Below are 53,842 nucleotides of genomic sequence, written 5' to 3'. Positions count from 1 at the left end.
CACCTTGATGTCGCCCGATTCGGCGATTTCGCGGGCGGCGGCGACAATACCGTCGGCGATGCTTTTCTTGTCGACGTTGCGGCTGGCCTCGATGACCTCGGTATAGGTCGGGTCCTTTTCGACGGCGATGGCGGTGTTGTTCATCGTCGTCACAGCCTCGACCGGGTATTGCCCGGCGGCGGATTCCGCCGACAGCATCACCGCGTCGGCGCCCTCGTAGATGGCGGTCGCGACGTCGGAAACCTCGGCCCGCGTCGGCATCGGGCTTTCGATCATCGATTCCAGCATCTGGGTCGCAACGATCACCGGCTTTCCCGCCTTGCGGCACATGCGGATCAGGCGCTTCTGGATCGGCGGCACCGAATGCACCGGCAGTTCGACCCCCAGATCGCCGCGCGCGACCATCACGCCGTCGGACACCGCGAGGATCTCGGCAAAGCTTTTCACAGCGGACGGTTTTTCGATCTTGGACAGGATCGCGGCACGACCATCGGCGAGCTTGCGGGCCTCGGCCACGTCTTCGGGGCGCTGCACGAAGCTGAGCGCCAGCCAGTCGATGCCAAGGGCTGCGGCGAATTCCAGGTCCTTGCGGTCCTTTTCGGACAGCGCCGCCAGCGGCAGCACCACGTCGGGCACGTTCACGCCCTTGCGATTGGAAATCGTGCCCCCCGCCTCGACGACGCAATTGGCGAAATCCTTGCCGCATTCCTCGACCCGCAGGCGGATCTTGCCGTCGTTCACCAGAAGGTGGGCACCGACGCCCAGGGCTTCGAAAATCTCGGGGTGCGGCAGGCAGACACGTTGTTTGCTGCCCGGCTCGGGATCGAGATCAAGCCGGAAGGTTTCGCCCCACTCCAGTTCTTCTGCGCCGCCGGCAAATTCACCGACCCGCAGTTTCGGCCCCTGAAGGTCGGCCAGAATGGCGATCGGACTGTCGAGATCCTTTTCCACCTGGCGGATCAGGCGGTGCATCTTGGAAATGTCCTCGTGAGTGCCGTGGCTCATGTTAAGACGAAAGACGTCGGCACCGGCCTCGTGCAGCGTACGGATCATTTCGTAGGTGTTGCTGGCCGGGCCCAGCGTGGCCACGATCTTGACTTTGCGAAAACGTCTCATTTTCCGTCTCCTCCGCCCGGTCGGATCCGGGCCTCTAGAATTGGTTTAACCTTGAACAAGTTATCGCTAACGCGCGTTTCGGGTATCGCGCAATTCCCTTTGCCGTGCAACTGCTCTAATTGACGCTGACAGGAACACAACGGATGCCATGACCTACGCCCCATATACGATTGAAGGTGAAAACCGGGACAGCGGATTCCTGGTCACATGCGATCACGCCACGAATACCGTGCCGCCGGACCTGGGGGGAAGCCTTGGTCTGCCACAAGCGGATATGGCGCGCCACATTGCCTATGATTTGGGCGCTCTGGGGACGGCGCGGGCGCTGGCCGCCGCTCTGGGGGCACCCCTCGTGGCGTCGAATTTTTCGCGGCTGGTGATCGACCCGAACCGGGGCGAAGACGACCCCACCCTGTTGATGCGCCTGTATGACGGGTCGATCATTCCGGGCAACCGCCACGCGGATGACGCGGAACGGGCGCGCCGGCTCGACAGGTTCTGGCACCCCTACCATGGCGCGATCGAACGGATGGCGGCGCGGCGCAAGGATGTCGCGATCGTCGCCGTGCATTCCTTTACGCCGCAGCTGCGCGGCCGCCCGTTGCGTCCGTGGCATGTGGGCATCCTGCACGCCTGGGATGCGCGCCTGTCCGACCCACTGATCGCCTTGCTGGAACGGGTGCCCGACCTGACCGTGGGCCGCAACCAGCCCTACCCCGGACACCTGCCTGGCGATGCCATCCACCGCCACGCCTTGCGGTACGGGCGCAACAACACGCTGATCGAACTGCGTCACGACCTGATCGCCGACACGCAGGCGCAGAACATCTGGGGGCAAAGGCTGGCGCCGCTGCTTGAGGCGGCGCTGGCGCAGGTCGCCCCCTGATCCTGCCCCCCCCCCGGCCCCAACCCGAAACCCGACGGAGGACACCATGGACGAACAGACCCGGATCGAAATCGAAGCCGCCGCCTTTCGCAGGCTGCGCCAGCACCTGATGCAGGACCGCCCCGACGTTCAGAATATCGACCTGATGACTCTTGCGGGGTTCTGCCGCAACTGCCTGTCGCGCTGGTATCAGGAGGCTGCCGCCGAGCGCGGCATCGACATCGGCAAGGCCGAGGCCCGCGAAATCTATTACGGCATGCCCTACGACGCCTGGACCGCGCAACACGTCCCGGCGGACGACGCGAAAAAGGCCGCGTTCGACGCCGCCTTCAGGGAAAACGTCCTGAAAGACAAATAGCGGGCGCCACCGCCCGCCGCGGATTACAGGTCGCCGTCCTGCGCGCGCAGCTGACGCGCGCGGGTCAGGATGGCATCCTCGACCGCGCGCGTGGTGCTGCCCGCAACCGGCCCCGCCCGCGTCATCAGCGCGACATTCAGAGAGCGCGCATCCAGCGCCGGGTCTGACACATAGATCGTCGCGCGGTACGATTGCCCCCCGCCCGGCGGCGTACCGAAGCCCGTGGCGATAACCCCGGTGAAGGGATCGACCGATTCCACCGGCAGGAAATCCAGCACGTCCAGCGACGCGTCCCAGATGTAGCGGTTCACCGCACCGACCCGGCCCGCGTCCTCGCGTTCGCTGAAGATATCCCAGATGGTCGAGGTGGGCTTGCCGTCACGACCATAGATTTCCTGCTCGATATTGCGCTGCGCGGCCTCGGCATTGCCTGGCGGCACAAAGGCCGTATCGTCCTCGCGCCGATCGAACCAGCCGCAGCCCGCCATCGCCAACACGCTGCCCAGAAGCGAAATTCTCGCCATGTCACGCCTAAAAGTCATTCGCCCAAGCTCCTGCCCGTCCGGTCATCCTGTCCGCCCCTGCATACCGGGCACCCGCGCGCCCGACAAGCAGTCAATGGCCCCGCCCCTGAGAGACCGCGCAACGCCCCTGCCGGCGCGCCGTGCCGTCCGCGGAAAACCGTTGTGGCAGAATCGCATCACTGAATAGCTTGTTGCCAACGCGCCCCAGCCATCAGTTGCCAACCCCGGGCCGCGGGGCGCATAGAGAGGCACATCAAGGCCGGGCTACCCGGATTGGTACGTGCCTTACGAACACATGAGGGAAACAATGAAAAAGATTCTGTTTGCGACCACCGCACTGGTCGCGACCGCAGGCGTCGCATCGGCCGAAGTTGCTCTGACCGGTCTGGCTGAAATGGGTGTCTTTGGCGGCAACGAGGCCGACACGCAGTTCTTCACCGATCTCGACGTCACCTTCACCATGACCGGCGAAGCAGACAACGGTCTGACCTTCGGTGCAACGATCGACCTCGACGAGGCCGCCGACCGCGGGGAACCCGGCCGTTTCGAAAGCCCCAACACCCAGGGCGGTGAGAACATGTTCATCTCCTGGGGTGGCATGACCTTCACCATGGGTGACACCGACGGCGCGTTCGACCGGATCCTTCCCGAGATGGCCCTCGCTGGCGGCTCGCTGGCCGACGACGAAACCATCCACGCGGGTTTTCAGCACGCTGACGGCTCCGATGGCAACTTCAGCATCCTCGCGCTTGACGATTTTTTTACTGCACAAAGCGCCCGCGCAATTGCGGCAGGTAACCTGGCAGCCACCGAAGCAGCGTTCGCGGCCCTTGCATCGCCGAGCGTCAATGACCTGCTGAACCTGGAGAACATTCGCGCTCTCGACGCAGCCGCGCTGGAAGAGGCAAACGCTGCTGCTCAGGACATCGGCTTTGACGATCTGGCCGACTATATGGACACCTTCGCAGGCGCATCGGCGGACGAGATCGAAGCCGTCCTCGCCATTGGCATCGCGGGCTACGGCCTCGACGGGTTCGGCGACGGTCAAGTCGCTCGCTTCGACTATGCCTACGACGCTTTCAGCTTTTCGCTGTCGGCCGAACAGGTCGCAGACGGCAATGACGTCGATGACATCGGCGACACCGTCTGGGGTGTTGGCGGCGCCTGGAGCGGTGCAGTCTCGACCGTTGATCTGACTGTCGCGCTTGGCTATCAGACCCTTAGCGATATTGCATCGGTCACCGGCCTTGCCGTGACCGGCGCTGTGGCGAACGGCTTCTCGGCTGGCTTCGACTACTCGCTGACCGACCTCGACGATGTCGACGAGGACGTCACCCACTGGGGTGTTGGCTTTGGCTACGAAGTCGGCGCGCTGGCAGTCGGCGTCAACTGGGGCATGTTCGAGTACGACGGCGAAGAACAGTCCGGTGCAGGCCTTGCAGCCGCATACGACCTTGGTGGCGGTCTCGCAGCCAAGTTCGGCTACGGCCACTCGGACTACATCATCGGCGACGACGTCAACACCTACTCGCTGGGTCTGGCGATGTCCTTCTGATCTCTCACGAGATCCGGATACGAGGGAAGAGCGGGCATTGCCCGCTCTTTTCTTTTGTGCGACCCACGGCAGCGACCCATCGTCCTTGACAGGAACCTGTGCCAATGCTGCCGCTTTCACCGCAACGCGTCGCCCGCCTGAGACAAGAGGCCACCAGCGCGATGGCCAGAGGGCAGATCGACCGGGCAAAGACCGCGCTGCAGCAGCTTGACATGGTCGATACCAAAAGCGCCGACACGCCGTTTCAACTGTCGCGCATCGCATACGAAGAAGGCGACCGCGACGCCTGCCTGACGCATCTGCGCCGCGTCGTCGCTCGCGCCCCCGACAATGCCAAACTGCTGATCCACGCCGCCGAACGGTTCCGCAATCTCGGCGCCGCCGAAGAGGCGCTGCCCGTCTATGACACGCTGGCCGCTCTGCCGGGTCAGGCGCTGAAGGCGCGCGCCGACAAGGCCCACACGCTGCAACTGCTTGGACGGTTCGACGAGGCCGGGACGATCTTTCGCAAGCTGCTGCGCCAGCACCCGCACGAGGCGCAGCTTTACCGCATCTTTCTTGCCACGCGAAAGCTGGCGCCCGGCGATCCGATGTTGCGGGCGATGGAACAGCTTTGGGCACGCAAGACGCTGGGCGACGAGCCGCGCGCCCATCTGGGCTATGCCCTTGGCAAGGCGCTGGACGAAACCGGCGCCCCCGAGCGCGCCTTTGCCTGCTGGACCCGCGCCAATGCGGCGCAGCGCAAGGCCGCCCCCTTTGACAGCGCCGCGCAGGATCGTGAATTCGACGCGGTGCTTGCCGCGCAGGCGGACCTGCCGCGCCTGCCCGGCGGCAGCGATACGCCGCACCCGGTGTTTGTCACCGGGATGCCGCGGTCCGGCACCACGCTGGTGGAACGCATCCTGTCGGCCCATTCCGACGTTGGCGCCGGGGGCGAGCTTGGCCATGCGCTGCGCCTGTCCTACCAGCTTTTCGGCGTGGGCGAAAACATGGCGCCGATCACCGATTCCGCAAGGATGCAGGCGTTTGCCGCGCGCTATCGCCGGATCGCGCGGCGCGACGTGCCCGGCGACGCCCCCGTCATCACAGACAAGTCGATCCTGTCCTACCTTATCATCGGTCTGCTGCATCACGCGATGCCCGATGCGCGCTTTGTCGTGGTCCAGCGCGACCCGCGCGACATCGCCCTGTCGATCTGGCGCAACCACTTCGTCACCGGCACCCACCGCTATGGCAACGATCTTGCCGACATTGCCCATACCATCAAACGCTTTCGCCGCATCGTGGCGCATTGGCAGGCCACCCTGCCCGGCCTCGTCCATGAAATCCGTTACGAGGATCTGGTGACAGATCCCGAACCGCACGCGCGCGCGCTGATTGCCGCCGCCGGGCTGGGCTGGCAAGACGCCTGCCTTGCCCCCCAGGACAGCAAAAGCGCCGTCAAAACGCTTAGCGTGGCGCAGGCGCGCGAACCGATCCACGCGGGCCGTGCCCGTGGCTGGAAAATCTACGAAAAGGAACTGATGCCCTTTATCCGGGCCTGGGGAGACGCGCCATGGGATTGACCGACATCCGCAACCGCATCGAAAAAGCCTGCGCCGACGCGGGCCGCGCCCCCGACGAGGTGCAGCTGATCGCTGTCAGCAAGGTGCAGCCGAACGAAGCGGTCGAGGCGGTGCTGCAACAGGGCCACCGGCTGTTTGGCGAAAACAAGGTGCAGGAGGCCCAGGGCAAATGGCCCGATTTCAAGCAACGGTTTGACGGAGTCGACGTGCATCTTCTGGGTCCGCTACAGACCAACAAGGCCCGTGCGGCGATGGATCTGTTCTCGGCCATCCATTCGGTCGACCGCCCGAAGCTGGCGCAAACGCTGGCGCGGCTTGCACAAGACTTGGGCGCCTGCCCCGATCTGTTCATCCAGGTGAACACTGGCGAAGAGGATCAGAAAGCGGGGGTGCTGCCCGCCGATGCCGATGCCTTTATCGCCGATGCGCGGGCGCTGGACCTGCCGGTGCGTGGGGTGATGTGCATCCCTCCCGTCGATGAAACCCCGTCGCTGCATTTTGCGCTGTTGCGAAAGATCGCGGAACGCAACGGGCTGGCGGGGCTGTCCATGGGCATGAGCGCGGATTTCGAGCAGGCCATCGCGCTGGGGGCGACCCATGTGCGGATCGGCTCGGCGATCTTTGGGGCGCGTGACTACGGCTGACCCGCGAAGCAGGCCCAGGGGGCTGACGGGCCCTGTCGGTACCAGAGAGGATCAAACCGCCCCGCACTGTCTTGCACCCGCGCGCGCGCGGGGCTAGGGCTTGGGCCATGCGCATCGTACGGGATTATCAGTTCGTCGAAGATCAGGACCGGGGGGCAAGCGCCGCCCTGGGCAATTTCGACGGCGTTCACATCGGCCATCAGGCCGTCATCGAACTGGCCCGCGGGGCGGCGGACGGCGCCCCGCTGGGCGTGCTGACATTCGAACCCCACCCACGCGAGTATTTCGCCCCCGACATGCCGCCCTTTCGGCTGATGTCGGACAAGGCACGGGCCAGCCGGCTGGAAAAGCTGGGCGTCGATCGCCTGTACGAGCTGAATTTCAACGCCGCGCTGGCGTCGCTGACCCCGGGTGACTTTGCCCGGCAGGTCATTTCCGACGGGCTTGGCCTGCGTCATGTGGTGGTGGGCGCCGATTTCCGTTTCGGCAAGGACCGCAAGGGCACGGCCGGCGATCTCGCGGCATTTGGCGCGGAACTGGGCTTTGGCGTCACCATCGCCGAGCTTCTGGCGCAGGGGCAGGCCCGTGTCAGTTCCACCGCGATCCGCCAGGCGCTTAGCGATGGGCGTCCGCGCGAGGCCGCCGCCCAGTTGGGGCACTGGCACCGCATCGAAGGCGTGGTGATCGGCGGAGAGCAGCGCGGTCGCCAGCTTGGCTACCCGACCGCCAACATGTCGATCGAAGGGCTGCACCAGCCCAAGCTGGGCGTCTACGCGGTGGTTGTCGATGTGCTGACGGGCGAGCACAAGGGGCAGTATCACGGAGCGGCCTCTATGGGGGTGCGCCCGATGTTCGGGAACAACCTGCCGAACCTGGAAACCTATCTGTTCGATTTTTCCGGCGATCTTTACGGTGCGACGTTGTCCGTGGGGCTGGTCGAGTATCTGCGCCCCGAACAGAAATTCGACGGGCTGGATGCCCTGATCGCGCAGATGGACCGCGACTGCGTCCGCGCGCGCGGCATTCTGGCCGCGCTGTGAGCGACCCCATCGCCCGTACCGGCCTTGCGCCCCGGTTCTGGGAACGCAAGCCGCTGTCCCGGATGTCGGACGCAGAATGGGAGGCGCTGTGCGACGGCTGTGGCAAGTGCTGCCTGAACAAGCTGGAAGACGAGGACACCGGCGATGTCGCGCTGACCCGCGTCGCCTGCCGCCTGCTTGACGGCGAAACCTGCCGCTGTTCGCAATACCCGATCCGTCACCAGTTCGTGCCCGAATGCATCGTTCTGGGCCCCAGGAACATGGAAGACAACCTTTACTGGATGCCCGAAACCTGCGCCTACAAACTGCTGTGGCAGGGCAAGCCGCTGTACAAATGGCACCCTCTGATCACCGGAGATCCGGAATCGGTTCACCGCGCGGGCGTGTCGATGCAGGGCCGTACCGTGTCCGAGTTCGAAGTCGATGACGACGACTGGGAAGACCACATCATAGAGGAGCCGACCTGATGTTCTTTGCCTCTGACAATTCCGGCCCCGTGCCGCCGCAGGTGATCGACGCGCTGTCGCGTGCCAATGCGGGCCATGTCAGCGGCTATGGTGCCGATGCGCTGAGCCTGTCGGTCGCCGACCGCCTGCGCGATCTGTTCGAGGCGCCGCAGGCCGCCGTCTACCTCGTGCCCACCGGCACGGCGGCGAACGTGCTGGCGCTGGCGCTGCTGTGCCCGCCCTATGGCACGGTGTTCGCCTCTCCGGTCGCGCATATCCACGAGGATGAGTGCAACGCGCCGGAATTCTTTACCGGGGGGGCCAAGCTGACGCTGGTCCCCGGCAGCGACCGCATGACGCCCGACGCGCTGCGCGCCGCCATCGAGGGCGAACAGAACCGCGGCGTGCACGGCCCGAAACGCGGCCCGGTGTCGATCACCCAGGTCACCGAACGCGGCAACGTCTATTCCATGAACGAGCTGCACGCGCTGACCGCGGTCGCTCAGGAATACGGCCTGCCCGTGCATCTGGACGGCGCCCGGTTTGCCAATGCCGCCGTCAAGCTGGGCGTGTCCCCGGCACAGATGAGCTGGAAGGCGGGTGTCGACATCTGCGTCTTTGGCGGCACCAAGAACGGATTGATGGGCGTCGAGGCGGTGCTGATCTTTGATCCCGCCCGCGCCGAGGAATTCGAATACCGCCGAAAGCGCGGCGCGATACTGTTTTCCAAGCACCGCTATCTGGCGGCGCAGATGGATGCCTATCTCACGCGGGATCTGTGGAAAGACCTCGCCCATCAGGCCAATGCCCGCTGCGATCAGATCATCCAGGGGATGAAGGGCCTTGGGGTTTCCGTGCTGAACGACACCCACGCCAACATGGTGTTCTTTGACGCGGCGCGCAGCGTGCATCGGGCGCTGCACGACGCCGGGGTGGCCTATAACATCTGGGGCGCGCTGGACGGCGACCCGCAACAACAGATCATGGGCCGCCTTGTGTGCGACTGGTCGCTGGAACCGGCACAGGTTTCGGCGTTTCTGGATCATCTCGACAAGGCAGTCTGAAACGCGAAACGCCCCCTTGCGGGGGCGTTTCTCCGTGACGTGAGCATGTTACGGACAGAGAGTTCAGTTGAGAGCGAAGTGCAGCTCGTAGCTGCCATCGGTGAAATTGCCGAAAAGGTCGGGAATATCCGGATGATCCACCGGTTCGCCCGAATAATCGGCAATCAGGTTCTGTTCGGACACATAGGCCACATAAAAGCTCTGATCGTTTTCAGCCAGGAGGTGGTAAAACGGCTGATTCTTGACCGGGCGCGATTCTTCGGGAATCGCCTCATACCAGTCGTCGGTGTTGCTGAATTCCGGGTCCACATCGAAAACCACCCCGCGAAACGGGTGCTTACGGTGGCGAACGACCTGGCCCAGGTGATATTTCGCGCGGTGTGTGTGCATCTGTGAACTCATGGCCCAAGTGTTGTCATCATTGTGGCAGATTGTCCAACTTTGTGACGTAATTTAGCGGAAACACTCTGTGCGTCGAGGCCGCACAGTGGTGTGCAGCGCACAGTCCAAATCGCGCGCCACGGCTGGCTTTTGCCGCGCCCTCGTCGCTGGTGCAATTGTGATTCCATCGCCTGACGCAATGCTGTATCCTCTGCACAGGCAAGAGACCGAAAACGACAAGCCGAACACGGCGCAAAACACAAGAAGCGAGAGGCAGATGAGCAGATGGCTTCGCGCGCTGGTGCTCGTGTTGCTGGCGGCATCCTGCGGGGGTGGCGGTGGCAGCGGGACAGCACCACGCGATCTGGAAAACGCATGTGCAATCCTGGACGAACGTCCCCATTATGCCCGCGCCTTTCGCGCGGCCGAGCGCAAGTGGGGCGTGCCGATGCACGTGCAGATGGCGACGATTTATCAGGAAAGCAAATTCATCTCGGACGCGCGGACCCCGTTCCGCTATGCGCTGGGAGTGATTCCCTATGGCCGCCAAAGCTCGGCCTTCGGGTACAGCCAGGCGCTGGACGGCACCTGGGACGAATACCTGGAAGAAACCGGCAACCGGCGCGCGCGGCGTGACAACATCGCCGATGCGGTGGATTTCATGGGCTGGTACATGAGCGGCTCGCGGCGGTCGCTCGGGCTGAACATGCACGATGCCCGCAACCAGTACCTTGCCTATCACGAAGGGCGCACCGGCTTTCGCCGGGGCACCTACAACAACAAGGCCTGGCTGGTTCGGGTGGCCGACGATGTCGGCGAGCGATCGCTGGTCTATCAGGTGCAGCTGGCCACCTGCCGCGCCGCACGCTGAACGACTGCGCGGCGCCCCCGACGGGCGCCGCCGCCGCGATCAGTTGCTGACGCGGTTCACGTCGAAGGTGCGGTTCGACAGCTTGGTGTCCGACAGCCCGCCCAGGACCACGGTCGTGGTGCTGCCGTTGCCGTCGCGCACGACCCACTGGCGCAGTTCCACGGGGCTGTCGGTGAATTTCATCTGGATCGAGCCGTATTCGGGATGCGCCGGATCCTGCGCCGTCACCGTGGTTGCGGTGCCGTCATAGCTGTGGCCCGTGACCATGCCCGCCTGCCCCAGATTCACGTTGCGCGCGAGGATAATCGACAGCGGCGTCTGGCTGAGCGGGTAGGTTTCCGGCTGGCCGCCGACCTTTTTGTCAAAGATATAGACCGCGCCGGACCAGGCCAGCACCAGCGCCTGTTCGGGCGGATTGTATTCAAAGCGCATCTTGCCGGGGCGCTTGATATACACCGTCCCGGTCGAGATCGTGCCATCGCCGTTGATCTGCGTGAACGGGCTTTTGGCCGATTGCACGGTGTTGAGATATTGCGAAATCTGCCCGAGCGACAGTTTTTCGGCCGCTGCCGGAACGGCGGTCAGCGCGACCGCGGTCAGGGCGGCTGCAAGGGTACGGAGCATACGGGGTCCTTCCTGCTCGAATCATTGCCACGGGTATCGCACCCGCCTTGCGGTTATGCGATATCCGCCGGCCTTGCAGATCCAGATAGGGTGTAACCGCGCCCGGCCAAGCCCTGGCGCGCAGGCTCGGCGTGAGTTGGCGCCCCGGAACCCGCGCCTCAGACCGGGCGCCCGAGCAATGCGGCGAGGTAACGCCCGTAGTCGTTCTTGCGGAACATCTCGGCACGGGCGGCCAGGTCTTCCTTGCTGATCCAGCCTTTGTCATAGGCGATTTCCTCGGGGCACCCGGTCTGAAGACCCTGGCGTTCTTCCAGCGTGCGCACGAAGTTTCCCGCATCCAGCAACGAGCCGTGCGTGCCGGTGTCCAGCCAAGCATAGCCGCGCCCCATGCGTTTCACGTCCAGCTTGCCCTCGTGCAGGTACATTTCCAGCAAGGTGGTGATTTCCAGCTCTCCGCGCGCCGACGGCGCCACCTGTGCGGCCCGGTCCGGTGCCGAGCCATCCAGGAAATACAGCCCCGTCACCGCGTAATGCGACGGCGGCACGTCCGGCTTTTCGATGATGGCAGTGGCCTGGCCACCGGCGTCGAAAGCAACCACGCCATAGCGTTCGGGGTCCGCGACGCGATAGCCGAACACGGTGCCTCCGTCGGGGCGGGCATCCGCCTGCGCCATCAGTTCGGGCAGGCCATGGCCGTAAAAGATGTTGTCGCCCAGCACCAGGGCCGAGGGCGCGCCGTTCAGGAAATCCCGTGCCAGAATGAACGCCTGCGCCAGACCGTCGGGGCTGGGCTGCACCACATAGGTCAGCGACACGCCCCACTGGCTGCCGTCGCCAAGGGTGCGGATGAACTGGTCCTGATCCTGCGGCGTGGTGATGACAAGGATCTCGCGGATCCCGGCCAGCATCAGCACCGACAGCGGATAGTAGATCATCGGCTTGTCATAGATCGGCAGCAGCTGTTTCGACACCCCGATGGTGATCGGATACAGCCGGGTGCCAGAACCGCCGGCGAGAATGATGCCTTTGCGTGTCGTCATGCTGAAAATGCCTTTTGCTCGAATGCGCGCCGGGTCAGTCCGGCAGGTCGGAAAGGATGGCAGCAAGACCCCTGCGCCAGTCGGGGCGGGGGATGCCAAAGACGGATACGGTCGTGGTGCAGTCCATGCGCGAATTTCCGGGGCGTTGCGCCGGTGTCGGATAGTCGCTGCCGGGAATGTCGATGATGTCGCAGGCCAGTTCGGCCTGGGCCATGATCTGCCGCGCGAAATCGGCCCAGCTGACATCGGGTGCACCCGAGAAATGGTAGGTTCCGGTCTTTTCGGGCGCGTCTTGCAGCACGGCGGCGATGGCGAGGCAGGCGGCTGCGATGTCGCCCGCCGGGGTCGGACCGCCGATCTGATCGGCGACAACCGTCAGCCGGTCGCGGCTTTGGCCAAGCGCCAGCATCGTCTTGACGAAGTTCTTGCCATGCGCCGACACCACCCAGGATGTGCGCAAGATGGCATGGGGGCCACCTGCACCGCGCACGGCGGCCTCTCCGGCGAGCTTGCTGCGCCCATAGGCGCCCAGCGGCGCGGTGGGCGCATCGGGAGCAAAGGGCGCATTGCCTGCTCCGTCGAAGACATAATCGGTCGAAATATGCACCAGGGGAATGCCCCGGTCCGCGCATACCTGCGCGATGGCGCCGGGGGTGTCGGCGTTTATCACCGTGGCGAGGGCTTCTTGGTCTTCGGCCTGGTCGACCGCTGTGTAGGCGACCGCGTTGATCACCGCCGTGACGTCATCGCCGATGCAGGCCGCGCAGGCGGCGGGGTCGGTAAAATCCGCGGCGCCCCGGCCCAGAAACCGCGCCTCGGGGGCGCGGCGCGCCAGTTCCCGCGCGACCTGCCCGGTCTTGCCGAACACCAGGATCATGCGCGGACCCCCAGCCGCTGACCGACGCCGTGGCGTTCCTGCAGGGCGCGCCACCAGGGTTCGTTCGCAAGGTACCAGTCGACGGTCAGCTCCAGCCCCTGTTCGACGGTGACGGAGGGGCGCCAGCCCAGTTCCTCGCGGATGCGCACGGGGTCGATGGCATAGCGCGCGTCATGTCCGGGGCGGTCGGTCACAAAGGTGATCTGGTCGGCATATGACCCGTCCCTGGGGCGCTTGCGGTCAAGGATCGCGCAAAGCGTACGCACCAGATCAAGGTTGCTGCGCTCATTCTCGCCCCCGATATTGTAGCTGCGGCCCGGTGCGCCCCTGGCGACCACCAGCAGCAGCGCCTCGGCGTGGTCTTCGACGTACAGCCAGTCGCGCACATTGGACCCATCGCCGTAAATCGGCAGCGCCTTGCCCGCCAGCGCATTCAGGACGATGACCGGGATCAGCTTTTCTGGGAAATGGTAGGGGCCGTAATTGTTGGAGCAATTGGTCAGCACCACCGGCAGGCCGTAGGTTTCATGCCAGGCACGCACCAGATGGTCGGACCCCGCCTTGGACGCGGAATAGGGCGAGCGCGGATCGTAAGGCGTGTCCTCGGTGAACTGTCCCGTGGCCCCGAGCGAGCCGAACACTTCGTCGGTCGAAATGTGGTGAAAGCGAAAGCGGTCGGGCTTGCCCCGCGCCACCCAATAGGCCCGCGCGGCTTCCAGCAGGTGAAAGGTGCCCATGACGTTGGTGTCGATGAAGGTGCCCGGCCCGTCGATGCTGCGGTCCACATGGGATTCGGCGGCCAGATGCATCACCGCGTCGGGCTGATGCTTCGCAAGGATGCGATCCAGCGCGGCGCGGTCGCGGATGTCGGCCTGTTCAAAGACATATAGCGGGTTGTCGGCGACGCTGGCCACGTTGTCCAGGCAGGCGGCATAGGTCAGCGCATCGAGGTTCACCACCTGATGACCCTGCGCCACCGCGCGGCGCACCACCGCCGAGCCGATGAACCCGGCGCCCCCGGTGACAAGCAGCTTCATGCCGTGCCCTCCCACACGAAGGGGCTGTCGAAATCCGCCAGCAGGGGGGCTGCGGCATCCTTGTCCGACAGCACCGCGTCGCCCGCCAGGCCCCAGGCGATGCCGATGGACGGGTCATCGAAGCGCACCGCGCCGTCGCAGTCCGGCGCGTAATAGTCGGTACATTTGTAGCAGATCTCGGTATCGGGCTCGCGCGTGGCAAAGCCGTGCAGAAAGCCCGCCGGAATCAGAAGTTGCCTGCCGTTGTCGAACGACAGCTCTTCGCCAACCCATTGCCCGTAGGTGGGCGAGCCCTTGCGGATGTCCACCGCCACATCGAACAGGCGCCCCCGCCCGCAGCGCACCAGCTTGGCCTGCGCATGCGGAGGAGACTGGAAATGCAGGCCGCGCACCGTGCCCACCTGCGCCGACATCGAATGATTGTCCTGCACGAAATCGTAATGCAGCCCGTGGTCCGCCAACCGTCCGGCATTCCAGCTTTCGCAGAAGAAACCGCGCGCATCCCCAAACCGGCGCGGCGTCAGGACAAGAACGCCGGGCACACCGGTCGGCTGGATGTCTAGCATGGAACGGCCTTTCGCAACTACGACATCGCACAGGTCGCATAAGCCGCTTCGCCGTGTCAACGAAGCCGCACACCCGCGCCGCAAAAGCCCCCCAAAGACCGCGGCACAGCCGTGTCGTGCAGCAAAGGGCCGGCATCGCATTTCGCTCTGTGTGCAGAACGACACGATCGCTGACGCAACGACACGCTTTCGACCACAGAGGTTTGCAGCGCCCGCCCGCCCGCGCGACACTGCTCGCAAATAACAAGATGACGGGAGGCCCAGCCGCTTGCCCGACACTAAAGACGCGGTGGAGGGCAGAAATGCCGGTTGCAACACGGACAGCGCGAGGCAAACGCGCCGCGCGGAAACTTGCGCTGGCATCGTCTTTCTGCGCGCTGTCGGCACAGGCGGCCCTGCCCCAGGAAAGCCAGTGGGCGTGGAACCGCCCGACGCTGAATTTCATGGGCGTGCCGGGCATCGTCGATATGCCGTCGGCGCACCCGTCGCGCGATGCCGATATCGACCTGTCGCTCAGCATGCTGAACGGCTCACGCCGCCTGACCGGACATTTCCAGATCACCCCGCGCATTTCTGGCGTGTTTCGCTATGCCAATCTCGACAGCTACGCGGGTATCGACGAATATTATGATCGCAGCTTCGATCTGCGGTTCCTGCTGGCCGAGGAAGGCCCGACAGCGCCCGCCGTCACGCTTGGGCTTCAGGATTTCGGCGGCACCGGGATCTATGCCGGCGAATATCTTGTCGCAACCAAGACAATCGGTCGCCTGCGCGCCACCACCGGACTGGGCTGGGGGCGTTTTGCCAGCCTGGGGGGCTTTGCCAATCCGCTGGGCGTGCTTGGCGACAGGTTCGAAACCCGCCCCGATGGGCCGGGAGGGGTGCAGGGCACCGGCCGGCTGGACGCCAAGCAATGGTTCCGCGGCGATGCGGCGCTGTTTGCCGGTGTGCAATACGCATACAGCGATCGCATGGTGCTGTCGGTGGAATATTCGTCCGACGATTACGCCGCCGAAGAAGAAAACACGTCTTTCGAGCATCGCTCGCCGTTCAATTTCGGCCTGTCCTGGCGCGTCGGCGACCGGATGCAGTTGAATGGTGCCTGGCTTTACGGGTCCACCATCGCCGCCGGGCTGACATATACCTTCAACCCCAGGACCCCGAACGCCTATCCGGGCGGGTTCGACCGCGCGCCATTTCCCGTGACGCCGCGCGCGCCGGGCGCCGCCAACGATCTGGGCTGGGCGCGGCAGGCGGACGCGGGCGCGATCCTGCAAGACAACATGCAGCGCTTTCTTGAAGCCGATGACCTTGTGCTTGAAGGCTTCGACGTGGCGCCGCACACCGCCCGCATTGCGTTCCGGATGGGCCGCCAGAGCGGGCCTGCGCAGGCGGTGGGGCGCGTCGCGCGGATGATGACCAACAACCTGCCGCCCTCGATCGAGCGATATGAAATCACGCTGGTCGGCCACAACGGCCTGCCGGTCAGCACCGTGGTGATAAACCGGTCCGACCTTGAAGAGCTTGAACACGCCCCCGACGGCGCCTGGCAAAGCTTTGCCCGCGCCCGCATCGAGGATGCCCGCGACCTGCCCCCGGCCGCCGTGGCACGGTTCCCGCAGTTCGACTGGCGCGCCGGACCCTACCTTGAAGCCAGCTATTTCGACCCCGACAGCCCGATCCGACTGAGTTTCGGCGCCGAGCTGAGCGCGCGCTACGAACCGCGCCCCGGTGTCGTGTTCCAGGGGGCGCTGCGCCAGAAACTGTCGGGCAGCGCCGGAGACCTGCCAGACTCGAATTCCGATCTGCCGCATGTGCGCTCTGACAACGCGCGCTACGCCGATCAGGATTCGGTGACGCTGCGCGACCTGACGGCGGCGAAGTACTTTCGCCCCGGCGACGACCTGTTCGCCCGTGTCAGCGCGGGCTGGTTCGAACCCATGTTCGGCGGCGTTTCGGGCGAGATGCTGTGGAAGCCGGTGGACAGCCGCCTCGGGCTTGGCGTCGAAGTCAACTACGCCAGACAGCGCGACTTTGCCCAGGACCTCGGGTTTCAGGATTACGACATCCTGACCGGACATGCCTCGGCCTACTGGGAAGGCGACGATGGCTTTCTGTATCAGGCAGACGCCGGGCGCTATCTGGCCGGCGACTGGGGCGCGACCCTTGGCATCGACCGCGAATTCGACAACGGCATCAAGATCGGCGCCTTCGCCACCTTCACCGATGTCAGCTTCGACGAATTCGGCGAAGGCTCGTTCGACAAGGGCATCCGGTTCGAAATTCCGCTGTCGGCGCTTGTCGGCCAGCGCACCGACACCACCATCGCGCGCACCATCCGACCCGTGCAGCGCGACGGCGGCGCGCGGCTGGACGTGAACGGGCGGCTGTACACCCAGGTGCGCAACTTCCAGCAGCCCGGCCTGCAATCCGACTGGGGGCGGTTCTGGCGATGAAATTTCCGGCATTCTTGCTGGCCGCGACGCTGGCCCTGACCGCCTGTAGCAGCGATAGCGAAACAAGCCGCGCCGTCGACATGCTGCGCGGGATGCTTGCGGCCAAGCGCGCGGGGCCGCAGCTGGCGCTGCGCGATCGGCTGACTCCCGACATGGTGGCACAGACGGGAACGCCGCTTCAGATCGCAAGCTTTGCGCAACGCGCCGGCGCGCAGATCCTGTTTGCGCCGGAAACGCAGAACCGGGGCTATGTGTCCTGGCGCTCGCCCACGGGCGAAAGCATCGTGACCCTTGGCGGGCTGTTGCAGGCGACCCGCGGCATGGGCGGCGATCTGATGAGCGCCGATCTGGCGGATGTGCAGGTCGCGGTTTCCGGGCAAGCGCGCCGCGCCGAACGGGTGCACCGCTATCTCGACGGTGAAAATCACATCGTCGCCATGGCCTTTGTCTGCGACTACGCGCGCACGCCCGACCAGACCACCGCCTATTTCCGCACGCTGGCGGTCACGCGCGTCACCGAAACCTGTACCGGCCTGAATGACCGCTTCGAGAATCGCTACTGGCTGGACGGCGCGGGGCGGATCGTGCGTTCGGTCGAATGGATCGGCCCCGCTGTCGGCTGGGTCGAACGCGAACAACTTGCGCGATGACGCGCCCCGAACCGATCCAACCGATCCATTTGCGCGCAACAACCGGCGGTCGCGATGGCAAAGTTCGCACATTCGCGGACGCGGGTGATCTTCTGGCCCCGATTTCCTATTTGAGATTTGCCGATCCACCGATCAACTGGTAACGTTCGGTAAACCAGTTTGGAGAAACCCCATGACCATCAAGAGCGTTCTCGGCCTCGCCACAGCAGGGCTTCTTGCCCTGGCGCCGATTGCCCAGGCACAGGAAGTCAAACCGCGCGACCCCCTGATTTCCAGCCAACAGGGCGAAGCATCGTCCCCGCTGGTTCCTGCGCTGATCGGCGGTGGCCTGCTGCTGATCGTCGGGCTTGCGGCCGGCGGCGGCGATGGCGGCGGCGGCGGATCGTCCAACAACACCGTGCCCGACTGACCGTTTCCGCCTGAGCGGAACATTTGTACGAAGAACTGAGGCGGACCTGCATCGGGTTCGCCTTTTCGTTGCGTGTTCTGTGGTCAGATTATTTTTTTGCCAGTAGGTTTACCGCAAGCACAAACGCCGCCGACAAGGCGCACGCTCGAGGACAGGATATGGTTATCAAGGGATTCAAGGGCCTCGCAGCCGCCGGGATGCTTCTTCTGGGTGCCTGCGGCATCGCCTACCAGTCGCCGTCGGTCAATCCGCTCGGCGGCGGGGATACCAAGGTCCGCGTGCTGCGAATCACGCCCGAAAGCGCGATTGTCGCGAACCGGGCGGGGTATGCCCCCAAGGAACTGCCGTCGATCTTCTTCAACACGGCCGGCGGTGGCGCCGTGCAACCCGGCGGCGGGGCGGCCCCCGCCCCGGTCGTCGATTACCAGAACCGGCCATCGTCGATGCAGACCCGCGTGCCCCCCGCACCGAACGAGGGCCCCTACCGGATCGGCGTCGGCGATGTGCTGTTGCTGGCGACCCCCCAGATCGGGTCCACCGTCGAGCAGTTGACCGGACTGCTGGCCGCCGCCAATTCCCGCCAAGGTTACACGGTACAGGACGACGGTGCCATCGCGATCCCCCACGTCGGGCGCGTGCCCGTGTCCGGGTCGACCCTGGAGGAAGCGGAAAACACGCTTTTCCAACGTCTGGTCGAAACCGACATCGAACCGACCTTCAGCCTGGAGGTCGCGGAATTCAATTCCAAGAAAGTGTCCATCGGCGGCGCCGTGCAAAACCCGTCGGTCGCGCCGATCACCCTGACCCCGCTGTATCTGGACGAAGCCCTGGCCGCGGCTGGCGGCGTGAACGCGGCCGATCTGGATTACGCCTCGGTGCGGATCTATCGCGACGGCACGATCTACCAGATCCCGCTGGACGCACTTTATTCAAACCGCAGCCTGGCGCGGGTGCAGCTGACCGACGGCGACGTGGTCTTTGTCGATACCGCTTATGAACTTGACCGCGCGCAGGCTTATTTCGAAGAACGCATCCGGCTGGCCGAATTCCGCCAGGGTGCGCGCATCGCGGCCCTGAACGAACTGAACGCCGAGGTCGGCCTGCGCCGGGGCGCGCTTGGCGAGGCGCGTGACAATTACATGACCCGGCTCGAACTGGATTCGGTTGACCGCGACTACGTTTACCTGACCGGAGAGGTCGACAGCCAGGCGCGCTATGCCTTGCCTTTCGGGCGCACCGCGTCCTTGGCGGATGCGCTGTACGAGAATGGCGGCGTGCCGACCCAGACCGGCAATGTGCGCGAAATCTATGTGCTTCGCGGCTCGCCCGATCCGCGTGAATTCGGCGCGATCACCGCCTGGCAGCTGGACGGGCGCGACGCCGCGAGCTTTCTGCTGGCCACCCGGTTCGAGATGCGCCCCAACGATGTGATCTTTGTCGCCGAACAGCCCGTGACCCGCTGGAGCCGCGTCATCAGCCAGATCACCCCGTCGCTGGTGACCTACGCCGCCTCTGCCGCGTCGAACTAGAACCGGATACGCCATGGGTGAATCTCGCTGCACCCACGTTTGCCTGGCAATGCGCGCCGTTGGTGCCAGGCCCGTGGAATGAGACGTTTTCTGCGTCGCAAGCCTCTGGGCGGTGCCGGCATTCGCAGACAGGCGTTTCAGGCCCCGATTCAGCCTCTGGCCCCGTTCTGGGCGATTGGCGACCTTCACGGATGTGCCGAGCTGTTTGACCGGCTTCTCGATCAGATGTTCGATCTGGGGCGCCCGGCGATCAGGCTTGTCCTGATGGGCGATTACATCGACCGGGGCGACGACAGCGCCGGCGTGCTGCGGCGGCTGCATGGCATCCAGACCGAGGTCGGCGTCGATGTGATGGTGTGCCTGCGCGGCAATCACGATCAGATGCTCATTGATTTTCTCGACCGCCCCGAGCTGTGCGGCCCGCGCTGGCTGCGCCACGGCGGACTTCAGACACTGGCCAGCTTCGGCGTTGCCGCACCACGCCCGAACGTCGGGCACGCGCAGTGGCAGGATGCCCGCGACCGGCTGCGCGGCGCTTTGGGCGACGCGACCGAGGCCTGGCTGCGGGGGCTTCCGTCCAGCTGGCAGTCGGGCAACGTCTTTGCCTGCCACGCGGGTACGGACCCCGCCCTTCCTGTGGGTGCTCAGGACGAAGCGGTGTTGCTGTGGGGCCATCCGGATTTCGAAAGGATTTCGCGCGGTGACGATACCTGGGTGGTCCACGGCCACACCATCGTCAAAGCGCCGCAGGCGCAGGACGGGCGCATTTCGATCGACACCGGCGCCTATGCCACGGGGCGTCTGAGCGCCGCATTGATCGAACCGGGTCATGTGACGTTCGTGTCGACCTGACCGGGTGGCCGACCGAGAGGCCGGCGCCTAGAGCACCACGATGCCGCTGTGCTTGGCCTTGTGTTCGGGTTCGACGTGAATGGTGACGCGGCTGCCTTCGAACGCGACGTGCACCGCGCTTTCGATGCGGTCGCAAATCTCATGCGCGGCCTCGACCGTCATCTCGCCCGGCACGACAAGGTGAAATTCCACGAACAGCGCCCGCCCGGCGCGGCGCGAGCGCAGGTCGTGGGCTTCGACCGCGCCTTCGGCATTGGCCGAGATCAGCGTGCGCATCTGTTCGATCTCGCCCTCGGGGGCTGATTCGTCCATCAGCCCACCGATCGAATGGCGCACCACGTCCCAGCCGGACCACAGGATGTTGACCGCCACAAGCGCCGCCAGCAGCGGATCCAGCCAGGCCCAGCCCGTCAGCACCGCCGCGACCACACCGACCGTGACCCCGAGCGACGACACCACGTCGGTCAGCAGGTGCTTGCCGTCCGCTGCAAGCGCGGGCGAGCGCATCTGTCGGCCCGCGCGCAGCAGCACGAGACACCAGACGGCGTTGATGACGCCCGCCAGCAGGTTGATGCCCAGCCCTTGCCAGGGGGCCTGGATGAGCGCGGGGGCCTGCCATGCGTCCCAGGCTTCGCGCAGGATCAGTATGGCGGCGACGACGATCAGCACGCCTTCGAGCACGGCGCTGAAATATTCCGCCTTGTGATGACCATAGGGATGATCGGCATCGGCGGGCATCGCCGAGATGCGCAAGGCGACCAGCGCCGCAAGCGCGGTGGCGACATTCACGATGCTTTCCAGCGCATCCGACAGCAGAGCCACGGATCCGGTGACCCACCAGGCGAACGTCTTGAGGGCGAGAACCGCGAGGCCCACGGCGACGCTGCCGTAGGCGATTTTCAGGACCTTGCTCATGGCTGCCTCTGCGCCGGCCTAGGGGATTGCGCGCCTGATAGCGAACCGGCCCCGGACACGCAACCGCGCGACCCGGACAGGGTTTGTCACTTGTTGAGCGCGTCGCGGATCTCGATCAGGATGTCGAGCTGCGACGGTCCGGTATTGACCTCGGGCGCCACCTCGTCGGGCTTTTCCGCGGCGGATTTGACCCGGTTGACAAGCTTGACCAGCATGAACACCACAAAGGCGATGATAAGGAAATTTATGATCGCGGTGATGAACGATCCATAGGCGAACACCGTGGCCCCGGCTTCGCGCGCGCTTTCGAGGCTGCTGTAGGTCGCATCGCCGTAGAGCCAGTAAAGATTGGTGAAATCTATGCCCCCGGTGAACAGCCCCACGATGGGGTTTATCATGTCCGTGACCAGGGATTGCACGATGGCGGTGAATGCGGCGCCGATGATGATGCCGACGGCCATGTCCATGACATTGCCCTTGGCGATGAAATCCTTGAATTCCTGAATCATTGGTAAGTTCCCTGAATGATCGTTGTGTATCGCGGCAACGCCGCCGGACCATGACTGTGGCACAGATGCCCCGAAGTCCAGAACTGAAATCGCCCCGGTGACGGCGCGCAAGCCGCGGGCCGTGCCCTGTCACCCCGAAGCGCCCCGGGGGCGTGTGACAGGGCCGCCCCCCCAAACAGGCTGTCAGGCCCCCGCCGGAAGCGCCCCGGTGAGCACATAGCGCAGCACGCTGGCGACCTCTTCGGGGGACCGGGCGACGGCAAGGGCTGCCGCGTCGATCTCTTTCAGGGCGTGGTCGTGTTCGGGCGGTTGCAGCACGATCAGCGACTTGCCCAGCGCCGCCGCGACTCCGGCATCGAATGCGGCATTCCACTGCCTGTACTTGTCGCCGAACCGAACCACGACCACATCCGCCTCGGCGATCAGCTTGCGGGTGCGGATGGCGTTGATCTGCGCGCCCTTGCGGTCATGCCAGAACTTGTCCGGTTCCGCCCCAAGGATGGCGACGCCGCAATCGTCGCTCGCGGCGTGATCGGTGACCGGCGCGGAAAAGGTCACATCCAGCCCCTGCGCGCCCTCGATGACGCGCTCGCGCCAGTCGGTGTGGATTTCACCCGACAGATAGATTGTCAGCCCCATGGTATCGTTCCTCTTGTTGCCGGTCACTCCGGGCTATCACGGTGGCACGCGATGGCAACGGCCAGCTGCGGAACGCGCCCGTCGCCGCCGCTGCGGTTTCTCAAAACCGCCGTCTTTTGCGCTGGCGGCGATTTCACGCGCATTTGCGCAGGTCAACCTCTTTCGCGCCCCTGAAAGCGGACCTATAAGTGCCGTTGCTTGGGCTCGGGCAGAGTCGCGGGCCAAAGACGTCATATCGACACCATTGGGGACAGGGCACAGCATGTTTGGACTGGACAGACTCATGGGCGCCTTTTCGGCGGACATGGCCATCGACCTTGGGACAGCCAACACGCTTGTCTACGTCAAGGGACGGGGCATTGTGCTTTCCGAACCATCCGTGGTTGCCTATCACATCAAGGATGGTGTGAAAAAAGTGCTGGCCGTGGGCGAGGACGCCAAGCTGATGCTGGGCCGCACCCCCGGCAGCATCGAGGCCATCCGCCCGATGCGCGAAGGCGTCATCGCGGATTTCGACACCGCCGAGGAAATGATCAAGCACTTCATCCGCAAGGTGCACAGGCGGTCGACCTTTTCCAAGCCCAAGATCATCGTCTGCGTGCCCCACGGCGCGACTCCGGTGGAAAAGCGCGCCATTCGTCAGTCGGTGCTGAGCGCGGGCGCGCGCAAGGCCGGGCTGATCGCCGAGCCCATCGCCGCGGCCATCGGCGCGGGGATGCCGATCACCGACCCCACCGGCAACATGGTCGTCGACATCGGCGGCGGCACCACCGAGGTCGCCGTGCTGTCGCTGGGCGACATCGTCTACGCCCGGTCGATCCGCGTCGGCGGCGACCGGATGGACGAGGCGATCATCAACTACCTGCGCCGCCAGCAAAATCTGCTGGTCGGTGAATCCACCGCCGAGCGCATCAAGACCAGCATCGGCACCGCGCGGATGCCCGACGACGGGCGCGGCAGTTCCATGCAGATCCGCGGCCGCGACCTGCTGAACGGTGTGCCCAAGGAAACCGAGGTCAGCCAGGCCCAGGTTGCCGAGGCCCTGTCCGAACCCGTGCAACAGATTTGCGAGGCGGTGATGACCGCGCTGGAAGCAACCCCGCCCGATCTGGCCGCCGACATCGTCGACCGGGGCGTGATGCTGACCGGGGGCGGCGCGTTGCTGGGCGATCTGGATCTGGCGCTGCGCGAACAGACCGGCCTTGCGGTGTCCATCGCGGATGAAAGCCTGAACTGCGTGGCGCTAGGCACCGGCAAGGCGCTGGAATACGAAAAACAGTTGCGCCACGCCATCGACTACGATTCCTGAACCTCTTCAGCCGCGTCCTCGGGCGCGGTACACTAGGACCGAATGGCGAAGAACGGATCCCAGTCCGAAACCTACTCTGGCCCGCTGAAGCGACTGCTTCTGGCGATCCTCGTGCTGTGCCTTGTGGGGTTGTTCATCTTCTGGCGCATCGATTCGCCGCGCGTCGAACGGTTTCGCGCCCAGATCGTCGACCGGGTGCTGCCCGGCTTCGACTGGGCGATGGCGCCGGTCAGCGGCGCGGTGCGCATCCTGCAGGATTTCCAGAGCTACCAGCGCATCTACGATCAGAACCAGGAACTGCGCCGCGAACTGCGCCAGATGACCGCCTGGAAAGAAGCCGCGCTTCAGCTTGAACAGGAAAACGCCCGGCTGCGCGATCTGAACAACGTGCGGCTGGACCCTCGGCTGACCTATATCACCGGGGTGGTGCTGGCCGACAGCGGCTCGCCCTTTCGGCAGTCGGCGCTTATCAATGTCGGCTCCCGCGATGGCATCGTGGATGGCTGGGCAACGATGGACGGGATCGGCCTTGTCGGGCGAATCTCGGGCGTGGGGCCGAACACCAGCCGGGTCATTCTGCTGACAGACACCACCAGCCGCATCCCTGCGGTCATCCAGCCCTCGGGGCAGCGCGCGCTGGTGATTGGCGACAATTCCGCCGCGCCACCGATTGATTTTCTGGAAGACGACGACCAGGTGCGCCCCGGCGACCGCATCGTGACCTCGGGCGATGGTGAGGTGTTTCCCCCCGGCCTGCTGATCGGGCAGGTGGCCGCCGATCCGGGCGGGCGGCTGCGGGTGCGCCTTGCCGCCGACTATGAGCGGCTGGAGTTTCTGCGGGTGCTGCGCGATCATGGCGCGCGCCAGGTCAGCGCGCCCTCCGCCCTGATCCTGCCCGAAATCCCCCCCGGCATGCAGATGCCCCCCGCCATCGACCCGGCCACCGGCCCAGCCGCGGACCCCGGCGATGGCTGAGGCCCGCCCCGGACGCATCCTGGTCATGCGCGCGGCCTTTGTCGGTCTGGCGCTGCTGATCCTGTTCTACCACCTGCTGCCCCTGGACATGATGCCGCCGCGCTATGCGGGGCCGGATCTTCTGGTGGGGCTGTGTTTTGCCTGGGCGCTGCGGCGCCCCGATTATGTGCCGGCCCTGCTGGTGGCCGGGGTCATGCTGCTGGCCGACCTGATGCTGGGGCGCCCCCCCGGACTGTGGGCGGCGCTGACGCTGCTCGCGACCGAGACGCTGAAACGCCGTGACCGGCGCGGCCCCGAAACCACGTTCGTCATGGAATGGATCGCCGTGGCCACCACGCTGATGACCATCACCATCGTCTACCGCCTGGTGCTGGGGCTGGTGGTTGTGCCCGCAGGCCCCCCCTTTCTGGCGCTTATGCGATTTGCCATGACCGTGATATGCTATCCGGCGGTGGTCATGGTATCGCAGTTCCTGCTGGGGGTGCGCCGCATGTCCCCCGGAGATTTCGACCACGCCGGGAGAAGCCTGTGAGACGCACGCCCCGCGAAACCGCAGACAGCAATCGCAAGATCACCCGTCGGGGCCTGCTGCTTGGCGGTTCCCAAATCGCCTTCGCCGGTGTGCTGGGCCTGCGGATGCGCCACATGCAGGTGGATCAGGCCGATGAATTTCGCCTGCTGGCCGAAGAGAACCGCATCAACATGCACCTGATCCCGCCGTCGCGGGGGCGGATCTTTGATCGCGAAGGCCGGGTGATCGCCGATAACGAAAACACCTATCGCATCACCATGCGGCGCGAGGATTCCGGCGATCTCGAAGACACCATCGGGCGGCTGGCGCAGCTGGTACAGCTGGACCCCGAGGATGTGACCCGCGCGCTGGAGGAAATGCGCACCTCGCCGCCGTTTCTTCAGGTAACCGTGGCCGACCGGGTCACCTGGGACGAAATCAGCCGGGTCGCGGTGAACGCCCCCGCCCTGCCCGGCGTCACCCCCGAAGTGGGCCTGAGCCGGGTCTATCCCCAGCACGACACTTTCGCGCATGTTGTGGGCTACGTCGGGCCGGTGTCCGAACGCGACCTTGCCCGCTATGAAGACCCCGAGCCGGTGCTGCGCATCCCGCGGTTTCAGATCGGCAAGGTGGGCATCGAATCCAAATACGAGGAACAGCTGCGCGGCGCCGCCGGTGCCAAGCGGGTCGAGGTCAACGCGGTGGGACGCGTCATGCGCGAACTCGACCGGCGCGAAGGCACCGCGGGCGCCGATCTGCAATTGACCGTCGACAGCGAGCTTCAGGATTACATCAAGGCCCGCCTTGGCCCCGAAAGCGCCAGCGCGGTCGTGATCGATGTCGAAAGCGGCGACTTGCTCGCCATCGCCTCGTCGCCCTCATACGATCCAAACAAGTTTGTGCGCGGCATTTCCGTGCCCGATTACGGCGCGTTGCGCGAGAACAACCACCGCCCGCTGGCCTCCAAGACGGTGCAGGACGCCTATCCGCCCGGATCGACATTCAAGATCGTGACCGCGCTGGCCGGGCTGGCCGCCGGGGTGATCGGGCCGGACGAGACCGCCTACTGCCCCGGCCACCTTGAGGTCGGGTCGCGGCGGTTTCACTGCTGGAAACGATCCGGGCATGGGCATGTGAACCTGGAAAACAGCCTGCGCGACAGTTGCGACGTCTATTATTACGAGCTGGCGATGAAGGTCGGGATCGAAAACATCGCCGCGATGGGCCGCCGTCTGGGGCTGGGCGCGGCGCCCGATGTGCCGATGTCGGCGGTGACCGCCGGCCTGATGCCCGACAAGGACTGGAAGCGGCGCGAGCGGGGCGCGGAGTGGCTGATCGGCGACACGGTGAACGCCTCGATCGGACAGGGGTTCGTGCTGACCTCGCCGCTGCAACAGGCGATCATGACCGCCCGCGTCGCCACGGGGCGCGAGATCATGCCCCGCCTCGTGCGCAGCATCGGCGGCGCCCAGGTTCCGCTGGTCGGCGGTGGCGACCTCGGGATCGACCCGCAGCATCTGCGCTGGGTGCGCAACGGGCTGATCTCGGTCGTCAACAGCCCGCGCGGCACGGCGCGGCGGTCGCGTATCGCCGCCGACGACAAGCGCATGGCCGGCAAGACCGGCACCAGCCAGGTGCTCAACCGCGTGGTGCGCAACCAGGATGTGCCCTGGGAAGAACGCGATCACGCGCTGTTCGTCTGCTACGCGCCGGTCGACGCACCGCGCCTTGCGGTTTCGGTGGTCGTGGAACACGGCGGCGGCGGCTCGACGGTGGCCGCGCCGGTGGCGCGCGACATCATGCTGCAGGCGCTCTACAAGGGCACGCCCCCGCTTGACGCCTACCCGTCGTCGGATCGCGACCGCATCAAGACCCAGCAGGACCGGATCGCACGCGAACGCGCCGAACGCGCCGAGGCAGAGGGGCGCCGCGCATGAGCTATCTTGAATATTCGGTCAAGACGATCCCGTCGGGCTGGCGCAAGGTGCTGTACCTGAACTGGCCGCTGGTGGTGCTGCTGTCCGCCGTCGCCAGCGTCGGGTTCCTGATGCTGTATTCGGTCGCGGGCGGCGCGCTTAGCCCCTGGGCAGAACCGCAGATGAAACGCTACCTGCTGGGCCTGGGCGCGATGTTCTGTGTTGCGATGGTGCCGATATGGCTGTGGCGCAACCTGTCCGCGCTGATCTACCTGGGCGCGCTGGCCCTGCTGGTCGCGGTCGAACTGTTCGGTGCCATCGGCATGGGCGCGCAACGCTGGATCGACATCGGGTTCATGCGGTTGCAACCGTCCGAGGTGATGAAGGTCGCGCTGGTGATGGCGCTGGCGGCCTATTACGACTGGCTGCCGATGCGGCGTGTGTCGCATCCGGTCTGGGTCATCGCGCCCTTGCTGCTGATTCTCGCGCCGACGTTTCTGACGCTGATCCAGCCCGACCTTGGCACCGCGATCCTGCTGATGGTGGGGGGGGGCGCGATGATGTTCATCGCGGGTGTACACTGGGCCTATTTCGCGATCGTGATCGCTGCGGGGGGCGGCGCGGTTTACACCGTATTCCTGTCGCGCGGCACGCCGTGGCAGTTGCTGAAGGATTATCAGTTCCGCCGCATCGACACGTTTCTCGACCCGTCCACCGACCCGCTGGGCGCCGGGTATCACATCACCCAGGCCAAGATCGCCATGGGTTCAGGCGGCTGGACCGGGCGCGGGTTCATGCAAGGCACCCAGTCGCGGCTGAACTTCCTGCCCGAAAAGCATACCGACTTTATCTTCAACACGCTGGCCGAGGAATTCGGCTTTGTGGGGGGGATCTCGCTGCTGCTGCTGTACGTCCTGATCGTGGTCTTCTGCATCGTCGCCGCGTTGCAGAACAAGGACCGCTATTCGTCGCTGCTGATCCTCGGGGTCGGGCTGACGTTCTTTTTGTTCTTCGCGGTGAACATGTCGATGGTGATGGGCCTTGCCCCGGTCGTCGGTGTCCCGCTTCCGCTGGTCAGCTATGGCGGGTCTGCCATGCTGGTCCTGATGATCGCCTTCGGCCTCGTGCAGAGCGCCCATATCCACAGGCCCCGCTGATGCCGAATATTCTTTTTGCCGCCACCGACGAACGCTGGCCGGAATATGAACCTGTGCTGCGCGCCGCGCTGGATGCCACCGGCATGGACTACAGGCTTGCCCGCGACCTGCCCAAGGCCGAGGTCGATTACATCGTCTACGCCCCCAATTCGGATGTGCAGGATTTCACCCCCTACACCCGGCTCAAGGCCGTTCTGAACCTGTGGGCCGGGGTCGAGCAGGTGACACGGAACGAAACGCTGAAGGTGCCGCTGGCCCGCATGGTGGACACGGAGGGCCTGACCCAGGGCATGGTCGAATACGTCACCGGACATGTGCTGCGCCATCATCTGGGAATGGACAGGCATATCGTGAACCCCCCGCACAGCTGGCGGCCAGAGCCGCCGCCGCTGTCTGGCGACCGCCCTGTCACGATCCTTGGGCTGGGGACACTGGGGCTGGCCTGCGCACAGGCGCTGGCCGCACTGGGATTTCCGGTGACCGGTTGGTCACGCAGCCCCAAGCAGGCCCCCGGCATCACCTGCCTGCACGGCGAAGCCGCGCTGGATGCCGCGCTTGCGCGCGCTGACATCCTGGTGCTGCTGTTGCCCGACACCCCCGCCACAACCGATCTGATGGGCGCAGACCGGCTGGCCCGCCTGCCCCTCGGGGCCGTCCTGATCAATCCTGGCCGAGGCCCGCTGATAGACGATGCCGCGCTGATCGCCGCGCTGGACAAGGGCGCGCTGTCCCACGCCACACTGGATGTATTCCGCACCGAACCGCTGCCCCGCGATCATCCGTTCTGGGCACATCCCAAAGTGACGGTCACGCCCCATATCGCGTCGGAAACCCGCGCCCCCAGCGCCGCGCGCGTCATTGCGGAGAACATCCGCCGCGCCGAAGCGGGCGCACCGATGCTGCATCTGGTCGACCGCGACGCGGGTTACTGACCGTCTGTCGCGTCCGGGGTCCGGCGCCGCTTGAACACGCCGGACCCCTTGGCCACAAGCGTCCCCAGGTCGTCCGACAGCGTGGCTTCGGCATAAAAGATGCTGCGCCCGCCCCCGGTCATCCGTGCATCGCAGATCAGCCGGGCGCCGCGGGGCTTGCCGATATATTGCACGTTCAGCGACAGCGTCAGCGCCACTGCCCGCGCGTCGGCCTCCCCCGTCCAGCATCCGGAAATCCCCATGGCGGAATCCAGCAACGTTGCATGCACACCGCCATGCACAATCCCCTCCCGATTGCCCAGCTTGCCCGAAATCGCCATTTCGTAGCGCGCAAATCCTTCGCGCCAGTCGACAAGGTCATATCCCAGCATCTGCGCAAACGCGCTTGGCGGATCGGTCATATCGGTCATGTATCCTAAATTTCTTCCTGTTCCAGCGCCAACGGCACCGCCGGGACCTTCAGGTCATCGACGCGCAACGCACCCGTCGGGCGCGACAGCCGGGGCCGCACCACCCAGTACAGCCGCTCGGACGCTCGTGTGATGGCCACATAGGCCAGCCGCTTCCACAAGGGTTGTCCTGCCTCGACCCGGCCCATGCGCGCCGCAGCGTACAGATCCGGCGCAAAAACCTGAACCTGATCCCATTGCGACCCCTGCGCCTTGTGAATCGTCACCGCAGCCCCATGCAGAAAGGTCGCACCCATCCGTGCCGCATAGGGAATAAAGGGCTCTGCCTCGTCGGGCTTTTCGATCTTGACGATTGACGCCGCCGAAACTTGCGGATCGGCTGCGCCCATGACGTGCAGGCGCGAAAACCCCGGGCGCTTGCCCGGCCCCAGATAGATCACCTGCGCGCCCTTGATCAGGCCGCGCGCCTCAAGATCAAGCCGTTTCTTGCGATGCTTCAAGGGCAGTTCAAGCCCGTCACAGATCAGCGGCTCTCCGGGCAGCAGTTCCGTCTCGGGCGCGTCGAACACGTTGCGAAAGGCGTGAATCAGCCGGATGCGCGTGGCATTGCGCCAGACCAGCACCGGCGAGCGCGCCATCAGATCCACTTCGACACGGCTGGCCCAGACCACACGGTCGTCCTGCGCGGCCTTCTGTTCGACCATGCGTTCGAAATCGTGAAATTCCAGGCTCGGGTCCGCAAGCGCATGGGCCAGATCCAGAATCGGGCTTTCAGCCTGCTGGCGGTGAATGCGATGCAGTTCGATCGTGTCTTCTTCGGCGATGCCGTCGAACACCATCTTGCCCGACTGGTTCACCGGCGCCAACTGCGCCGGATCGCCGAACAGAACGAGGTTGGGGAAAATCTCGCGCAGATCCTCGAACTGCCGGTCGTCCAGCATCGAGGACTCGTCCACAAAACCGATGTCCAGCGGATCTTCGCGCCGCTTCCAGCCGGTGATGAAATCGCTGCCCCGCAACCCGGCTGCCGCAAGCGCCGCCGGAACCGATTTGTGGGTCTGAAAGCCGGCGAAAGCGCGGTCCAGCGCCTCTTCGCCAATATCCTCGATTTCGGGCCTTTCCCCTTCGCCCATCAGCCATTCTGCGATGCGCTCATACTCTGGGTCATATACCGGGCTATAGATGATGCGGTGGATCGTGGTGGCAGGCACACCGCGCATCCGCAGCACGCTTGCCGCCTTGTTGGTCGGGGCCAGAACCGCAAAGCTGCGCTTTTCCAACAGCTTGCGGCTTTCATAATCGCCCGAGACGATCTCGGCGCCACTCGCTTGCAGCGCCTTGCAAAGCTCTGACAGCAGCAGCGTCTTGCCCGACCCGGCCTTGCCCTTCAACGCCATGACGCGGGGCAGGCCATCCTTGGCGGGCAGGCAGACACCTTCCTCAAGATCGACGCCAGCGCCGTGCAGCATCTGTGCCACGCGGTCCCACGCCTCGGCCTGATCGTCAGAGAATGTCAGTGCGGGCAAATCCATGCGGCGCATCCTACCCGGCCCCGCTGGCGGGCGCCAGAGACGAGGCGCCCGCAGGGTCTTTCGTCGGGGAATTTCCCGGCGGGGGCGGCCGCTACGCCGCGACAGTCATGCGCGGCGCATCGGTTCCGAAGGCGGTCTCGAACCAGCCACGCGACTGTTCCGGCGTAATTCCCGCGCTTGCCGCCACCCGTGCCTGAGCCTGGGCGCTGAACTCCCACAGCCCGACCGAGATGCGCTCACGCCCGTCGCCCTGACTGCCAAGCACCTCGGGCGATGCCCCGATCCGCTTGTAGATCCGCACCATGCGCGCGTCGAACACGCCGACGTAATGCTCGACACCAAAGCCTTTCATGACCTCGCCCCCGGCCAGCATCAGCGCGGCAGCGGCGCCCGGGTCGGTGTTTCGCGCAAGGCAAAACCGGGTGCATTCCCAAATGATCGGGCTTTCGATGCGCACCCCTCCGGTCAGGGACAGAAAGTGTTCATTCACCATGCAGCGCCCCACGGTGGGGAGCAGGCGCATCGAACCGCCATGCGTGCCGTCGGCTTTTTCCCAGATCACATAAAGTGGGTTCATATCGTCATATTCGTCGCGCTCGAACCCGTCAGCGTCGACGCTGACCTCCCATCCGAGGCGCGTTCTGAACTGGTCCGCGCGGTCGCGGAACATGGTGTCGCGCAGAAGCGGAAAATTCTGAAGCTGGTCGGCGTAAATGTAGCGGATCATTGCGTGTCTCCCGTGTCGTCCGATGAAAGACACATTGCGAAAACGCGGTTAATCGAAGGTAAGCGGACCGCGCGGCTGGTTTAAGCGGAAACAACCGCACCGTACGGTTCGATTAACAAAGTCTGAACAATCCGCAGACCCGGCGTCGCGGGACAAAACCATCAAATCCGGGGGACGTCGCAAGGGACCGCGTTATACCACGATCAGGCCGCGCGACAGCGCGCGCGCAACGGCATGCGTCGTGTTCATCGCGCCCAGCTTGAAACGGGCGCTTTCGATATAAACCCGCAACGTGTGTTCGGAGATGCTGAGCGTCTCGGCCACCTGTGCCCGGCTGTAGCCCACCGCAAGCAAGGTCATCGCCTCGACCTCTCGCGGGCTGAGCGGTTGTGCCGGTTCGGGCTTGCGCCCCGGTTCAAGCTCCAGCGCCTTCTGATTAAAGGCATGAGAAATCAGGATAAGCTCTCGCCGGTTGCTCTCGGTGAAAAGCTGCCAGGTTTCATCGTTGCAATTGTGGCTCAGGCTGAACAGGGCGAACTGCCCGTTCGGACCGCGAATCGGGATCGAATACCCCTGGTTGCCGACGCCATGCCCGATGGCATCCTTCTGGAACGCTCTCGCCGCCTTGGACGACCAGTCGAGGCGCTTCCAATCCACCGGGTGGAACCGCTGATAGCAGCCCTGGATGACCGGATCTATCCGCAGATAGCCTTTTTCGACATATCGCTGCACCCAAACCGGATCATAAGTGCCGCATCCGAACTGTTCGCCGTCTGCGCTGACCCAGTGATAGACCAGATGGGCAATCGCGTAGTGATCCCTGAGGGCAACGCTTACTTCCTGAAAATCCTCGGGCTTCGAGGAGTTTTCAAGCTGTTCCAGTAGCCCGTCCGTGCCGGGAAAGTTCGCTGCAAAGCCCAAAGGCGCCCCCTTCGAGGCCCGACGCAATTTCAACCTGAGCCACCAGCTGTGCTTCGTCGAGCTGCTCGGCCAACGCGGTCATGGCGTTGGCGCGTGCAAAGGTTTTCAGGTCCGTCAGGACGTCGATGATCCAGTCATGTGTCATGGCTAGCCTTCCCGTGGATAGTTAACAAAGCGTTAAGAACAACTATAGCATGCGTCACTTCGGAAAGAAATTCACGGATTCCAACTCCCCAGAAATGGTGAGGGTCCATTTTCCAACCTGTTGGTCAGCATATCCACAGCCTCAGAACGCAAGATGTCCGCGAACCGTTAGAACGATCCACGAACATACATAGCATTCGATTCCTGAACGCAGGGTTAACTACGAGCTGCCAACGCTTCTTCAAAGGTGCGCAGCCCCGTTTTGGGCGCCTGCACCAGCACTGCCATGTTGCCCGGCTTGTGCTGGTTGCGCAGCATCTTCATGTGAGCGTCGGGAATCTGATCCCACTCGAAAACCTCCGACATACACGGATCGAGCCGCCGCTCGACCATCAGCCGGTTGGCGCTGGCCGCCTGCTTGAGATGGGCAAAATGCGACCCCTGAAGGCGCTTCTGATGCATCCACATGTAGCGCACGTCAAAGGTGCAGTTGAACCCGGTGGTGCCGGCGCAAATCACCACCATTCCGCCCTTTTTGCACACCAGACACGACACCGGGAACGTCGCCTCGCCCGGATGTTCGAACACCATGTCAACGCTGACGCCCTTGCCGGTAATGTCCCAGATCGCCTTGCCGAACTTGCGCGCCTCTTTCAGCCACTCGTTGTATTCGGGCGTGTTCACCGTCGGCAGCTGGCCCCAGCACTTGAAATCCTTGCGGTTGATGACGCCTTTCGCTCCAAGTCCCAGCACGAAATCGCGCTTGTCCTCGTTGGAAATCACCCCGATGGCATTCGCCCCGGCGGTGTTGATCAGCTGGATCGCATAGGACCCAAGCCCCCCCGACGCCCCCCAGACCAGCACGTTCTGGCCCGGCTTCAATTCATGCGGGTGGTGGCCGAACAGCATCCGGTAGGCGGTGGCCAGCGTCAACGTGTAGCAGGCCGATTCCTCCCAGGTCAGGTGCTTGGGGCGCGGCATCAGCTGCTGGGCCTGCACGCGGGTGAACTGGCTGAACGAGCCGTCGCCGGTTTCATAGCCCCAGATCCGCTGCGTGGGCGAGAACATCGGATCGCCGCCGTTGCATTCCTCGTCGTCGCCGTTGTCCTGGTTGCAATGGATGACAACCTCGTCCCCGACCTTCCAGCTGGTGACCTTGTCACCCACGGCCCAGACGATGCCCGACGCATCCGACCCGGCGATGTGAAAATCGGCGCCATGCACGTCGAAGGGCGAGATCGGAACCCCCAGCCCAGCCCACACACCGTTGTAATTGACGCCCGCGGCCATCACCAGAACCAGCACCTCGTGGCTGTCCACCTGCCAGGTATCGACGACCTCTTTCTTGAAAGATTTATCCGGCTCGCCGTGGCGCTCGCGACGGATCACCCACGCGTGCATCTGTTTCGGCACATAGCCGAGCGGCGGCATCTCGCCGATCTCGTAGAGGTCTTTCTGTGGCGCCTCATAGGGCGCGATCCCGGTTTGCGTATCCAGAGCCATCGGGGCCTCCTATCTCTAGCGATCCATGCGGATCCAATATCCCGTGAGCAACGCTGCAGTGCAGAATCGCAGCGCCGCCCACAGCGGAATACCGATGGTCGCGCAACATTGCAACATAAACCACATGTATTTTTGTAATTTTATGACCCTGCAAATGCTCAGACGCCAAGACTCTGCTCGCCAGGCAGCGCGTCAGCGGGCTATTTCATACGGTATCCGGATCAAAATACACGTTTCGCTCCGAATCCCGCCACGCAACCGCATGTCAAAGGCGTAATATGGCCCCAAGCGCCGCGAAACGCCTCGGCGGTCGCCACGTCGCCGCACTGCGGCGAATTGACGAGACATAATCTTTCGAATACCACACACACGGCGCAATATGATTGCCTATTGAAATCCTGCCCTGTGAGGGAGCCCGATGCCATGACCGACCCGACCCGTGACCGCCCCTGGCTGATCCGCACCTATGCCGGACACTCGACCGCAAGCGCGTCGAACGCGCTGTATCGCAGCAACCTGGCGCGCGGGCAGACCGGCCTGTCGGTCGCGTTCGATCTGCCGACCCAAACCGGCTATGACAGCGACCACATCTTGTCCAAGGGCGAGGTCGGCAAGGTCGGCGTGCCCGTCTGCCACCTTGGCGACATGCGCGCGCTGTTCGACGATATTCCGCTTGAGCAGATGAACACATCCATGACGATCAACGCGACGGCGCCCTGGCTGCTGTCGCTTTATATCGCCGTGGCCGAAGAGCAGGGCGCCGATATCACCAAATTGCAAGGCACGGTGCAAAACGACCTGATCAAGGAATACCTGTCGCGCGGCACCTATATCTGCCCGCCCGAACCGTCGCTGAAGATGATCGGCGATGTCGCCGAATACTGCTATACCAACGTGCCGAAATGGAACCCGATGAATGTGTGTTCCTATCACCTGCAAGAGGCGGGCGCGACGCCCCAGCAGGAACTGGCCTTTGCGCTGGCCACCGGAATCGCGGTGCTGGACGAGTTGAAACCCCGCGTCGCGCCCGAGGATTTCCCGGCGCTTTGCGGGCGGATCAGCTTTTTCGTCAACGCAGGCATCCGTTTTGTCACCGAGATGTGCAAGATGCGCGCTTTCGTCGATCTCTGGGACGAGATCCTGGAAACGCGCTATGGCGTCGAAAATCCGAAATTCCGCCGCTTTCGTTATGGGGTTCAGGTCAACAGCCTCGGGCTGACCGAACAGCAGCCCGAAAACAATGTTTATCGCATCCTGATCGAAATGCTGGCGGTGACGCTTTCGAAACGCGCCCGCGCGCGCGCGGTGCAGTTGCCCGCCTGGAACGAGGCGCTTGGCCTGCCGCGCCCCTGGGACCAGCAATGGTCGATGCGGATGCAGCAAATCCTGGCTTATGAAACGGACCTGCTGGAATATGGCGATCTTTTCGATGGCAACCCGGCGGTGGATGTCAAGGTCGAATCGCTCAAGGCCGAGGCGCGGGCGGAATTGGCCAACATCGATTCCATGGGCGGTGCGATTGGCGCGATCGACTACATGAAATCGCGGCTGGTCGATTCAAATGCCGAGCGGCTGAACCGGATCGAAAACAACGAAACCATCGTGGTCGGAGTCAATAAATGGACCGAAGGCGAACCCTCGCCGCTGATGGGCGAGGACGGTGGCATCATGGTTGTCGATCCGGCGGTCGAGCAGGACCAGATCGACCGCCTGAACGCCTGGCGCGCCGACCGCGACGAGACGCGGGTGCAGGCCGCGCTGGACGATCTGCGCGCCGCCGCAGCCGAGGGGCGCAACGTCATGCCCGCGTCGATCCGCGCGGCCAGGGCGGGCGTCACCACCGGCGAATGGGCGCAGCAAATGCGCGCTGTGCATGGAGAATATCGTGGCCCGACGGGGGTTTCGCGCGCGGTGTCGAACAAGACCGAAGGCCTGGATCACATCCGCCAGGCTGTGGATGCGGTCAGCGACCGTCTGGGCAAGCGGCTGCGCTTTCTGGTTGGCAAGCCGGGGCTGGACGGGCATTCCAATGGCGCCGAGCAGATCGCCTTTCGCGCCCGCGACTGCGGGATGGAGATCGACTACGAAGGCATCCGCCTTACGCCGGAGCAGATCGTCGAGGCGGCCCGCAACGGCGCGCATGTTGTGGGGCTGTCGATCCTGTCGGGCAGCCATATTCCGCTGGTCGAAGATATGATGGAGCGCATGCGCACTGAGGGTCTCGACCATGTGCCGGTGGTCGTCGGCGGAATCATTCCCGATGAGGATGCGAAACGGCTGATCGCGATGGGCGTGGCCAAGGTCTACACACCAAAGGATTTTGTGCTGAACACGATCATGTCGGATATTGTCGCTCTGGTCGATTCGAAGGCGGTTGCCGCCGCATAAACCATTCTGTCCGACCCGAAAGACGGAAACCCGCCGGTATTAAATACCGGCGGGTATTTAAATTCGTATGGCTCTGCCACATAAAAGCGCTTGCGTTTACCGCTTATTCATCAAATTAGGGGATTCCACGATAGCGATACAAAAGGTGACCCGTCATGGAAGTGAACCTCGAAGCTCTCTCTAAGGACGAACTCAAGAAACTGCGGGCCGATGTCGACCGCGCTTTGAATACGCTCGAAACGCGCCGCAAGGCCGACGCGAAACGTGCTGCGGAACAGGCGGTAAAGGAATTCGGCTTTTCTCTGGACGAAGTGCTGACCGCTGGAAGCGCCAAGGGATCGAAAGGCGCGCCGAAATACGCCAATCCGGCGAACCCGTCGCAGACCTGGACCGGCCGTGGCCGCAAACCCAACTGGCTCAATGACGCGCTCGCTTCGGGCAAAACGCTGGACGACCTGGCGATCTGATGACGATCCATATCGGGGCCGAAGCGGGACAGATCGCCGAAACGGTTCTATTGCCCGGCGATCCCCTGCGCGCCGAATGGGCGGCGCATAACTTTCTCGACAACCCGGTGTGCGTCAATCGGGTGCGCGGAATGTTTGGGTTTACCGGCACCTGGAATGGCCATCCGGTTACCATCCACGGGTCGGGGATGGGTATGCCCAGCCTGTCGATCTACGCCAACGAACTGATCCGCGACTACGGCGCAAAAACGCTCGTCAGGATCGGATCTTGCGGCGCGATGCAACCGGCTGTCGGATTGCGCGACGTCATCCTTGGAATGACCGCGTCGTCCCTGTCGACTCCGTCCCGCGGGATCTTTCGGGAATTGAATTTCGCGCCCTGCGCGGATTTCGATCTTTTGCAGAAAGCCGTGGTCGCGGCGAGGTCAATTGGCGCGACGTATCATGTTGGCGGACTCTATTCGGCGGATGTGTTTTACGACGAACGCCCGGATCTCAACGACATCATGACACGCCACGGCATCCTCGGCGTCGAAATGGAAGCGGCAGAGCTTTACAACCTTGCCGCCCGCCACGGTGTTCGGGCGCTGGCGGTTCTGACCGTCTCGGACCATTTGCTGACGCACGAGGCCCTGTCGGCCCAGGACCGGCAAAGTTCGTTCGGCGACATGGTGCGCATCGCCCTTGAGGCATCGTTCAGCTAGGCTCTGCGCCGCTTAAACCTGACGCCCATGGCTGCGGTCGTATCCGTTGGCCATGGGCGACGCCCAGCCATCCAGGGCGCCGCTTTCAGCCGCCAGCACCTCGACCCGCAACGGATGACAATCCACGCCATCCGAGCTGTGCTTGGATGAACAATCGCCCCCCGGGCAGGCGCTGAGCGCACCCAGCAGGTCGATCTCGGCAAAAAAAGTGAGGTGATCGCCAGGCCGCACCGGGCTTGCCTTCATGAAATACTGCCCGGTATCGCGGGTGAACCCCGTGCACATGAACACGTTCAGCACATCGTGCACATGTCTTTCCGCCTCGGGCAGAGGCAGGCCGGTGGCGTCGGCCAGGGCACGGGTCAGATTGGAATGGCAACAGTGATGGTACTGCGCGCCCGACAGCAGGTTGCCGGTATAGGGATCGCAGCGCGTGCCGATCACATCGTGCACAGACCCGCCGAACGCGTCGATCCCGTACCAGCCCAGCGTATCCTCGACGATGGTGGCCATGGGGCGCAGGTGGGGAAAGCTTGACCACAACCTTTCGCCGCTCGTCACATGACTGCCATGCAGCGCCCGTGTCTTGCCCGAATAGAACCGCTCGGACAAATCGCCATCGTGCCAGAGGTTCAGATCGCCGACCTGCGGGCCACCCACACTGGTGATGCGAAAGAACTGCCCGGCCTTCACCCGGAAATGGCACGCCCCCCGTGGCGGGGCAAGGAGCTGCGAAACCGCCATGGCCCCGTCCAGCGCCCGCCTGTAGCGCACCATGTCCGGCACGGGCAGCGTATCGGTCGGATAGCAGATCACCGGAGGAACGGCGCGGCGCGCATCGGCATCGGCGGGGATCGTCATGAGCAGGCTCCTGTTTCGTCCCACCGTCCTAATCCCGACGGGCGCGCGGCGGCAAGCGGTCAAACGAGCGTCGGTTCGACATCGACCGCGCCGTTCAGCACCGCCATTTCGGCCTGGGCGTCTTCCCCCCCCGCGCGCGCGAATACTCTGCGCCAAGTCCGGAATCACCAAAGGTGAGGTAGACAGTTGTCACGGCTTCCCCGCCCTCGATGGGTTCTGAGATCGTCGGCTTCGTGAACAAAGGGACGTCGCCCTGATCCGCATCAGACCATCGGGATCGACCTCGACAGAGCAATCGGCGGTCTGCGCGTCGGTAATTGCCCCTTCGCCGCCGACCCGGATTTCAAACATCCTGTCCGCCGTGTTCTCGATCTGAGAGAACGGGCTGTTGTCCATGTCCGGCCCGCCGCTATCCGGCACCCGCCGCCAGCAGCCGGACAGGGTGCCGTCAACGCGCGGACAACCTCGATTTCAAAGACTCCGCGGATGTCTTCCATCGCGCCGCTGGCGGAGGCAGGGTCGAAACCGGGCATCGTCGCTGCTGAAGATCACGGCGCGGCGACAGGGTCTGCGCGGCGCGAGCAGGGCCGAAACACGCATCTGTCCCAGGAGAAAGCCGGCAAAATCAGAGCCGAAATTTGTCGCATTTGCGCCGGACACGCAGCGTTTTCGCAGCGAAGACAGCGCTATATGGCTTCACTTCAATGCCTCGCGCGCAGCGCGCCGATGACGTCGCATGGCGGGCGCGCAAGACAGTCGGATGGCGCTGCGCGAATTGTTCGCGTCACAATGCCAACGTCCTTTTTCAGGGACGAACCACAGGCCGACGATCCGGGCGTCAGAGGCCAAGATGCGTGTTGGCAACCTGTGTCGTCAGCGCCCGCATCGGCCCGGCCCACACGCTGCGTCCGCGTTCCAGGATCACCGCGCGATCGCAGGCGCCGCGCAGTTCCTTCAGCGACTTGTCGATCACCAGCATCGCCATGCCATCGGCCTTGAGCGTGGCGATAGCCGCCCAGATCTCGGCACGCACCGTCGGGGCAAGCCCCTCGGTCGCCTCGTCAAGGATCAACATCCGCGGATTGGTCATCAACGCCCGCCCGATCGCAAGCATCTGCTGTTCGCCCCCCGACAACGAGGCGGCGCGCTGCCTGCGCCGTTCGCCCAGACGCGGAAAAAGCCGTTCGACCCTGCCCGCATGCCACGCACCGGGCCGGGCCGCCGCGACAAGGTTTTCGGCCACGCTCAGGTCGCGGAAACACCGCCGGCCCTCGGGCACCAGCCCGATGCCAAGCCGCGCCGCGCGATGCGACGGCAGGCGCGACAGATCCTGCCCGTCAAAGACCAGCGTGCCCTGCGCGGGCATCATCCGGCAAATGCAGCGCACGGTGGTGGTCTTGCCCATGCCGTTGCGGCCCATCATCGCCACCGCCTCGCCCGCCGCAATATCCAGATCGACGCCGAACAGCGCCTGCGTTGCCCCGTAGGATGCGGTAAGCTGCGTCAGCGACAAAAGCGTCATGCCCCGTCCCCCAGATAGGCGTCGCGGACCAGGGGATCGGCGCGGATGTCTTCAACGCTTCCGGTCGCGATGACGCGCCCGTAGACCAGTACGGTGATGCGGTCGGCCAGCGCGAATACCGCGTCCATGTCATGTTCGACCAGCAGGATCGGCGCGCGCGTCCGCAGCCGGTCAAGAAAGCCGGTCAGGTGGCGCGATCCTTCGGCGCCCAGCCCCGCCATCGGTTCATCCATCACGAAGGCGCGGGGCGCTTGTGTCAACGCGACGGCGACCTCCAGCTGGCGGCGCTGGCCGTGGCTAAGCTCGGCGGTGCGCAGCCGGGCCAGATCCTGCAAGCCGGTTTCAAGCAGCGCGGCTTCGGCGGTATCGCGCAGGCCGGCATCGCGGGCGACGCGCGACAGGAACCGCCAGGGCCGCCCCGATGCGCCGAGCGCGCCCAGCAACACGTTTTGCATCACCGTCTGGTCCATCGCCAGCGCCGAAGTCTGGAACGTGCGCGCAAGTCCCATCCGGGCGCGGGCTTCGGTCGGCAGGGCGGTCACGTCGCGCCCCAGAAAGGTCACGCGCCCGGAATCGGGGCGCAGCGACCCGCAGATCTGCGCGATCAGCGTGGATTTCCCGGCGCCGTTGGGACCGATGATCGCGTGGATCTCGCCGTGCAGCAGACGGATCGAAATGCCTTCGCTGGCGCGCAACGCTCCGAACGCCTTGTGCAGCTCGTGGGTGGACAGGACGGAGTCAGGCATCGGGCCGCCCCTTGCCGCAGATCATGCCGATCAGCCCACCGCGCCCGAACAGCACCACCGCCAGCAGCACCAGCCCCAGGAATATCTGCCAGTAGTCGCTGATGCCGCCCAGCCAATGTTCCATCATCACATAAAACACCGCTCCCGCCACCGGGCCGAACAGACGCGCCACGCCACCGATGATGACAAACACGATGATCTCGCCCGACATCTGCCAGCTGAGCATCGACGGGCTGACAAAGCGGTTGAGGTCGGCGAACAGCGCCCCCGCCAGCCCGGTCACCGCGCCCGAGAGCACCAGCGCCACCAGTTGCAGCCTGCGCGGATCAAGCCCGACGGCGCGCACCCGGTCGGGCACCTGCCGCGCGGAATCCAGCGCCAGCCCGAAGGGCGACCGGCGAAGCCGCGCGTATCCCCAGAGCACGAGGCACAGCCACGCCAGACACAGCCCGTAAAACTGTATGGGGTCCAGCGTGTTCAGCCCCGGAAATCCGTTGCGGACATAAATGCTCAGGCCGTCCTCGCCGCCATAGGCGGGCCAAGAGATCGCAAAGAAATAGGCCATCTGCCCGAATGCCAGCGTAATCATGATGAAGTAGGCACCCGAGGTGCGCAAACTCAGCACCCCGATCAGCCACGCCGCCAACCCCGACGTGACCGCCGCGGCCAGCCAGATCACCGGCATGGATTTGGTGCCCTGGATGGTGAAGACCCCGTCGTAAAGCGGGGTGTAATTCTGCGCATGGCTCGCCAGAACGCCCATGGCATAGCCGCCGATGCCAAAAAACACCGCGTGCCCGAGACTGACCAGCCCGCCCAAGCCCAGCGCGATGTTCAGCCCCGCGGCGGCCAGCGCAAAGATCACCGCGCGGGTGGCAAGCATGATGGTAAACGGCTCGTCCGCCCAAACCGCCCAGCCGGGCACGACCACCAGCCCCGCCAGCAGCGCCGCGTTCAACAGCCATTCGCGGTTCATGCGCGGGCTCCGAACAGGCCGGTGGGTTTCCAGATCAGGACCCCCGCCATCAGAATGTAGATCGCCATCGACGCGAAGGCCGATCCGATGGTGGCGGCGCCAGAGGCGTCGGTGACCAGCTTGAACAGTTCGGGCAGCAGAAGGCGGCCCAGCGTGTCGGTCAGCCCCACCAGCAACCCGCCCACCAGCGCCCCCCTGACCGACCCGATGCCGCCGATCACGATCACCACAAAGGCCAGAATCAGCACCGGCTCGCCCATGCCAATCTGTACTGACTGGATCGGACCGACAAGCGCGCCCGCCAACCCGGCCAACGCGGCACCGATGGCGAACACCAGCGTGTACAGCTTGCTGATGTCGACCCCCAGCGCGGCGATCATTTCACGATCGTTTTCGCCCGCGCGGATCTGGATGCCCAGCCGCGTGCGCGCGTTCATCCACCACAGCCCCGCCGCCACCGCCAGCCCGGCGCCGATCAGCGCCAGACGGTAGGCTGCGTATTCGATGCCGCCGGGCAGCATCACGGTCCCAGCCAGCCAGGGTGGAATGTCCAGATACAGCGGGAACGATCCGAACAGCCACCGCGTGCCCTCGGAAAAGATCAGGATTAGCGCGAAGGTCGCCAGCACCTGATCCAGATGGTCGCGCGCGTAAAGGCGGCGGATCACCAGCAGCTCGACCATGGCCCCGGCCGCCGCCGCCGCCGCCAGCGCCGCGATCAGCGCCAGCAGGAACGACCCCGTCGCGCCCGCTACCGCCGCCGCCGCAAAGGCACCGACCATGTAAAGCGACCCATGCGCAAGATTGATAAGCCCCATCACGCCGAAAATCAGCGTCAGACCGGCCGCCATGAGAAACAGCATGACACCGGATTGCAGCCCGTTGAGGATTTGTTCGGCAAGCAGAATCGGTGACATCTTTGGCCTTCAGGGGGCCTTGCATGTGACAAGGCCCCGTCTTTTCACTTCATCGAACAGTCATCGACATAGGCCGACGAGCGATCTGTCAGCGCGGTGGCGACGATCTTGTTGGTGTAGATGTCGCCTTCCTTGATGACCTCGCGGATGTAGATGTCCTGAATCGGGTGCTGGTTGGTGTCAAAGCTGAACTTGCCACGCACGCTGTCGAAATCCGCAGACTTCAGCGCCGCGCGGAAGGCATCCGCATCCGACGGGTCGGCCTTGTCCAGCGCCGAGATCAGCAGATGCGCCGTGTCATAGCCATAGGCCGCATAAAGCGACGGAAGGCGACCGTATTCCGCCTGAAACGCGCTGACGAAATCCGCATTGGCGGGCACCTCCAGATCCTTGGACCAGTTCGATCCGTTCTTTACCCCAAGAGCCGCGTCGCCCACCGCTTGCAGGATCGCCTGATCGAAGGAAAACGCCGGGCCAAGCACCGGCAGGCCGACGCCGCTGCCCGCATATTGCTTGAGGAACGAAATCCCCATGCCGCCCGGCAGGAAAAAGAACACGCTGTCCGCGCCGCTGGCCCGGATCTGGGCAATCTCGGCGGCGAAATCGGTCTGGCCCAACTGGGTATAGACCTCGCCCGCGAGATCGCCGTCAAAGAACCGCTTGAACCCGTTCAGGCTGTCTTGCCCGGCAGGGTAGTTCGGCGCCATGATGAACGGCTTGGTGTAACCTTCGGACTTGGCAAAGGCGCCCGCGGCCTCGTGCAGGTTATCGTTCTGATAGCTGACCGCAAAATAGTTCGGATGGCAGCCCTTGCCCGCAAGCTGGGCGGGGGCGGCGTTGGTCGACAGGTAGAATTTGCCCTGCGCCGTGGCGCTCGGCACCACTGCCATCGCCAGGTTCGACCATACGATGCCGGTCAGCACATCGACCTTGTCGGACTGGATCATCTTGTCGGCGATCTGCACGGCCACGTCGGGCTTGCGCTGATCGTCCTCGACAAGGATCTCGACGTCGTCCTGACCTTTCATACCCAGCAGGAACCCGTCGCGGGTGTCGATGCCAAGGCTGGCGCCCCCACCCGACAACGTGGTGATCATGCCGACCCTGACCTCGGCCTGCGCGGCGGATGCCAGCGCGGCAAGGCTCACGGCCGCGAGCAGCGACTTGATGGACATTGCGGAACTCCCCTGTTCTCGTCGTCATTTGTCAGCGCCCGAATCTGCGCCCGGACTTCCGCGCGAGAATTTACGCAAAGCGCCGCGATGTCCATGCGCGACCGCCCCGCGCCGCCGCTTTTCCCAAGGCGGGCCAAGCTCTCGCCACAAAGCTGCTGTTTCCTTCCGGGCAACAGAACCGCCATACGGGGCAGCACAAATGAACATGGCCACCAACGCCGTCATGGCGCCACCACCGCCAAAGCGGCTTGAAGATCTCAGCCTGCCGCGGGTCTTCATGCGCGATATCGCGCTCAAGACCGTGTACCGCAAGAATGCCAATACGGTGTCCTACCTGTCCAGGGACATGTGCCTGCCCATCGGCATCACGCAGGAAATCATCGAAATGGCCCGCGGTCAGGGCCTGCTGGAAGCCATGGGCACGCTCGGCGCGCAGTCCGCGACCCATGAAATGACCTATCAGCTGACGGACGCAGGCAAGGCGCGTGCCACGGACGCGCTGTCGCAATCGGAATATTTCGGCCCGATGCCGGTGCCGCTGCACGTTTATGCCGAACAGGTCAAACGCCAGTCGATCCGCAACGTGCAGATCACGCGCGAACAGCTTACGGGCGCCATGGGGCACCTTGTGCTGCCCGGAGACCTGATTTCCCACCTTGGTCCGGCGGTGGGGGCGGGGCGGTCCATTCTGATGTACGGCCCGCCGGGAAACGGGAAGTCGTCTATTTCCAACGGCATCCGCGACGCCATGGGCGACAAGATCTACATTCCGCGCGCTGTGGAATATTCCGGTCAGGTGATCACTGTTTACGACCCTATCGTACATACCGCCGCCGAGGTCGAAGCGGACGACCCCAACGTCCTGCGCCGCAAGAACCGGTTCGATACGCGGTATGTGCTGTGCGACCGTCCCACGGTCATTACCGGGGGCGAGCTGTCGCTGAACATGCTTGACCTTGTCTACAATCCGACGGCCCGCACCTATCAGGCGCCGTTGCAGCTGAAATCGACGGGGGGCATTTTCATCGTCGACGACCTGGGGCGCCAGGCGGAATCGCCGCAAAAGCTGGTCAACCGCTGGATCGTTCCGCTGGAGGAAAACAAGGACATCCTGTCGCTGCAATCGGGCGAAAAATTCGAGGTTCCCTTCGACACGCTGGTGATCTTTTCGACCAACTTCCACCCGAACGAGATCTTCGACAAGGCGGCCCTGCGCCGGATCTTTTTCAAGATCAAGATTGACGGCCCGAGCCAGGAGAACTTTCTCAAGATTTTCGCGTTGGTCGCGCGCAAGAAAAAGATGCAGCTTGACGAGCAGGCCCTGATTTACCTTCTCAAGACGAAATACCCGACCATTGACAATATCTATGCCAACTACCAGCCGGTGTTCCTGATCGACCAGATGATCTCGGTCTGCGATTTCGAAGGCTGGCCCTACAAGATGACGCCAGAACTGGTCGACCGGGCATGGGCGAACATGTTCGTCAGGGACGAGCATATCGTGAAATGATGCCTGCCCCGCAATGCGCGCGAAGAAAAAGGCCCCGAAGCGATGCTTCGGGGCCTTTCTGTTTCAAATCGCGACGTCGACTCAGCCGCGCTCTTCGATGATCTCAACCAGGTGCGGGATCTTGGAAACCATGCCACGCACGGCGGGCGTATCTTCCAGTTCGCGGGTCTTGTGCATCTTGTTCAGCCCAAGGCCGATCAGCGTCTTGCGCTGCACTTCGGGGCGACGGATCGGCGAGCCGATCTGCTTGACAACGATGGTTTTAGCCATGGATCTCAGGCCTCCTCGGCGACTTGGATGGACTCGGCCGGCGCTTCGTCACGCTTGGGAAGAATGTCGGCGACCTTCTTGCCACGGCGCTGGGCGACGTTGCGGGGCGACTGGTTCTTCGTAAGCGCATCAAGCGTGGCGCGGATCATGTTGTAGGGGTTCTGCGACCCGATCGACTTGGCGACCACGTCGTGCACGCCCAGCATTTCGAACACAGCACGCATCGGACCACCGGCGATGATCCCGGTACCCTGCGGAGCGGTGCGCATCACGACACGGCCAGCGCCGTGGCGGCCTTCGATGTCATGGTGCAGCGTACGGCCTTCGCGCAGCGGCACGCGGATCATCTTGCGCTTGGCTTGCTCGGTGGCCTTGCGGATGGCCTCGGGGACCTCTTTCGCCTTGCCCTTGCCAAAGCCGACGCGGCCCTTCTGATCGCCCACCACCACGAGAGCTGCAAAGCCGAAGCGCTTGCCGCCCTTCACGGTCTTGGACACGCGGTTGATCGCGACAAGGCGATCCGCGAATTCCGGAGTTTCGTCACGGTCGCGGCGGTTGCCACGGCGATTGTCACGTTCTGCCATGAGGCATTCCTTTTTCAGGGTCGGCACGGCCCGGACGGGTCCGCTTCGCGCCGGTTGGTCAATCCAGGTGAGGCGCGATCGCGTCTCCCGGATCATCGAGGCAGCACCGCGGCCACCTACAGGAAAGCGGGGCGGTCAACACCGCCCCGCGGGGGATCCGTGGCGCGGCCCGAGACCGCGCCAGCAGGATCAGATCTTCAGGCCGCCTTCGCGGACCGCCTCGGCAAGAGCCTTGACGCGACCGTGAAAGAGAAAGCCGCCACGGTCGAAATACGCCTCTTCGATGCCAGCAGCCTTCGCGCGCTCGGCCAGCGCGGCGCCCACCTTGGTGGCGGCCTCCACGTTGCCCTTGCCGATCACGCCCAGATCCTTCTCCATCGAGGAGGCGGCTGCGAGCGTCACGCCGTTCACATCGTCGATCAGCTGAACGCTGATGTTCTTGTTGCTGCGGTGGACCGACAGCCGCGCGCGGCCGGCGTTCACCTTGCGAAGCTTGTTCCGGACGCGCAGGCGGCGCTTGAGGAACAGTTCCCGTTTGCTGAGTGCCATTTTCTGCGTCCTTACTTCTTCTTGCCTTCTTTGGCGAAGATGTATTCGCCCTTATAGCGAATGCCCTTCCCCTTGTAGGGCTCCGGACGGCGCCAGTCGCGAATATTCGCGGCGACCTGGCCAACCTGCTGCGCGTCGTGACCTTCGACGATGATTTCCGTGGGTTTCGGCGCGGTGACCGAGATGCCCTGCGGAATATCGAAGTTCACGTCATGGCTGTAGCCCAGGTTCAGCTTCAGGGTCGAGCCCTGGATCGCGGCGCGATAACCAACGCCGTGGATCTCAAGCTCTTTCTTGAAGCTGTTCTGAACGCCGTGCACCATGTTGGCGACCACGGTACGGGACATGCCCCACTGCTGACGGGCGCGCTTGGAATTGCCGCGCGGCGTCACGGTGATGGTATTGTCCTCGACCACGATGGTCACATCGTCGGTTGCGTTGAAGGTCTGGGTGCCTTTCGGCCCCTTCACTTCGACGGTCTGGCCGCTGACGGATGCGGAAACACCCGAGGGCAGCTCGACCGGCTTTTTCCCAATACGAGACATGCGTCCCTCCTTAGAAGACCGTGCAGAGCACCTCGCCGCCGACATTGGCGGCGCGGGCGTTTGCATCCGACATCACGCCCTTGGGCGTGCTGACAATCGACACACCCAGGCCCTGACGGACGGTGGGGATATCCTTGACGCCCATGTAGACGCGACGACCGGGGGTGGACACCCGAGCCAGTTCGCGAATGACGGGGGTGCCATCGAAATACTTGAGGCTGATCTCGAGGGTCGGGTGACCGTTCGAGTCGGTGCCGGATTCGTAGCCACGGATGTAGCCTTCGTCCGCCAGCACATCGAGAACCCAACCACGCAGCTTGGATGCGGGGGTCGAAACGACCGACTTGCCGCGCATCTGGGAGTTGCGGATACGGGTGAGCATATCGCCGATAGGATCGTTCATCTAAGTACCCTCCTTACCAGCTGGATTTCACGACGCCGGGAAGCTGACCGTTCGAGCCCAGTTCGCGCAGCATGATCCGGGAGACCTTGAGCTTGCGGTAATAGGCGTGCGGACGGCCAGTCAACTGGCAGCGATTGTGCAGGCGGGTTGCCGAGGAATTGCGCGGCAGCTTCGCAAGTGCGAGGCGCGCCTTAAAACGCTCTTCCATGGTTTTGGTTTCGTCGGTCGCGATCACTTTGAGAGCGGCACGCTTGGCGGCATACTTTTCCACCAGCGCCTGGCGCTTCTTCTCGCGTTCGATCATGGATTTCTTGGCCATGTGTCTCTCGCTCCTCAGGCGTTGAAGGGCATGTTGAAATGCTTCAACAGCGCCTTGGCTTCCGCGTCGGTTGCGGCGGTGGTGGTGATGATGATGTCCATGCCCCAGACCTCGTCGACCTTGTCGAACTCGATCTCGGGGAACACGATGTGCTCCTTGATGCCCATGGCAAAGTTGCCGCGACCATCGAACGACGGCTTGACGCCACGAAAATCGCGGATGCGGGGCATCGCGATACCGATCAGACGGTCCAGAAAGTCGTACATCCGGTCACCGCGCAGGGTCACCTTGGCGCCCAGCGGCATCTCTTCACGGACGCGGAAGCCGGCGATCGACTTCTTTGCCTTGGTGGTAAGCGCCAGCTGGCCGGCAATCTTGGTCAGATCTTCCTGAGCCGATTTCGCCTTCTTGGAATCACGAACCGCCTCGGCCCCGCAACCGATGTTCAGGACGATCTTGTCCAGACGCGGAATCTGCATGTCGTTCTTGTAGCCGAACTCTTCCTTAAGAGCGGGCTTGGCGGTCTCGCGGAACAGCGTCTTGAGACGCGGTGTATAGGTCGCGGTATCAAGCATCGATCACGTCTCCCGTGGTCTTGGCGAAACGGACCTTCTTGTCACCTTCCATACGGAAGCCGACTCGGGTCGCTTTGCCGTTTGCATCGACCAGTGCCAGGTTCGACAGGTCGATGGGCTTGGCCACCGGAAGGCGTCCACCCTGCGAGGTCTGGCTCTGGCGGGTGTGCCGGATCGCCATGTTCACGCCACCGACGACGGCCTTGCCGGCCTTCGGGGACAGGCTTTCGATGGTGCCGGTCTGGCCCTTGTCCTTGCCGGACAGGACGACGACCTTGTCACCTTTGCGAAGTTTCGCAGCCATCAGAGCACCTCCGGAGCCAGCGAGATGATCTTCATGAAGTTCTTCGCACGCAGCTCGCGAACCACCGGCCCGAAGATACGGGTGCCGACGGGCTCGTTCGAGTTGTTGAGAATGACCGCGGCGTTGCGATCAAAGCGGATCGCGGTGCCGTCATCACGACGAACTTCCTTGGCGGTGCGCACGACGACGGCCTTGCGGACGTCACCTTTCTTTACGCGGCCGCGCGGAATGGCCTCTTTCACCGAGACGACGATGATATCGCCGACCGATGCATAGCGGCGATGCGAGCCGCCGAGGACCTTGATGCACTGAACCTTCCGGGCTCCGGAATTGTCAGCGACATCCAGATTGGTCTGCATCTGGATCATGTCAGTTTCTCCCGACCTTCAGGGATGAATCCCCTGGGGTTTCGCTAAAGTCTTGCGGGCAGGGCTTTGCACCCTGCCCACCTGCGCTCTTAGTGAGCGGCTTCCTTCTGTGCGTGGCGCTCTTCGTCCAGCTTTTGCTGGAGAGTCGCGTTTTCGGCACGCGCGGCGTTATGCGCGTCGAGCATCTCCGCGGTCATCACTTCCCAGCGCTTGGTCTTGGACTTGGGGGCGCATTCACGGATCGACACCTGCTGGCCTACCTGGAACGAACCGGCCTCGTCATGGGCGCGGTATTTCTTGGATTTCTTGATGGTCTTCTGCAGCACGGGGTGCTTGAAGCGGCGAACCACCTGAACCGTCACGGTCTGGGCGTTGGCGGTGGAGGTCACGGTGCCTTGCAGGATACGCTTGGGCATGGGTCTGTCCTTATTCCGCCGAAGCCGCGGCAGCGGCTTTCTGGTTCAGCACGGTGTTCACGCGCGCAACATCGCGACGCACCTGACGGATGCGTGCAGAGTTTTCAATCTGTCCGGTGGCTTTCTGGAAGCGGAGGTTGAAGGCCTCCTTCTTCAGGGCCACAAGCTCGTCCCGGAGCTGATCCGGGGTCTTCGAGCTAAGCTCTTTGGCGTCCATAAGGCGCTCCTTTGTTGCAACATCACCGGAGAGCCCCGTCGCTTGCGCGGGTCACCCTGATTCCCGGTGGAGGTGGATGAAGGCGCTCTATAGGCGGGTTGGCGCGTATTGGCAAGATATTTACTGCCCCCCTTTCGGGGCCGCGGCCACGGGGCGGGCAGACCCCACGCCGCAGAAGGCCCGGGCAGATCGCAGCGCACAGCAGACCCGTGGTCTTTTTTCGACAAGCACTGCGCGGGCTCGGAGCGTAACGTCGTGAATATATCGGAAAAATGGCAGCCCGTAGGGGAATCCGAAACCACAATATGTAGATGTTATATTTGAAATCATTGGATTTTTCGAGCTCTTGGACTCCACGAATCAATATGTAGGTGTATAAAAAAGCGTATAACGATTTTGCGGCACCCCTGCGCCCATCGAGAGTTTGCAAGATGATGGGCCGAACGGAGCGTTAGGGAATCGAACACCTGAATCGCCGGAAAAGCGTATAACGTTGCCTAGGGAGACGAACCATTGAAGCAGCACGTGTTACGCCAGACCGACATTGACGCAGCGGTAAAGGGCTTCACCAAGAAGCGAAGTTTGTCGGACGGCGCGGGGCTGATGCTACTGGTCAACAGCCCCACATCGCAATCATGGGTCTACCGCTACAAGGTGGGCGGTGTTGAAAAGCGGCTGGGGCTTGGCGCGTATCCCGGTGTTACGCTGACTCAGGCGCGGAAGCTGGCGCAGATTGAACGCGGACGAAGGGCCGATGGCGTGGACCCCGCCGCCGCTAAGGTCCAGCGCAAGCGCACGGGTGTGATCTGAATGATACGGGAACGTGGGTGTGCCAGAACGAAGACGATTTTGTCATCACGTGTCTGCATGACCACTGCCGACACCTGACAACGTGGGATCATATTCGACTGTGGGACGAAAACGAAAAGGCGGGCGTCGCCGTGTTGCCCGACGAATACGACACCTTGTCCGACCTACTTTGCGACTCCGACCTCTACCCCATCGTGGACGAGGAAGAATTTCACTTCGACAAGTTTGACTACGGCGTGCCCATCCCCATTGACCGCCTGACCACGGCCAAGAAGGTGGAACAAGCCTTCAAGGCACTGCCCGCTGACGCGGGCAAGGACCGCATTGCAGCGCTCTACGCGGGCGTAGAATCGGGCGGCGGGAAAGGTCCAGCGTCGGAAAAGCTCAAGGAACTGGTAAAGGGTCTGGGCCGTTTTGATGGCAATGAACTCAGAGCGCTTTAAAAAGCCGGTTCTGAGATGTTGAATGCCCAACGAAAGGAGTGGGGCACGCGTCAGCGTGAGGCCGAAATGGAGGAAGTCATTGAGGCCATGGGCAACGAAGACTTGGGGTATCCTTCCATGGACCCGGCAGACCCGTTGGGCGATACATCGGCTGAAATGATGGCAACCATGGGCAGACGTTTTGCGCCCATTGATCTGGACGGGAAATTCAAGATCGTGCGCAAGCCCGATCTTGGGTCTTTTCACTCTGAGTTGATGTCCACAGTGGTGATCTACGGGAAGTATGACTTTCTTGACCTTCACCTAGATCGGCAGATCAAAATCGGGGATGAGATGGTGAACCCGGCGCAGCTTTTCTTGGAAACAGCTAAACGCAAGAGCGGCATGGGCCTCATCCCGCCGCCGTTGGAATGCCCTGAGAACTACTTCAACCTATACCAAGGCCGCAAACTTCAATCCAAACCGGGAAGCTGGCGGACACTGCGCCGTTTCATTCTCAAGGTCATCTGCAAGCGCGACAGGAAAAAATACCGATGGCTCATCCTCTGGATGGCTCACATGGTCCAAAGACCCGGCGAGAAGCCGGGGACGGCGATCATCTGCCGGGGTGAAGGTGGGACAGGTAAGGGCAGTTTCGGGCAGTTGCTTGCCAAGCTGGCCGCGCCACATTTCAAACAACTTGAAAAACAGGTGCATGTCGTTGGTCAGTTTGCCGGGGAACATCTGAGCAAGTGTATCTTGGCGGTCGTGAATGAGGCGGTTTTTGGCAAAGACCCTAAAGTTGCGTCGGAGCTAAAGGCGCTTGTGGACTCCACCACCATACAGGCGGAAGTGAAAGGCATGTCAGTGGTAACGCTGCCGTCCTTCCTGCGGCTCTATATCGACAGCAATGCCAAGGTGCCGCTCTTGATCGCAGGCAACGGCTCTGAGCGGCGGTATTTCGTCTTGGAGACCAGCACCGACCACCAGCGCGATGATGCGTATTTCACAGAGCTACATGCGGCGATCAATGGGGGTAAGATGGCGGCGGTGCTGGATTATCTTGAATGCTATGACCCCGCGTCAGCGGGGTTCACGTGGAATGATGTGCGGGATGCCCCTGCGACGGTTGAGCGCGATGCAAGGGCTGAATACTCCATGAGCGCGCCCATGCGGCGTCTAGCCGATGTGCTGGCGGATGGGGCAGTCACGTTGATGGTGGACGGGCAGCAAGAGACATTCGAAACATTCGAAGTCGGTAAGTGTGACAAGGGCGACGAAGGCTGTTTGCGTGTTCCCCAGACTGCATTCAAAGACTACATCTGTTCAGTCGGTGAGAAGCGTAATGCAGAAGACTCGGACGTGATAGCGATGTTCGAACGTCTGCATCCGAGAGTGGTAGTCACAGATAAGCGGGGGCGTGTCGGGTCTTTGAAAGATCGATCATGGTGGCAGTTTCCTGCGGATGTGATCGGAGCCGGGTGCGTAAAGGCCGCGTGACACGTTCCGACCTCCACAACCTCCAAGCAACCTCCAAAGGCTTGGAGGTGAAATATCACTTTAAAGCAATGCCTTATACCTCAACCTCCAAACCTCCAACCTTTCTGGAAAGTTGAAAAATCCCGAAGGGACACACACACCTTGGGAACAAGAATACAAAGGGTGTGTGTCCCCGTCCATTTCTGGGAGAGGGCGGAATCCTTGGAGGTTTGGAGGTTTCCCCATAGGGTATTGAAATATATGGGAAAAGAACCTCCAAGCCCTTGGAGGTTGCTTGGAGGTTGTGGAAGCGCACCTTTTGGCACTAATTGCCTGAAATCACGGGATTCAGTGGCCGCGCCCGCTTGGGCGAAATAAAATTCTGCGTTAGCGATCTACTTGTTCCATCCCGGATGATCACATAGCCCCTCGTCGGTCAGCGCTTTTCATGGCACGCTGGGTTTTGACCGAGGCGCGGGACGGGAGAGCGACATGCTGATCAAGCTTCACAGCCAGGCAACAACGACGGCGAAGGTCAGGGCGGCGATCCAGGCCAGCGATGAACCAGCCTGGGTTCTCGCGGAACGCCACGGGACGACTGAGCAGACTGTATGGAAATGGCGCAAGCGCGACACAGTCGAGGATCGCAGCCATGCCTCATCGGCTTCAAACCACACTGACGCCCGCGCAGGAGGCTGTGGCCGTGGCGCTGCGCAAGACGCTGC

61 protein-coding genes and 1 pseudogene (1 of these 62 cut by a window edge) are annotated in these 53,842 nt (G+C 63.6%); 28 read left to right on the top strand and 34 right to left on the bottom strand.

Annotated elements, in window-relative coordinates; all coding sequences use genetic code 11:
- A protein-coding gene (pyk, locus tag ATI53_RS00315; RefSeq protein WP_009504410.1) for a pyruvate kinase crosses the window boundary here: on the bottom strand, positions 1-1,116 show its 5' portion. The gene continues 330 nt to the left of window position 1, outside the view; only the first 1,116 of its 1,446 coding nucleotides appear in the window; the start codon lies at positions 1,114-1,116; its stop codon lies off the left edge, out of view.
- Between the two features lie 148 nt (positions 1,117-1,264).
- On the opposite strand from pyk, the gene ATI53_RS00310 reads away from it, so the two are divergent.
- Both ATI53_RS00310 and ATI53_RS00305 read left to right on the top strand, forming a co-directional pair.
- Entirely contained in the window at positions 1,265-2,002 is a 738-nt protein-coding gene (locus tag ATI53_RS00310; RefSeq protein ID WP_009504411.1) for an N-formylglutamate amidohydrolase, read from the top strand.
- Between the two features lie 46 nt (positions 2,003-2,048).
- Positions 2,049-2,360, top strand: a complete 312-nt coding sequence (locus ATI53_RS00305; protein WP_111549441.1) for a DUF1244 domain-containing protein — start codon at positions 2,049-2,051, stop codon at positions 2,358-2,360.
- Between the two features lie 23 nt (positions 2,361-2,383).
- Here the strand turns inward: ATI53_RS00305 and ATI53_RS00300 are convergent, their stop codons facing one another.
- A complete protein-coding gene (locus ATI53_RS00300; RefSeq protein ID WP_034452372.1) occupies positions 2,384-2,902 on the bottom strand; it encodes a DUF3576 domain-containing protein in 519 nt (172 codons plus the stop codon).
- A gap of 289 nt (positions 2,903-3,191) precedes the next feature.
- On the opposite strand from ATI53_RS00300, the gene ATI53_RS00295 reads away from it, so the two are divergent.
- The 6 genes from ATI53_RS00295 to ATI53_RS00270 all read left to right on the top strand — a co-directional run bounded on the left by ATI53_RS00295 (position 3,192) and on the right by ATI53_RS00270 (position 9,198).
- Positions 3,192-4,439, top strand: a complete 1,248-nt coding sequence (locus ATI53_RS00295) for a porin (protein WP_111549440.1) — start codon at positions 3,192-3,194, stop codon at positions 4,437-4,439.
- 104 nt (positions 4,440-4,543) lie between these two features.
- The gene (locus tag ATI53_RS00290) at positions 4,544-6,004 is read left to right on the top strand and encodes a tetratricopeptide repeat-containing sulfotransferase family protein (RefSeq protein ID WP_111549439.1); all 1,461 of its coding nucleotides are present in this window, start codon (positions 4,544-4,546) and stop codon (positions 6,002-6,004) included.
- Complete coding sequence (locus tag ATI53_RS00285) at positions 5,995-6,648, top strand: YggS family pyridoxal phosphate-dependent enzyme (protein WP_009504416.1); 654 nt, start codon at positions 5,995-5,997, stop codon at positions 6,646-6,648. Before ATI53_RS00290 ends, ATI53_RS00285 begins: the two co-directional genes overlap by 10 nt.
- A gap of 107 nt (positions 6,649-6,755) precedes the next feature.
- Positions 6,756-7,688 carry a bifunctional riboflavin kinase/FAD synthetase gene (locus ATI53_RS00280; RefSeq protein WP_009504417.1) on the top strand — a complete coding sequence of 311 codons (933 nt, stop codon included), beginning with the start codon at positions 6,756-6,758 and terminating at the stop codon, positions 7,686-7,688.
- A complete protein-coding gene (locus tag ATI53_RS00275; protein ID WP_009504418.1) occupies positions 7,685-8,155 on the top strand; it encodes a YcgN family cysteine cluster protein in 471 nt (156 codons plus the stop codon). The genes ATI53_RS00280 and ATI53_RS00275 overlap by 4 nt, the downstream gene beginning before the upstream one ends.
- Positions 8,155-9,198: a threonine aldolase family protein gene (locus ATI53_RS00270; RefSeq protein ID WP_111549438.1), complete on the top strand. Its 1,044-nt coding sequence runs from the start codon at positions 8,155-8,157 to the stop codon at positions 9,196-9,198. Before ATI53_RS00275 ends, ATI53_RS00270 begins: the two co-directional genes overlap by 1 nt.
- 63 nt (positions 9,199-9,261) lie before the next feature.
- Here ATI53_RS00270 and hspQ read toward each other — a convergent pair whose 3' ends face one another.
- Entirely contained in the window at positions 9,262-9,588 is a 327-nt protein-coding gene (gene hspQ, locus ATI53_RS00265; RefSeq protein WP_009504420.1) for a heat shock protein HspQ, read from the bottom strand.
- A 268-nt stretch (positions 9,589-9,856) separates the two neighbouring features.
- On the opposite strand from hspQ, the gene ATI53_RS00260 reads away from it, so the two are divergent.
- Positions 9,857-10,450 (top strand): transglycosylase SLT domain-containing protein, encoded by a 594-nt coding sequence (locus ATI53_RS00260; protein ID WP_009504421.1) that lies wholly within the window; start codon positions 9,857-9,859, stop codon positions 10,448-10,450.
- Between the two features lie 39 nt (positions 10,451-10,489).
- Here ATI53_RS00260 and ATI53_RS00255 read toward each other — a convergent pair whose 3' ends face one another.
- The 5 genes from ATI53_RS00255 to rfbC all read right to left on the bottom strand — a co-directional run bounded on the left by ATI53_RS00255 (position 10,490) and on the right by rfbC (position 14,594).
- Positions 10,490-11,074: a LolA family protein gene (locus tag ATI53_RS00255; RefSeq protein WP_009504422.1), complete on the bottom strand. Its 585-nt coding sequence runs from the start codon at positions 11,072-11,074 to the stop codon at positions 10,490-10,492.
- Positions 11,075-11,232: 158 nt separating this feature from the next.
- Positions 11,233-12,114, bottom strand: coding sequence for a glucose-1-phosphate thymidylyltransferase RfbA (gene rfbA / locus ATI53_RS00250; RefSeq protein WP_009504423.1), 882 nt, complete (start codon positions 12,112-12,114; stop codon positions 11,233-11,235).
- 34 nt (positions 12,115-12,148) lie between these two features.
- Positions 12,149-12,991: a dTDP-4-dehydrorhamnose reductase gene (gene rfbD, locus ATI53_RS00245; protein ID WP_009504424.1), complete on the bottom strand. Its 843-nt coding sequence runs from the start codon at positions 12,989-12,991 to the stop codon at positions 12,149-12,151.
- Entirely contained in the window at positions 12,988-14,028 is a 1,041-nt protein-coding gene (rfbB, locus tag ATI53_RS00240) for a dTDP-glucose 4,6-dehydratase (protein ID WP_111549437.1), read from the bottom strand. Before rfbB ends, rfbD begins: the two co-directional genes overlap by 4 nt.
- Positions 14,025-14,594 (bottom strand): dTDP-4-dehydrorhamnose 3,5-epimerase, encoded by a 570-nt coding sequence (gene rfbC, locus ATI53_RS00235; protein WP_009504426.1) that lies wholly within the window; start codon positions 14,592-14,594, stop codon positions 14,025-14,027. The genes rfbB and rfbC overlap by 4 nt, the downstream gene beginning before the upstream one ends.
- 302 nt (positions 14,595-14,896) lie before the next feature.
- On the opposite strand from rfbC, the gene ATI53_RS00230 reads away from it, so the two are divergent.
- The 5 genes from ATI53_RS00230 (at position 14,897) to ATI53_RS00210 (ending at position 20,490) form a co-directional block, all read left to right on the top strand.
- Positions 14,897-17,050 carry a YjbH domain-containing protein gene (locus tag ATI53_RS00230; protein WP_111549436.1) on the top strand — a complete coding sequence of 718 codons (2,154 nt, stop codon included), beginning with the start codon at positions 14,897-14,899 and terminating at the stop codon, positions 17,048-17,050.
- Positions 17,047-17,700 (top strand): YjbF family lipoprotein, encoded by a 654-nt coding sequence (locus tag ATI53_RS00225; protein WP_009504428.1) that lies wholly within the window; start codon positions 17,047-17,049, stop codon positions 17,698-17,700. Before ATI53_RS00230 ends, ATI53_RS00225 begins: the two co-directional genes overlap by 4 nt.
- A gap of 172 nt (positions 17,701-17,872) precedes the next feature.
- Positions 17,873-18,109: a hypothetical protein gene (locus tag ATI53_RS00220; protein ID WP_009504430.1), complete on the top strand. Its 237-nt coding sequence runs from the start codon at positions 17,873-17,875 to the stop codon at positions 18,107-18,109.
- A gap of 158 nt (positions 18,110-18,267) precedes the next feature.
- Entirely contained in the window at positions 18,268-19,638 is a 1,371-nt protein-coding gene (locus ATI53_RS00215) for a polysaccharide biosynthesis/export family protein (protein WP_009504431.1), read from the top strand.
- A gap of 78 nt (positions 19,639-19,716) precedes the next feature.
- Positions 19,717-20,490 (top strand): metallophosphoesterase, encoded by a 774-nt coding sequence (locus ATI53_RS00210; RefSeq protein ID WP_009504432.1) that lies wholly within the window; start codon positions 19,717-19,719, stop codon positions 20,488-20,490.
- 27 nt (positions 20,491-20,517) lie between these two features.
- Here the strand turns inward: ATI53_RS00210 and ATI53_RS00205 are convergent, their stop codons facing one another.
- From ATI53_RS00205 to ATI53_RS00195, 3 genes are all read right to left on the bottom strand, one after another.
- A complete protein-coding gene (locus tag ATI53_RS00205) occupies positions 20,518-21,405 on the bottom strand; it encodes a cation diffusion facilitator family transporter (protein ID WP_009504433.1) in 888 nt (295 codons plus the stop codon).
- An 86-nt stretch (positions 21,406-21,491) separates the two neighbouring features.
- Complete coding sequence (mscL, locus tag ATI53_RS00200; RefSeq protein WP_009504434.1) at positions 21,492-21,914, bottom strand: large conductance mechanosensitive channel protein MscL; 423 nt, start codon at positions 21,912-21,914, stop codon at positions 21,492-21,494.
- Positions 21,915-22,097: 183 nt separating this feature from the next.
- A complete protein-coding gene (locus ATI53_RS00195) occupies positions 22,098-22,553 on the bottom strand; it encodes a YtoQ family protein (RefSeq protein ID WP_009504435.1) in 456 nt (151 codons plus the stop codon).
- Positions 22,554-22,815: 262 nt separating this feature from the next.
- On the opposite strand from ATI53_RS00195, the gene ATI53_RS00190 reads away from it, so the two are divergent.
- From ATI53_RS00190 to ATI53_RS00165, 6 genes are read left to right on the top strand one after another with little or no spacing between them, the layout of a single operon-like run.
- The gene (locus ATI53_RS00190; RefSeq protein ID WP_034452375.1) at positions 22,816-23,862 is read left to right on the top strand and encodes a rod shape-determining protein; all 1,047 of its coding nucleotides are present in this window, start codon (positions 22,816-22,818) and stop codon (positions 23,860-23,862) included.
- Positions 23,863-23,904: 42 nt separating this feature from the next.
- Positions 23,905-24,837 carry a rod shape-determining protein MreC gene (mreC, locus tag ATI53_RS00185; protein WP_009504437.1) on the top strand — a complete coding sequence of 311 codons (933 nt, stop codon included), beginning with the start codon at positions 23,905-23,907 and terminating at the stop codon, positions 24,835-24,837.
- A complete protein-coding gene (locus ATI53_RS00180; protein WP_009504438.1) occupies positions 24,830-25,369 on the top strand; it encodes a hypothetical protein in 540 nt (179 codons plus the stop codon). The genes mreC and ATI53_RS00180 overlap by 8 nt, the downstream gene beginning before the upstream one ends.
- A complete protein-coding gene (mrdA, locus tag ATI53_RS00175) occupies positions 25,366-27,285 on the top strand; it encodes a penicillin-binding protein 2 (RefSeq protein WP_111549435.1) in 1,920 nt (639 codons plus the stop codon). Before ATI53_RS00180 ends, mrdA begins: the two co-directional genes overlap by 4 nt.
- Entirely contained in the window at positions 27,282-28,421 is a 1,140-nt protein-coding gene (gene rodA, locus ATI53_RS00170) for a rod shape-determining protein RodA (RefSeq protein WP_009504441.1), read from the top strand. Before mrdA ends, rodA begins: the two co-directional genes overlap by 4 nt.
- Complete coding sequence (locus ATI53_RS00165; protein ID WP_111549434.1) at positions 28,421-29,353, top strand: 2-hydroxyacid dehydrogenase; 933 nt, start codon at positions 28,421-28,423, stop codon at positions 29,351-29,353. The genes rodA and ATI53_RS00165 overlap by 1 nt, the downstream gene beginning before the upstream one ends.
- Here the strand turns inward: ATI53_RS00165 and ATI53_RS00160 are convergent.
- From ATI53_RS00160 to ccrA, 6 genes are all read right to left on the bottom strand, one after another.
- Positions 29,347-29,763: a PaaI family thioesterase gene (locus ATI53_RS00160; protein ID WP_111549433.1), complete on the bottom strand. Its 417-nt coding sequence runs from the start codon at positions 29,761-29,763 to the stop codon at positions 29,347-29,349. The two genes, ATI53_RS00165 and ATI53_RS00160, sit on opposite strands and share 7 nt — an antisense overlap.
- Before the next feature lie 5 nt (positions 29,764-29,768).
- Positions 29,769-31,295: an ATP-dependent DNA helicase gene (locus ATI53_RS00155; RefSeq protein ID WP_111549432.1), complete on the bottom strand. Its 1,527-nt coding sequence runs from the start codon at positions 31,293-31,295 to the stop codon at positions 29,769-29,771.
- 91 nt (positions 31,296-31,386) lie between these two features.
- A complete protein-coding gene (locus ATI53_RS00150) occupies positions 31,387-32,022 on the bottom strand; it encodes an acyl-homoserine-lactone synthase (protein WP_009504445.1) in 636 nt (211 codons plus the stop codon).
- Between the two features lie 192 nt (positions 32,023-32,214).
- Entirely contained in the window at positions 32,215-32,943 is a 729-nt protein-coding gene (locus tag ATI53_RS00145; RefSeq protein ID WP_009504446.1) for a helix-turn-helix transcriptional regulator, read from the bottom strand.
- Positions 32,891-33,088 (bottom strand): hypothetical protein, encoded by a 198-nt coding sequence (locus ATI53_RS00140; protein WP_083840604.1) that lies wholly within the window; start codon positions 33,086-33,088, stop codon positions 32,891-32,893. The genes ATI53_RS00145 and ATI53_RS00140 overlap by 53 nt, the downstream gene beginning before the upstream one ends.
- Before the next feature lie 215 nt (positions 33,089-33,303).
- Positions 33,304-34,590, bottom strand: coding sequence for a crotonyl-CoA carboxylase/reductase (gene ccrA, locus ATI53_RS00135; protein WP_009504447.1), 1,287 nt, complete (start codon positions 34,588-34,590; stop codon positions 33,304-33,306).
- Between the two features lie 423 nt (positions 34,591-35,013).
- Between ccrA and ATI53_RS00130 the strand changes: the two genes are divergently transcribed.
- From ATI53_RS00130 to deoD, 3 genes are all read left to right on the top strand, one after another.
- Positions 35,014-36,978, top strand: coding sequence for an ethylmalonyl-CoA mutase (locus ATI53_RS00130; protein ID WP_111549431.1), 1,965 nt, complete (start codon positions 35,014-35,016; stop codon positions 36,976-36,978).
- Between the two features lie 155 nt (positions 36,979-37,133).
- A complete protein-coding gene (locus tag ATI53_RS00125) occupies positions 37,134-37,445 on the top strand; it encodes an H-NS histone family protein (RefSeq protein WP_009504449.1) in 312 nt (103 codons plus the stop codon).
- Entirely contained in the window at positions 37,445-38,149 is a 705-nt protein-coding gene (deoD, locus tag ATI53_RS00120) for a purine-nucleoside phosphorylase (protein ID WP_009504450.1), read from the top strand. Before ATI53_RS00125 ends, deoD begins: the two co-directional genes overlap by 1 nt.
- Positions 38,150-38,161: 12 nt before the next feature.
- On the opposite strand, the gene ATI53_RS00115 is transcribed toward deoD, so the two are convergent.
- The 6 genes from ATI53_RS00115 to ATI53_RS00085 form a co-directional block, all read right to left on the bottom strand.
- Positions 38,162-39,010, bottom strand: coding sequence for an urea carboxylase-associated family protein (locus ATI53_RS00115; protein ID WP_111549430.1), 849 nt, complete (start codon positions 39,008-39,010; stop codon positions 38,162-38,164).
- An 838-nt stretch (positions 39,011-39,848) separates the two neighbouring features.
- Positions 39,849-40,532 carry an ABC transporter ATP-binding protein gene (locus ATI53_RS00105; RefSeq protein ID WP_009504454.1) on the bottom strand — a complete coding sequence of 228 codons (684 nt, stop codon included), beginning with the start codon at positions 40,530-40,532 and terminating at the stop codon, positions 39,849-39,851.
- Positions 40,529-41,278 (bottom strand): ABC transporter ATP-binding protein, encoded by a 750-nt coding sequence (locus tag ATI53_RS00100; protein WP_009504455.1) that lies wholly within the window; start codon positions 41,276-41,278, stop codon positions 40,529-40,531. The genes ATI53_RS00105 and ATI53_RS00100 overlap by 4 nt, the downstream gene beginning before the upstream one ends.
- The gene (locus ATI53_RS00095) at positions 41,271-42,254 is read right to left on the bottom strand and encodes a branched-chain amino acid ABC transporter permease (RefSeq protein ID WP_009504456.1); all 984 of its coding nucleotides are present in this window, start codon (positions 42,252-42,254) and stop codon (positions 41,271-41,273) included. Before ATI53_RS00095 ends, ATI53_RS00100 begins: the two co-directional genes overlap by 8 nt.
- Positions 42,251-43,171: a branched-chain amino acid ABC transporter permease gene (locus ATI53_RS00090; protein ID WP_009504457.1), complete on the bottom strand. Its 921-nt coding sequence runs from the start codon at positions 43,169-43,171 to the stop codon at positions 42,251-42,253. The genes ATI53_RS00095 and ATI53_RS00090 overlap by 4 nt, the downstream gene beginning before the upstream one ends.
- A 44-nt stretch (positions 43,172-43,215) precedes the next feature.
- Positions 43,216-44,346 carry an ABC transporter substrate-binding protein gene (locus tag ATI53_RS00085; RefSeq protein ID WP_190324010.1) on the bottom strand — a complete coding sequence of 377 codons (1,131 nt, stop codon included), beginning with the start codon at positions 44,344-44,346 and terminating at the stop codon, positions 43,216-43,218.
- 199 nt (positions 44,347-44,545) lie between these two features.
- On the opposite strand from ATI53_RS00085, the gene ATI53_RS00080 reads away from it, so the two are divergent.
- On the top strand, positions 44,546-45,856 hold the full coding sequence (locus ATI53_RS00080) for a DUF8689 domain-containing protein (RefSeq protein WP_111549428.1): 1,311 nt from the start codon (positions 44,546-44,548) through the stop codon (positions 45,854-45,856).
- Between the two features lie 81 nt (positions 45,857-45,937).
- On the opposite strand, the gene rpmD is transcribed toward ATI53_RS00080, so the two are convergent.
- The 11 genes from rpmD to rpmC all read right to left on the bottom strand — a co-directional run bounded on the left by rpmD (position 45,938) and on the right by rpmC (position 50,406).
- Complete coding sequence (gene rpmD, locus ATI53_RS00075; RefSeq protein WP_009504460.1) at positions 45,938-46,126, bottom strand: 50S ribosomal protein L30; 189 nt, start codon at positions 46,124-46,126, stop codon at positions 45,938-45,940.
- 5 nt (positions 46,127-46,131) lie between these two features.
- Positions 46,132-46,710 (bottom strand): 30S ribosomal protein S5, encoded by a 579-nt coding sequence (gene rpsE, locus ATI53_RS00070; RefSeq protein WP_009504461.1) that lies wholly within the window; start codon positions 46,708-46,710, stop codon positions 46,132-46,134.
- A gap of 189 nt (positions 46,711-46,899) precedes the next feature.
- Positions 46,900-47,259 (bottom strand): 50S ribosomal protein L18, encoded by a 360-nt coding sequence (rplR, locus tag ATI53_RS00065; RefSeq protein ID WP_009504462.1) that lies wholly within the window; start codon positions 47,257-47,259, stop codon positions 46,900-46,902.
- Positions 47,260-47,270: 11 nt separating this feature from the next.
- Complete coding sequence (gene rplF, locus ATI53_RS00060) at positions 47,271-47,804, bottom strand: 50S ribosomal protein L6 (protein WP_009504463.1); 534 nt, start codon at positions 47,802-47,804, stop codon at positions 47,271-47,273.
- Between the two features lie 10 nt (positions 47,805-47,814).
- Positions 47,815-48,207, bottom strand: a complete 393-nt coding sequence (gene rpsH / locus ATI53_RS00055; protein WP_009504464.1) for a 30S ribosomal protein S8 — start codon at positions 48,205-48,207, stop codon at positions 47,815-47,817.
- Positions 48,208-48,220: 13 nt separating this feature from the next.
- Positions 48,221-48,526 carry a 30S ribosomal protein S14 gene (gene rpsN / locus ATI53_RS00050; RefSeq protein ID WP_009504465.1) on the bottom strand — a complete coding sequence of 102 codons (306 nt, stop codon included), beginning with the start codon at positions 48,524-48,526 and terminating at the stop codon, positions 48,221-48,223.
- A gap of 14 nt (positions 48,527-48,540) precedes the next feature.
- On the bottom strand, positions 48,541-49,101 hold the full coding sequence (gene rplE / locus ATI53_RS00045; protein WP_009504466.1) for a 50S ribosomal protein L5: 561 nt from the start codon (positions 49,099-49,101) through the stop codon (positions 48,541-48,543).
- A complete protein-coding gene (gene rplX, locus ATI53_RS00040; protein WP_009504467.1) occupies positions 49,094-49,405 on the bottom strand; it encodes a 50S ribosomal protein L24 in 312 nt (103 codons plus the stop codon). Before rplX ends, rplE begins: the two co-directional genes overlap by 8 nt.
- Positions 49,405-49,773 carry a 50S ribosomal protein L14 gene (rplN, locus tag ATI53_RS00035; protein ID WP_009504468.1) on the bottom strand — a complete coding sequence of 123 codons (369 nt, stop codon included), beginning with the start codon at positions 49,771-49,773 and terminating at the stop codon, positions 49,405-49,407. The genes rplX and rplN overlap by 1 nt, the downstream gene beginning before the upstream one ends.
- Before the next feature lie 89 nt (positions 49,774-49,862).
- Positions 49,863-50,189, bottom strand: coding sequence for a 30S ribosomal protein S17 (gene rpsQ / locus ATI53_RS00030; protein WP_009504469.1), 327 nt, complete (start codon positions 50,187-50,189; stop codon positions 49,863-49,865).
- A gap of 10 nt (positions 50,190-50,199) precedes the next feature.
- The gene (gene rpmC, locus ATI53_RS00025) at positions 50,200-50,406 is read right to left on the bottom strand and encodes a 50S ribosomal protein L29 (protein ID WP_009504470.1); all 207 of its coding nucleotides are present in this window, start codon (positions 50,404-50,406) and stop codon (positions 50,200-50,202) included.
- A gap of 513 nt (positions 50,407-50,919) precedes the next feature.
- Here rpmC and ATI53_RS00020 point away from each other — a divergent pair.
- From ATI53_RS00020 to ATI53_RS23570, 4 genes and pseudogenes are all read left to right on the top strand, one after another.
- The gene (locus ATI53_RS00020) at positions 50,920-51,216 is read left to right on the top strand and encodes an Arm DNA-binding domain-containing protein (protein WP_205912173.1); all 297 of its coding nucleotides are present in this window, start codon (positions 50,920-50,922) and stop codon (positions 51,214-51,216) included.
- Positions 51,217-51,233: 17 nt separating this feature from the next.
- Positions 51,234-51,659, top strand: a complete 426-nt coding sequence (locus ATI53_RS00015; RefSeq protein ID WP_111549427.1) for a hypothetical protein — start codon at positions 51,234-51,236, stop codon at positions 51,657-51,659.
- A 66-nt stretch (positions 51,660-51,725) separates the two neighbouring features.
- Positions 51,726-53,138: a primase-helicase family protein gene (locus ATI53_RS00010; RefSeq protein ID WP_146609859.1), complete on the top strand. Its 1,413-nt coding sequence runs from the start codon at positions 51,726-51,728 to the stop codon at positions 53,136-53,138.
- Positions 53,139-53,609: 471 nt separating this feature from the next.
- Positions 53,610-53,842 (top strand): annotated as a pseudogene (locus tag ATI53_RS23570) (IS481 family transposase); the annotation flags it as partial.

The organism is Salipiger aestuarii (assembly GCF_003259905.1).
Classification (GTDB): Bacteria; Pseudomonadota; Alphaproteobacteria; order Rhodobacterales; family Rhodobacteraceae; genus Salipiger; species Salipiger aestuarii.
The sequence above is the reverse complement of the archived record's forward strand: the minus strand, read 5'-3'. Positions and strand labels throughout refer to the sequence as shown.

Excerpts from the sequence above, each read along its gene's own strand:
- ATI53_RS00310 (WP_009504411.1), top strand. The coding sequence starts at position 1,265 with ATGACCTACGCCCCATATACGATTGAAGGTGAAAACCGGGACAGCGGA.
- ATI53_RS00305 (WP_111549441.1), top strand. The coding sequence starts at position 2,049 with ATGGACGAACAGACCCGGATCGAAATCGAAGCCGCCGCCTTTCGCAGG.
- ATI53_RS00300 (WP_034452372.1), bottom strand. The coding sequence starts at position 2,902 with ATGACTTTTAGGCGTGACATGGCGAGAATTTCGCTTCTGGGCAGCGTG.
- ATI53_RS00295 (WP_111549440.1), top strand. The coding sequence starts at position 3,192 with ATGAAAAAGATTCTGTTTGCGACCACCGCACTGGTCGCGACCGCAGGC.
- ATI53_RS00290 (WP_111549439.1), top strand. The coding sequence starts at position 4,544 with ATGCTGCCGCTTTCACCGCAACGCGTCGCCCGCCTGAGACAAGAGGCC.
- ATI53_RS00285 (WP_009504416.1), top strand. The coding sequence starts at position 5,995 with ATGGGATTGACCGACATCCGCAACCGCATCGAAAAAGCCTGCGCCGAC.
- ATI53_RS00280 (WP_009504417.1), top strand. The coding sequence starts at position 6,756 with ATGCGCATCGTACGGGATTATCAGTTCGTCGAAGATCAGGACCGGGGG.
- ATI53_RS00270 (WP_111549438.1), top strand. The coding sequence starts at position 8,155 with ATGTTCTTTGCCTCTGACAATTCCGGCCCCGTGCCGCCGCAGGTGATC.
- hspQ (WP_009504420.1), bottom strand. The coding sequence starts at position 9,588 with ATGCACACACACCGCGCGAAATATCACCTGGGCCAGGTCGTTCGCCAC.
- ATI53_RS00260 (WP_009504421.1), top strand. The coding sequence starts at position 9,857 with ATGAGCAGATGGCTTCGCGCGCTGGTGCTCGTGTTGCTGGCGGCATCC.
- ATI53_RS00255 (WP_009504422.1), bottom strand. The coding sequence starts at position 11,074 with ATGCTCCGTACCCTTGCAGCCGCCCTGACCGCGGTCGCGCTGACCGCC.
- rfbA (WP_009504423.1), bottom strand. The coding sequence starts at position 12,114 with ATGACGACACGCAAAGGCATCATTCTCGCCGGCGGTTCTGGCACCCGG.
- rfbD (WP_009504424.1), bottom strand. The coding sequence starts at position 12,991 with ATGATCCTGGTGTTCGGCAAGACCGGGCAGGTCGCGCGGGAACTGGCG.
- rfbB (WP_111549437.1), bottom strand. The coding sequence starts at position 14,028 with ATGAAGCTGCTTGTCACCGGGGGCGCCGGGTTCATCGGCTCGGCGGTG.
- rfbC (WP_009504426.1), bottom strand. The coding sequence starts at position 14,594 with ATGCTAGACATCCAGCCGACCGGTGTGCCCGGCGTTCTTGTCCTGACG.
- ATI53_RS00230 (WP_111549436.1), top strand. The coding sequence starts at position 14,897 with ATGCCGGTTGCAACACGGACAGCGCGAGGCAAACGCGCCGCGCGGAAA.
- ATI53_RS00225 (WP_009504428.1), top strand. The coding sequence starts at position 17,047 with ATGAAATTTCCGGCATTCTTGCTGGCCGCGACGCTGGCCCTGACCGCC.
- ATI53_RS00220 (WP_009504430.1), top strand. The coding sequence starts at position 17,873 with ATGACCATCAAGAGCGTTCTCGGCCTCGCCACAGCAGGGCTTCTTGCC.
- ATI53_RS00215 (WP_009504431.1), top strand. The coding sequence starts at position 18,268 with ATGGTTATCAAGGGATTCAAGGGCCTCGCAGCCGCCGGGATGCTTCTT.
- ATI53_RS00210 (WP_009504432.1), top strand. The coding sequence starts at position 19,717 with ATGAGACGTTTTCTGCGTCGCAAGCCTCTGGGCGGTGCCGGCATTCGC.
- ATI53_RS00205 (WP_009504433.1), bottom strand. The coding sequence starts at position 21,405 with ATGAGCAAGGTCCTGAAAATCGCCTACGGCAGCGTCGCCGTGGGCCTC.
- mscL (WP_009504434.1), bottom strand. The coding sequence starts at position 21,914 with ATGATTCAGGAATTCAAGGATTTCATCGCCAAGGGCAATGTCATGGAC.
- ATI53_RS00195 (WP_009504435.1), bottom strand. The coding sequence starts at position 22,553 with ATGGGGCTGACAATCTATCTGTCGGGTGAAATCCACACCGACTGGCGC.
- ATI53_RS00190 (WP_034452375.1), top strand. The coding sequence starts at position 22,816 with ATGTTTGGACTGGACAGACTCATGGGCGCCTTTTCGGCGGACATGGCC.
- mreC (WP_009504437.1), top strand. The coding sequence starts at position 23,905 with ATGGCGAAGAACGGATCCCAGTCCGAAACCTACTCTGGCCCGCTGAAG.
- ATI53_RS00180 (WP_009504438.1), top strand. The coding sequence starts at position 24,830 with ATGGCTGAGGCCCGCCCCGGACGCATCCTGGTCATGCGCGCGGCCTTT.
- rodA (WP_009504441.1), top strand. The coding sequence starts at position 27,282 with ATGAGCTATCTTGAATATTCGGTCAAGACGATCCCGTCGGGCTGGCGC.
- ATI53_RS00165 (WP_111549434.1), top strand. The coding sequence starts at position 28,421 with ATGCCGAATATTCTTTTTGCCGCCACCGACGAACGCTGGCCGGAATAT.
- ATI53_RS00160 (WP_111549433.1), bottom strand. The coding sequence starts at position 29,763 with ATGACCGATATGACCGATCCGCCAAGCGCGTTTGCGCAGATGCTGGGA.
- ATI53_RS00155 (WP_111549432.1), bottom strand. The coding sequence starts at position 31,295 with ATGGATTTGCCCGCACTGACATTCTCTGACGATCAGGCCGAGGCGTGG.
- ATI53_RS00150 (WP_009504445.1), bottom strand. The coding sequence starts at position 32,022 with ATGATCCGCTACATTTACGCCGACCAGCTTCAGAATTTTCCGCTTCTG.
- ATI53_RS00140 (WP_083840604.1), bottom strand. The coding sequence starts at position 33,088 with ATGACACATGACTGGATCATCGACGTCCTGACGGACCTGAAAACCTTT.
- ccrA (WP_009504447.1), bottom strand. The coding sequence starts at position 34,590 with ATGGCTCTGGATACGCAAACCGGGATCGCGCCCTATGAGGCGCCACAG.
- ATI53_RS00130 (WP_111549431.1), top strand. The coding sequence starts at position 35,014 with ATGACCGACCCGACCCGTGACCGCCCCTGGCTGATCCGCACCTATGCC.
- ATI53_RS00125 (WP_009504449.1), top strand. The coding sequence starts at position 37,134 with ATGGAAGTGAACCTCGAAGCTCTCTCTAAGGACGAACTCAAGAAACTG.
- deoD (WP_009504450.1), top strand. The coding sequence starts at position 37,445 with ATGACGATCCATATCGGGGCCGAAGCGGGACAGATCGCCGAAACGGTT.
- ATI53_RS00115 (WP_111549430.1), bottom strand. The coding sequence starts at position 39,010 with ATGACGATCCCCGCCGATGCCGATGCGCGCCGCGCCGTTCCTCCGGTG.
- ATI53_RS00105 (WP_009504454.1), bottom strand. The coding sequence starts at position 40,532 with ATGACGCTTTTGTCGCTGACGCAGCTTACCGCATCCTACGGGGCAACG.
- ATI53_RS00100 (WP_009504455.1), bottom strand. The coding sequence starts at position 41,278 with ATGCCTGACTCCGTCCTGTCCACCCACGAGCTGCACAAGGCGTTCGGA.
- ATI53_RS00095 (WP_009504456.1), bottom strand. The coding sequence starts at position 42,254 with ATGAACCGCGAATGGCTGTTGAACGCGGCGCTGCTGGCGGGGCTGGTG.
- ATI53_RS00090 (WP_009504457.1), bottom strand. The coding sequence starts at position 43,171 with ATGTCACCGATTCTGCTTGCCGAACAAATCCTCAACGGGCTGCAATCC.
- ATI53_RS00085 (WP_190324010.1), bottom strand. The coding sequence starts at position 44,346 with ATGTCCATCAAGTCGCTGCTCGCGGCCGTGAGCCTTGCCGCGCTGGCA.
- ATI53_RS00080 (WP_111549428.1), top strand. The coding sequence starts at position 44,546 with ATGAACATGGCCACCAACGCCGTCATGGCGCCACCACCGCCAAAGCGG.
- rpmD (WP_009504460.1), bottom strand. The coding sequence starts at position 46,126 with ATGGCTAAAACCATCGTTGTCAAGCAGATCGGCTCGCCGATCCGTCGC.
- rpsE (WP_009504461.1), bottom strand. The coding sequence starts at position 46,710 with ATGGCAGAACGTGACAATCGCCGTGGCAACCGCCGCGACCGTGACGAA.
- rplR (WP_009504462.1), bottom strand. The coding sequence starts at position 47,259 with ATGGCACTCAGCAAACGGGAACTGTTCCTCAAGCGCCGCCTGCGCGTC.
- rplF (WP_009504463.1), bottom strand. The coding sequence starts at position 47,804 with ATGTCTCGTATTGGGAAAAAGCCGGTCGAGCTGCCCTCGGGTGTTTCC.
- rpsH (WP_009504464.1), bottom strand. The coding sequence starts at position 48,207 with ATGAACGATCCTATCGGCGATATGCTCACCCGTATCCGCAACTCCCAG.
- rpsN (WP_009504465.1), bottom strand. The coding sequence starts at position 48,526 with ATGGCCAAGAAATCCATGATCGAACGCGAGAAGAAGCGCCAGGCGCTG.
- rplE (WP_009504466.1), bottom strand. The coding sequence starts at position 49,101 with ATGCTTGATACCGCGACCTATACACCGCGTCTCAAGACGCTGTTCCGC.
- rplX (WP_009504467.1), bottom strand. The coding sequence starts at position 49,405 with ATGGCTGCGAAACTTCGCAAAGGTGACAAGGTCGTCGTCCTGTCCGGC.
- rplN (WP_009504468.1), bottom strand. The coding sequence starts at position 49,773 with ATGATCCAGATGCAGACCAATCTGGATGTCGCTGACAATTCCGGAGCC.
- rpsQ (WP_009504469.1), bottom strand. The coding sequence starts at position 50,189 with ATGCCCAAGCGTATCCTGCAAGGCACCGTGACCTCCACCGCCAACGCC.
- rpmC (WP_009504470.1), bottom strand. The coding sequence starts at position 50,406 with ATGGACGCCAAAGAGCTTAGCTCGAAGACCCCGGATCAGCTCCGGGAC.
- ATI53_RS00010 (WP_146609859.1), top strand. The coding sequence starts at position 51,726 with ATGGAGGAAGTCATTGAGGCCATGGGCAACGAAGACTTGGGGTATCCT.